The sequence below is a fragment of the Microseira sp. BLCC-F43 genome (assembly GCF_041929235.1).
Classification (GTDB): domain Bacteria; phylum Cyanobacteriota; class Cyanobacteriia; order Cyanobacteriales; family Aerosakkonemataceae; genus Microseira.
In genome coordinates, this window is the sequence record NZ_JBHFNP010000183.1 from 1 (window position 1) to 57,671 (window position 57,671).

General features: G+C 44.6%; 54 protein-coding genes and 1 tRNA gene (1 of these 55 running past the window's edge). 40 read left to right on the forward strand and 15 right to left on the reverse strand.

Features of this window, described 5'->3' with window-relative positions:
• The first annotated feature begins 142 nt into the window (after nucleotides 1-142).
• The 13 genes from ACE1CM_RS25430 to ACE1CM_RS25490 all read left to right on the forward strand — a co-directional run bounded on the left by ACE1CM_RS25430 (nucleotide 143) and on the right by ACE1CM_RS25490 (nucleotide 12,464).
• A complete protein-coding gene (locus ACE1CM_RS25430) occupies nucleotides 143-733 on the forward strand; it encodes a class I SAM-dependent methyltransferase (protein WP_374881695.1) in 591 nt (196 codons plus the stop codon).
• 860 nt (nucleotides 734-1,593) lie between these two features.
• Entirely contained in the window at nucleotides 1,594-3,462 is a 1,869-nt protein-coding gene (locus tag ACE1CM_RS25435; protein ID WP_374881563.1) for an ABC1 kinase family protein, read from the forward strand.
• Nucleotides 3,463-3,573: 111 nt separating this feature from the next.
• On the forward strand, nucleotides 3,574-5,496 hold the full coding sequence (locus ACE1CM_RS25440) for an alpha/beta fold hydrolase (RefSeq protein WP_374881565.1): 1,923 nt from the start codon (nucleotides 3,574-3,576) through the stop codon (nucleotides 5,494-5,496).
• Between the two features lie 295 nt (nucleotides 5,497-5,791).
• Nucleotides 5,792-7,258 (forward strand): serine/threonine-protein kinase, encoded by a 1,467-nt coding sequence (locus tag ACE1CM_RS25445; RefSeq protein WP_374881567.1) that lies wholly within the window; start codon nucleotides 5,792-5,794, stop codon nucleotides 7,256-7,258.
• Nucleotides 7,248-8,108 (forward strand): serine/threonine protein kinase, encoded by an 861-nt coding sequence (locus ACE1CM_RS25450; protein WP_374881569.1) that lies wholly within the window; start codon nucleotides 7,248-7,250, stop codon nucleotides 8,106-8,108. The genes ACE1CM_RS25445 and ACE1CM_RS25450 overlap by 11 nt, the downstream gene beginning before the upstream one ends.
• Nucleotides 8,109-8,624, forward strand: a complete 516-nt coding sequence (locus tag ACE1CM_RS25455; protein WP_374881571.1) for a hypothetical protein — start codon at nucleotides 8,109-8,111, stop codon at nucleotides 8,622-8,624.
• Nucleotides 8,625-8,746: 122 nt separating this feature from the next.
• Nucleotides 8,747-9,226: a DUF6334 family protein gene (locus ACE1CM_RS25460; protein ID WP_374881572.1), complete on the forward strand. Its 480-nt coding sequence runs from the start codon at nucleotides 8,747-8,749 to the stop codon at nucleotides 9,224-9,226.
• A gap of 12 nt (nucleotides 9,227-9,238) precedes the next feature.
• A complete protein-coding gene (locus tag ACE1CM_RS25465; RefSeq protein WP_374881574.1) occupies nucleotides 9,239-10,135 on the forward strand; it encodes a hypothetical protein in 897 nt (298 codons plus the stop codon).
• Between the two features lie 46 nt (nucleotides 10,136-10,181).
• Nucleotides 10,182-10,403, forward strand: coding sequence for a hypothetical protein (locus ACE1CM_RS25470; RefSeq protein ID WP_374881576.1), 222 nt, complete (start codon nucleotides 10,182-10,184; stop codon nucleotides 10,401-10,403).
• The gene (locus tag ACE1CM_RS25475; RefSeq protein WP_374881578.1) at nucleotides 10,400-10,570 is read left to right on the forward strand and encodes a type II toxin-antitoxin system YoeB family toxin; all 171 of its coding nucleotides are present in this window, start codon (nucleotides 10,400-10,402) and stop codon (nucleotides 10,568-10,570) included. Before ACE1CM_RS25470 ends, ACE1CM_RS25475 begins: the two co-directional genes overlap by 4 nt.
• A 10-nt stretch (nucleotides 10,571-10,580) precedes the next feature.
• Complete coding sequence (locus tag ACE1CM_RS25480) at nucleotides 10,581-10,664, forward strand: hypothetical protein (protein ID WP_374881697.1); 84 nt, start codon at nucleotides 10,581-10,583, stop codon at nucleotides 10,662-10,664.
• A gap of 19 nt (nucleotides 10,665-10,683) precedes the next feature.
• Nucleotides 10,684-11,790, forward strand: coding sequence for an AAA family ATPase (locus tag ACE1CM_RS25485; RefSeq protein ID WP_374881580.1), 1,107 nt, complete (start codon nucleotides 10,684-10,686; stop codon nucleotides 11,788-11,790).
• Entirely contained in the window at nucleotides 11,787-12,464 is a 678-nt protein-coding gene (locus ACE1CM_RS25490; protein WP_374881582.1) for a DUF4276 family protein, read from the forward strand. The genes ACE1CM_RS25485 and ACE1CM_RS25490 overlap by 4 nt, the downstream gene beginning before the upstream one ends.
• A gap of 45 nt (nucleotides 12,465-12,509) precedes the next feature.
• Here the strand turns inward: ACE1CM_RS25490 and acs are convergent, their stop codons facing one another.
• Nucleotides 12,510-14,477: an acetate--CoA ligase gene (acs, locus tag ACE1CM_RS25495; protein ID WP_374881584.1), complete on the reverse strand. Its 1,968-nt coding sequence runs from the start codon at nucleotides 14,475-14,477 to the stop codon at nucleotides 12,510-12,512.
• Nucleotides 14,478-14,622: 145 nt separating this feature from the next.
• Here acs and ACE1CM_RS25500 point away from each other — a divergent pair, with 145 nt between their 5' ends.
• The 8 genes from ACE1CM_RS25500 to ACE1CM_RS25535 all read left to right on the forward strand — a co-directional run bounded on the left by ACE1CM_RS25500 (nucleotide 14,623) and on the right by ACE1CM_RS25535 (nucleotide 20,771).
• On the forward strand, nucleotides 14,623-16,086 hold the full coding sequence (locus ACE1CM_RS25500; RefSeq protein WP_374881586.1) for an FAD-dependent oxidoreductase: 1,464 nt from the start codon (nucleotides 14,623-14,625) through the stop codon (nucleotides 16,084-16,086).
• Nucleotides 16,087-16,672: 586 nt separating this feature from the next.
• On the forward strand, nucleotides 16,673-17,008 hold the full coding sequence (locus ACE1CM_RS25505; protein ID WP_374881587.1) for a cation:proton antiporter subunit C: 336 nt from the start codon (nucleotides 16,673-16,675) through the stop codon (nucleotides 17,006-17,008).
• Nucleotides 17,009-17,132: 124 nt separating this feature from the next.
• Entirely contained in the window at nucleotides 17,133-18,584 is a 1,452-nt protein-coding gene (locus ACE1CM_RS25510) for a cation:proton antiporter (protein WP_374881589.1), read from the forward strand.
• Nucleotides 18,581-18,961 carry a Na+/H+ antiporter subunit E gene (locus ACE1CM_RS25515; RefSeq protein ID WP_374881590.1) on the forward strand — a complete coding sequence of 127 codons (381 nt, stop codon included), beginning with the start codon at nucleotides 18,581-18,583 and terminating at the stop codon, nucleotides 18,959-18,961. The genes ACE1CM_RS25510 and ACE1CM_RS25515 overlap by 4 nt, the downstream gene beginning before the upstream one ends.
• Complete coding sequence (locus tag ACE1CM_RS25520) at nucleotides 18,961-19,212, forward strand: hypothetical protein (protein ID WP_374881592.1); 252 nt, start codon at nucleotides 18,961-18,963, stop codon at nucleotides 19,210-19,212. Before ACE1CM_RS25515 ends, ACE1CM_RS25520 begins: the two co-directional genes overlap by 1 nt.
• Nucleotides 19,209-19,502 (forward strand): monovalent cation/H(+) antiporter subunit G, encoded by a 294-nt coding sequence (locus tag ACE1CM_RS25525; protein ID WP_374881594.1) that lies wholly within the window; start codon nucleotides 19,209-19,211, stop codon nucleotides 19,500-19,502. Before ACE1CM_RS25520 ends, ACE1CM_RS25525 begins: the two co-directional genes overlap by 4 nt.
• Nucleotides 19,483-20,112, forward strand: a complete 630-nt coding sequence (locus ACE1CM_RS25530) for a DUF4040 domain-containing protein (protein WP_374881596.1) — start codon at nucleotides 19,483-19,485, stop codon at nucleotides 20,110-20,112. The genes ACE1CM_RS25525 and ACE1CM_RS25530 overlap by 20 nt, the downstream gene beginning before the upstream one ends.
• Nucleotides 20,109-20,771 (forward strand): Na(+)/H(+) antiporter subunit B, encoded by a 663-nt coding sequence (locus tag ACE1CM_RS25535; RefSeq protein ID WP_374881598.1) that lies wholly within the window; start codon nucleotides 20,109-20,111, stop codon nucleotides 20,769-20,771. The genes ACE1CM_RS25530 and ACE1CM_RS25535 overlap by 4 nt, the downstream gene beginning before the upstream one ends.
• A gap of 672 nt (nucleotides 20,772-21,443) precedes the next feature.
• Here ACE1CM_RS25535 and ACE1CM_RS25540 read toward each other — a convergent pair.
• Nucleotides 21,444-22,970 (reverse strand): slipin family protein, encoded by a 1,527-nt coding sequence (locus ACE1CM_RS25540; RefSeq protein ID WP_374881600.1) that lies wholly within the window; start codon nucleotides 22,968-22,970, stop codon nucleotides 21,444-21,446.
• Nucleotides 22,971-23,395: 425 nt separating this feature from the next.
• On the opposite strand from ACE1CM_RS25540, the gene ACE1CM_RS25545 reads away from it, so the two are divergent.
• Nucleotides 23,396-23,569 (forward strand): hypothetical protein, encoded by a 174-nt coding sequence (locus ACE1CM_RS25545; RefSeq protein WP_374881601.1) that lies wholly within the window; start codon nucleotides 23,396-23,398, stop codon nucleotides 23,567-23,569.
• A 14-nt stretch (nucleotides 23,570-23,583) separates the two neighbouring features.
• Here the strand turns inward: ACE1CM_RS25545 and ACE1CM_RS25550 are convergent.
• Nucleotides 23,584-23,655 (reverse strand) — tRNA-Pro (locus ACE1CM_RS25550).
• A 271-nt stretch (nucleotides 23,656-23,926) separates the two neighbouring features.
• Here ACE1CM_RS25550 and ACE1CM_RS25555 point away from each other — a divergent pair.
• Both ACE1CM_RS25555 and ACE1CM_RS25560 read left to right on the forward strand, forming a co-directional pair.
• Nucleotides 23,927-24,157 carry a DUF433 domain-containing protein gene (locus tag ACE1CM_RS25555; RefSeq protein ID WP_374881603.1) on the forward strand — a complete coding sequence of 77 codons (231 nt, stop codon included), beginning with the start codon at nucleotides 23,927-23,929 and terminating at the stop codon, nucleotides 24,155-24,157.
• Nucleotides 24,154-24,486, forward strand: a complete 333-nt coding sequence (locus ACE1CM_RS25560; RefSeq protein WP_374881605.1) for a DUF5615 family PIN-like protein — start codon at nucleotides 24,154-24,156, stop codon at nucleotides 24,484-24,486. Before ACE1CM_RS25555 ends, ACE1CM_RS25560 begins: the two co-directional genes overlap by 4 nt.
• 55 nt (nucleotides 24,487-24,541) lie before the next feature.
• On the opposite strand, the gene ACE1CM_RS25565 is transcribed toward ACE1CM_RS25560, so the two are convergent.
• From ACE1CM_RS25565 to ACE1CM_RS25580, 4 genes are all read right to left on the reverse strand, one after another.
• The gene (locus ACE1CM_RS25565) at nucleotides 24,542-25,204 is read right to left on the reverse strand and encodes a hypothetical protein (protein ID WP_374881607.1); all 663 of its coding nucleotides are present in this window, start codon (nucleotides 25,202-25,204) and stop codon (nucleotides 24,542-24,544) included.
• A gap of 81 nt (nucleotides 25,205-25,285) precedes the next feature.
• The gene (locus tag ACE1CM_RS25570; RefSeq protein ID WP_374881609.1) at nucleotides 25,286-25,585 is read right to left on the reverse strand and encodes a hypothetical protein; all 300 of its coding nucleotides are present in this window, start codon (nucleotides 25,583-25,585) and stop codon (nucleotides 25,286-25,288) included.
• A 74-nt stretch (nucleotides 25,586-25,659) separates the two neighbouring features.
• Nucleotides 25,660-26,445 (reverse strand): DUF4058 family protein, encoded by a 786-nt coding sequence (locus tag ACE1CM_RS25575; protein WP_374881611.1) that lies wholly within the window; start codon nucleotides 26,443-26,445, stop codon nucleotides 25,660-25,662.
• A gap of 116 nt (nucleotides 26,446-26,561) precedes the next feature.
• A complete protein-coding gene (locus ACE1CM_RS25580; protein ID WP_374881613.1) occupies nucleotides 26,562-26,777 on the reverse strand; it encodes a hypothetical protein in 216 nt (71 codons plus the stop codon).
• A gap of 233 nt (nucleotides 26,778-27,010) precedes the next feature.
• Between ACE1CM_RS25580 and ACE1CM_RS25585 the strand changes: the two genes are divergently transcribed.
• From ACE1CM_RS25585 to lhgO, 3 genes are all read left to right on the forward strand, one after another.
• Nucleotides 27,011-27,226: a plasmid partition protein ParG gene (locus tag ACE1CM_RS25585; protein ID WP_374881615.1), complete on the forward strand. Its 216-nt coding sequence runs from the start codon at nucleotides 27,011-27,013 to the stop codon at nucleotides 27,224-27,226.
• Between the two features lie 227 nt (nucleotides 27,227-27,453).
• Complete coding sequence (locus tag ACE1CM_RS25590; protein WP_374881617.1) at nucleotides 27,454-27,684, forward strand: plasmid partition protein ParG; 231 nt, start codon at nucleotides 27,454-27,456, stop codon at nucleotides 27,682-27,684.
• Between the two features lie 218 nt (nucleotides 27,685-27,902).
• A complete protein-coding gene (gene lhgO, locus ACE1CM_RS25595; protein ID WP_374881619.1) occupies nucleotides 27,903-29,090 on the forward strand; it encodes an L-2-hydroxyglutarate oxidase in 1,188 nt (395 codons plus the stop codon).
• Between the two features lie 35 nt (nucleotides 29,091-29,125).
• Here lhgO and ACE1CM_RS25600 read toward each other — a convergent pair whose 3' ends face one another.
• Nucleotides 29,126-29,353: a hypothetical protein gene (locus ACE1CM_RS25600; RefSeq protein ID WP_374881621.1), complete on the reverse strand. Its 228-nt coding sequence runs from the start codon at nucleotides 29,351-29,353 to the stop codon at nucleotides 29,126-29,128.
• A 208-nt stretch (nucleotides 29,354-29,561) separates the two neighbouring features.
• On the opposite strand from ACE1CM_RS25600, the gene ACE1CM_RS25605 reads away from it, so the two are divergent.
• Nucleotides 29,562-29,759 (forward strand): hypothetical protein, encoded by a 198-nt coding sequence (locus tag ACE1CM_RS25605; protein WP_374881623.1) that lies wholly within the window; start codon nucleotides 29,562-29,564, stop codon nucleotides 29,757-29,759.
• A gap of 69 nt (nucleotides 29,760-29,828) precedes the next feature.
• Here the strand turns inward: ACE1CM_RS25605 and ACE1CM_RS25610 are convergent, their stop codons facing one another.
• Together ACE1CM_RS25610 and ACE1CM_RS25615 are read right to left on the reverse strand one after the other, a co-directional pair.
• Nucleotides 29,829-30,278 (reverse strand): GFA family protein, encoded by a 450-nt coding sequence (locus ACE1CM_RS25610; protein WP_374881625.1) that lies wholly within the window; start codon nucleotides 30,276-30,278, stop codon nucleotides 29,829-29,831.
• Nucleotides 30,279-30,500: 222 nt separating this feature from the next.
• On the reverse strand, nucleotides 30,501-31,478 hold the full coding sequence (locus tag ACE1CM_RS25615; protein ID WP_374881627.1) for an NAD(P)-dependent alcohol dehydrogenase: 978 nt from the start codon (nucleotides 31,476-31,478) through the stop codon (nucleotides 30,501-30,503).
• Nucleotides 31,479-31,797: 319 nt separating this feature from the next.
• Between ACE1CM_RS25615 and ACE1CM_RS25620 the strand changes: the two genes are divergently transcribed.
• Complete coding sequence (locus tag ACE1CM_RS25620) at nucleotides 31,798-32,445, forward strand: Uma2 family endonuclease (protein WP_374881629.1); 648 nt, start codon at nucleotides 31,798-31,800, stop codon at nucleotides 32,443-32,445.
• Nucleotides 32,446-32,756: 311 nt separating this feature from the next.
• Here the strand turns inward: ACE1CM_RS25620 and ACE1CM_RS25625 are convergent, their stop codons facing one another.
• The 5 genes from ACE1CM_RS25625 to ACE1CM_RS25645 all read right to left on the reverse strand — a co-directional run bounded on the left by ACE1CM_RS25625 (nucleotide 32,757) and on the right by ACE1CM_RS25645 (nucleotide 40,888).
• On the reverse strand, nucleotides 32,757-35,327 hold the full coding sequence (locus ACE1CM_RS25625) for a S8 family peptidase (protein WP_374881631.1): 2,571 nt from the start codon (nucleotides 35,325-35,327) through the stop codon (nucleotides 32,757-32,759).
• Between the two features lie 24 nt (nucleotides 35,328-35,351).
• Complete coding sequence (locus ACE1CM_RS25630) at nucleotides 35,352-36,353, reverse strand: ATP-binding protein (RefSeq protein ID WP_374881633.1); 1,002 nt, start codon at nucleotides 36,351-36,353, stop codon at nucleotides 35,352-35,354.
• A 179-nt stretch (nucleotides 36,354-36,532) separates the two neighbouring features.
• Complete coding sequence (gene tkt, locus ACE1CM_RS25635; RefSeq protein WP_374881635.1) at nucleotides 36,533-38,545, reverse strand: transketolase; 2,013 nt, start codon at nucleotides 38,543-38,545, stop codon at nucleotides 36,533-36,535.
• Nucleotides 38,546-39,184: 639 nt separating this feature from the next.
• Nucleotides 39,185-40,441: a beta-ketoacyl-ACP synthase II gene (fabF, locus tag ACE1CM_RS25640; protein WP_374881636.1), complete on the reverse strand. Its 1,257-nt coding sequence runs from the start codon at nucleotides 40,439-40,441 to the stop codon at nucleotides 39,185-39,187.
• Nucleotides 40,442-40,636: 195 nt separating this feature from the next.
• Complete coding sequence (locus ACE1CM_RS25645; protein WP_374881638.1) at nucleotides 40,637-40,888, reverse strand: acyl carrier protein; 252 nt, start codon at nucleotides 40,886-40,888, stop codon at nucleotides 40,637-40,639.
• Nucleotides 40,889-41,647: 759 nt separating this feature from the next.
• On the opposite strand from ACE1CM_RS25645, the gene ACE1CM_RS25650 reads away from it, so the two are divergent.
• The 11 genes from ACE1CM_RS25650 to ACE1CM_RS25700 form a co-directional block, all read left to right on the forward strand.
• A complete protein-coding gene (locus ACE1CM_RS25650; protein ID WP_374881640.1) occupies nucleotides 41,648-42,544 on the forward strand; it encodes a CoB--CoM heterodisulfide reductase iron-sulfur subunit B family protein in 897 nt (298 codons plus the stop codon).
• 151 nt (nucleotides 42,545-42,695) lie between these two features.
• Complete coding sequence (locus ACE1CM_RS25655; protein WP_374881642.1) at nucleotides 42,696-43,388, forward strand: Uma2 family endonuclease; 693 nt, start codon at nucleotides 42,696-42,698, stop codon at nucleotides 43,386-43,388.
• Nucleotides 43,389-43,402: 14 nt separating this feature from the next.
• Entirely contained in the window at nucleotides 43,403-46,918 is a 3,516-nt protein-coding gene (locus ACE1CM_RS25660) for a helicase-related protein (RefSeq protein ID WP_374881644.1), read from the forward strand.
• Nucleotides 46,919-47,213: 295 nt separating this feature from the next.
• Complete coding sequence (locus tag ACE1CM_RS25665) at nucleotides 47,214-47,723, forward strand: DUF29 family protein (protein WP_374881646.1); 510 nt, start codon at nucleotides 47,214-47,216, stop codon at nucleotides 47,721-47,723.
• A gap of 43 nt (nucleotides 47,724-47,766) precedes the next feature.
• Nucleotides 47,767-48,282 carry a DUF29 family protein gene (locus ACE1CM_RS25670; RefSeq protein ID WP_374881648.1) on the forward strand — a complete coding sequence of 172 codons (516 nt, stop codon included), beginning with the start codon at nucleotides 47,767-47,769 and terminating at the stop codon, nucleotides 48,280-48,282.
• 13 nt (nucleotides 48,283-48,295) lie between these two features.
• The gene (locus ACE1CM_RS25675) at nucleotides 48,296-51,139 is read left to right on the forward strand and encodes a DUF1156 domain-containing protein (RefSeq protein WP_374881649.1); all 2,844 of its coding nucleotides are present in this window, start codon (nucleotides 48,296-48,298) and stop codon (nucleotides 51,137-51,139) included.
• 2 nt (nucleotides 51,140-51,141) lie between these two features.
• Complete coding sequence (locus ACE1CM_RS25680; RefSeq protein ID WP_374881651.1) at nucleotides 51,142-51,399, forward strand: hypothetical protein; 258 nt, start codon at nucleotides 51,142-51,144, stop codon at nucleotides 51,397-51,399.
• 160 nt (nucleotides 51,400-51,559) lie between these two features.
• The gene (locus ACE1CM_RS25685; RefSeq protein ID WP_374881653.1) at nucleotides 51,560-54,877 is read left to right on the forward strand and encodes a Swt1 family HEPN domain-containing protein; all 3,318 of its coding nucleotides are present in this window, start codon (nucleotides 51,560-51,562) and stop codon (nucleotides 54,875-54,877) included.
• A gap of 290 nt (nucleotides 54,878-55,167) precedes the next feature.
• The gene (lpxD, locus tag ACE1CM_RS25690; protein WP_374881699.1) at nucleotides 55,168-56,214 is read left to right on the forward strand and encodes a UDP-3-O-(3-hydroxymyristoyl)glucosamine N-acyltransferase; all 1,047 of its coding nucleotides are present in this window, start codon (nucleotides 55,168-55,170) and stop codon (nucleotides 56,212-56,214) included.
• Between the two features lie 248 nt (nucleotides 56,215-56,462).
• Nucleotides 56,463-56,942 (forward strand): Hsp20/alpha crystallin family protein, encoded by a 480-nt coding sequence (locus ACE1CM_RS25695; RefSeq protein WP_374881655.1) that lies wholly within the window; start codon nucleotides 56,463-56,465, stop codon nucleotides 56,940-56,942.
• Between the two features lie 606 nt (nucleotides 56,943-57,548).
• Nucleotides 57,549-57,671: the 5' portion of a branched-chain amino acid ABC transporter permease gene (locus ACE1CM_RS25700; RefSeq protein ID WP_374881657.1), read on the forward strand. 756 nt of this gene lie beyond the right edge of the window; only the first 123 of its 879 coding nucleotides appear in the window; the start codon lies at nucleotides 57,549-57,551; the stop codon falls past the right edge of the window.

Consider the following 57,671-nt stretch of genomic DNA (forward strand, 5'->3'; position numbering starts at 1 on the left):
TAGGCACTGCCACGACATCAAAACCAAACGAGACGGTACTCATGACAAGAGCCAAATCATTGAGGAGCCGTGTGATGCGAAAGTATCACGCACGGTTCTGAAGCCGAGTCACGTTGGCGACAATGTGGCTTAGGGTAATACTATTGCCAGCATCAACCAACAGTTTAACCATATGAATCTGGTGGGTGTGAATATCGACTCGCGTCAGCTAGAAAGAGCCAGACAACAGGTGCAAGCGGCTGAGGGCAACCAGATCAAATTCGTCAAGGCCGATGCTTGTCAGCTACCGTTTGAGAAGGACTCCTTTGATGTAGTGCTGGCAAGTGAGTGTATTTTCCACTTCCCTAGCCGCGAACGCTTCTTTCAAGAAGCAAAACGGGTACTGCGTCCAGGCGGTCGTCTGGTCATTAGCGACTTTGTGCCAGTGGAGATCTTGGCACCTTTTGTAAAGTTTTGGCACTTCAGTGGGCTGAACACTCGGTTATTTGGGAAGGTTAATACGAGTTACACCTTGGCAGACTACCAGCAGCTAGGGCGGGAGTCAGGGTTTGTGCCAGTGCAGGAGCAGGACATCACCGTTAATACTCTGCCTACTTATCCATTTATCGGTCAGCTACTACGCGGGACGATGCGACCAGATTTAGAAGCAGAGTTTAACCTAATCAACAAATGGATGGAGTGGGTTAGCTCTCAGGGGCTGTTGCGTTACATGATTCTCTCAATGTCTACCTAATTGCGCCAATCGTCTGTTTGTTAGCTCTTCAAAAACATCCGCTAACGAAGTTACTGCGACAACCACATGTGCAGGCGATCGCAGAAATCCTCAGAGAATACCTTGATTGTGGTTCCCAATGGAAAAGCTGGTTAAATTTGACTGCAATTGACTCATGCAGTTCTAGTTCGTGCACGATTCTCATTTAAACGGAAGTTGCCCCCTGCGTGGCAAATTCAGGTGGCTGAAATGCTTGCTAGGCTTTGCTTATAGCCATTTAGCCTCCAAATTTTGTAGTCATGTATGACAGGCGATATGCCTCCGGCACGCTGCGCGATCGCGCAAAATATGTTTTACAATGGATTTCAACATAACATCGGCCCAAATCGAGGCCACATAAGGGTTTCATCGATTGTAGTCATGTAGCAGACTTACCACAATCACCGAAAGTCTGAGACTGTAATGGTTTCAGACGGAAGTTGCCACCCTGCGGGGGGCAACTTCCGTTTAATAAATTGATGAAATGGAGACTAACCATGACTACATTGTTAAAGTTACGTAAGGGCTTCAGTTTTGATGAAGCGATTTACTAATTGCAAGCTTGCAAGCTTGCAAGCTTGCTAGAGAGCAGCGATTAGCAAGCTTGCAGTTACACAACCGTTGGCAAGGGACAATCTCCCACTCATATCAGATGCAACGTCAAATTTGTAAACATCGATTTTTTTACCACAGTACAAATGTGGAATAAGATTGGATTGGAGTGAAAGTACTCAAGATAAAACCAAGTTTCACAAAAAGACGTAGCAGACGCGGAGATCTTAAGAAAGGTCGCGCAGAGCGTCTCCCCTGAGGCCCAACTCGTTTTTCCCACCAAAAAACCAGTGCAAAAATCCAGAGATTTGCCCAGATATGCCAAGATTTTAGGAAACAGCAGTAAACCATTAGCAGATAATGCCGTTGCCGCTATGGTTGACTATAGCCAGCAACCCCGAAAACTGTGGGCACGTCGGCTGACTATTTTAAATTCGTTTCTCTCCTGGTGCAGTCTTCTAGTATGGGACGGACTAAGGGGTGACCGGGCGCAGAATCAGGCGCGACGAGCTAGCGCTTTACGGCAAAAGCTGATTCAACTTGGTCCTACCTTCATCAAGTTGGGACAAATGCTCTCCTGCCGACCCGACCTGATCCCGCCTGTTTATTTAGAGGAACTCGCCAATTTACAAGACCAATTGCCTCCCTTTTCTAATCAAGAAGCCTATCAGCTTATAGAAGAAGAATTAGGAGGTAGGTATGACGAAATATATGCCGAACTGACCCCCGAACCCGTAGCGGCTGCCTCCCTGGGGCAAGTTTACAAGGGAAAACTCAAGACGGGTGAAATCGTAGCTGTAAAGGTGCAACGTCCTGGTCTGCTCGATCGCATCGCTTTGGATATTTACCTGGTGCGCCAATTAGCAGCTTGGGCACAAAAAAATATTCCATTTATTCACAGCGACCTCGTAGCATTGACCGATGAATTAGCTACTCGCCTGTTTGAAGAAATGGACTATATCCAGGAAGGTCGAAATGCGGAGAAATTTGCCCAACTCTACGGTGACCTGAATCATATTTATGTGCCCCGTATCTACTTTGAATACACCAGTCGTCGAGTCCTGACGATGGAGTGGATTAATGGCATCAAATTAACCTCAACAGAAGCGATTCGCGCCCAAGGATTAGACCCAACAGACCTAGTGGCTTTTGGATTCAAGTGTTCCCTCAAGCAACTGCTAGAGGGGGGTTTTTTTCATGCCGATCCTCACCCAGGTAATGCCTTAGTCACCCCCGATGGGAAATTAGCCTACCTCGACTTTGGCATGATGAGCGAAGTTTCACCCGAAACAAGCGATCGCTTGATTGTCTCTCTGCTACATCTGATCGCTGGCGACTTTGAAGGACTCGCCCAAGACTACATTTTACTGGGATTTCTGCCCCCACAAACTGATATAACTCCCCTCATTCCCAAACTGGCTGAAGTGTTTGGTAATATCCGGGAAGCCAGTGTAGCAGAATTTGGCTTCAAGCAAAGTTTTGAGAGGCTATCTGGGTTGATGTATGAATATCCCTTTCAAGCTCCCACCTACTACCTGATGATTTTCCGCTGCTTCGCCACCCTGGAAGGAATAGCGCTCAAAGTCAATCCCAATTTTCCGACATTTAAGCTGGGCTATCCCTATATTGCAAAGTGGATGTTAACGAAGGGTACGCCCACATTGAGGAATTCCTTGACAAATTTTTTGTTTAAGAATCGCACTATCCAATGGCAGCAAGTATCTGACTTATTAGAGAATGCTCGTTCCAGTGATGATTGTGACTTGAACCAAATTCTGGTTGGGTCATTAGAGTTTTTGTACTCTCCCCAGGGAGAATACCTGCGTCATGCCTTGGTTGATGAGATTGTTACCGATTTAGAACTACTCTTACAAAAGACTTTCGGGAAAGTCATGACCTGGGTGGGTCTGACGGTTACTCATTTACCCCTATCGACAAGAGAATCCCTCAGCCTAGACAAACTACAACGACTTGTGGATATCATGCAACAAACTCCTGCTTTTGAACTAAGTTCTTTTTCGGAGATTTTGCCACTGTTGTTCAAAGAAGAAACCCAACGCTTGGGGCAGGAAATTGCCAGTGAATTGGGGCAGCGGTTGTGGGAGCGACTGATGTCCGATCCCCGCTCAATTTTTAACCTGAAAGGAATTTTCTCATGAATAAACCTGAAAAAAGTTACAACTGGTTCATCCGATAAGTTCACCCGTTGGAGCGATTTGTAATTTTCCCAGGGCAAGTCACAATAGGATTTTCTAGTAGACGAGGCAACTATGCAATCTGCTACTATCGAGCAACAAGCACCTGCGCTACCGCCGCTGATTTCCCGCGAAATTTTGTTCGGCAATCCAGAACGAACCAGTCCCAGTCTTTCCCCCGATGGGAAGTATTTAGCATACCTTGCGCCCGATGACAAGAACGTTTTGCAGGTATGGTTAAAAACAGTGGGACAGGAAGACGACCGGACAATCACCGCCGACAAAAAACGCGGGATTCACATCTTTTTCTGGACATATAATACCGACGAGTTAATGTACATGCAAGACTCGGACGGTGACGAAAACTTTCACTTGTACTTAGTTAATATTCGGCATTCCCAGACAGAGTCTGGGAACGATATTGTCCGCGATTTAACGCCATTCCAAGGGGTAAAAGCAGAACCGCTCGAACTTGACCCCAAATTCCCAGACCAAGTGCTGGTAGCAATGAACTTAAATAACCCGCAAAAGTTTGACGTTTATCGCATCAACTTGAAAAACGGGGCAGTAGAATTCGATACGGAAAATCCAGGTAATATTATTAGCTGGAATGCTGATGCCGAATACCAAGTTCGTGGGGCAAGTGCTAGCACACCCGATGGCGGTTATGACCTTTTATATCGGGAAACAACGGATAAAGATTGGGAAATTTTGCGCCACTGGGGACCAGACGATCAAGGCGGGGCAGTTAGTTTTTCAGCTGATGGTAAAACACTTTATATTGAAGGCAGTCACGATGCCAACGCGCTGCGTTTAATTGCGGTAGATCTTGCCACTCGTCAGGAAACTATTATTGCCGAAGATCCGCAATACGATGTCGGTCAGATTATGATACATCCGGTGACGCGAGTTATCGAGGCGGTTGCATTTTTTAAAGACAAACAAGAATGGCAAGTACTCGACCCAAGTATAGCGGCAGATTTTGCAGAAATTTCCCAAGTTCGCACCGGAGAATTTTACATTAGCAGCCGCGATTTGGCAGATAAAAATTGGCTAGTTGCTTACATGACAGATGATGGTCCAATTTATTACTACGCCTACAATCGCGAGTCTAAAAATAGTACGTTCCTGTTTAGCAACCAACCAAAATTAGAAGGGTTGCAACTGGCGTCAATGCAACCAGTTTCTTATCCAGCGCGCGATGGTTTAACCATTCACGGTTACTTAACCACTCCTGTCAATATTCCTGCCCAAAATTTACCCACCGTCATGTTAGTTCACGGTGGCCCTTGGGGTCGAGATACTTGGGGTTACGATTCAGAAGCGCAGTGGTTAGCCAACCGAGGTTATGCGGTTTTGCAAGTTAATTTTCGCGGTTCTACGGGGTACGGAAAAGCATTTCTGAATGCCGGAAATCGCGAATGGGCAGCCAAAATGCACGACGATTTAATTGATGGGGTGAATTGGCTGATTGAAAAAGGCATTTCCGACCCCCAAAAGATTGCGATTATGGGCGGTTCCTACGGCGGTTATGCCACTTTAGTGGGATTAACTTTTACGCCGGATACCTTCGCCTGCGGTGTGGATATTGTCGGACCAAGTAATATAATTACCCTGCTACAAACGATTCCGCCTTATTGGGAACCTGTGAAGGCAATATTTTATCATCGCGTGGGTAATTTAGAGACGGAAGAAGAGTTTTTGAAGTCGCGATCGCCTCTATTTTTCGTAGACAGAATCAAGAAACCTTTGCTAATAGCTCAAGGTGCCAACGATCCGCGGGTGAAACAAGCAGAAGCCGACCAAATTGTAGAAGCAATGCGAAAGGCAAATTTACCAGTTGAATATGTACTTTATCCTGATGAAGGACATGGTTTTGCCCGACCGGAAAATCGATTGCATTTTTATGCGATCGCCGAAGAGTTTCTCGCTAAATACTTGGGGGGTCGGTTTGAACCCATGACCGACATTCCTGGTCATTCAGGTGTCATCAAATAAGTCAGTATATTTAGAGCTTGCATCATTATGCAAACCCGCCCGGAAATAAATTTCCGGGCTAATAGTTCAAGTCGGTTAAAACCGACTAAATGCAATCAAATCAGTCCGTTTTAACGGACTTTAGCTATTAGCCAGGGAATTTATTCCCTGGCGGGCTAATGCTACAGGTGCAAGATCTAAATATAGAAACCCGACTTCTCAGAAAAGTCGGGTTTCTCCAAAGTTTAATCTGGAATCAGCGATTGCACCCATGTAGTCTAACCATTAACATGGTAGAAGCGATAAAAGGCTAGTCATGGGGACAAAAAGCATGACGCTACACAGTCGCTACGAAATTCAGCAGCGTTTAGGCAAAAAAGCCGGAAGACAAACCCTGCTGGCGCGGGATAAACAAACTCAAGAACTCGTAGTCGTCAAACTGCTCACCTTCAGCAGCGATTTTAACTGGGATGACTTAAAGTTATTCGAGCGAGAAGCCGAAACTTTACAATCTCTCTCCCATCCCGCCATTCCGCGCTATTTAGACTCGTTTGAGGTAGAAACACCCAACGGCAAAGGATTCGCTTTAGTACAAAATTACATCGAAGCCAAATCCTTAGAAGAACATCTCAAAAATGGACGCAAATTTAGCGAAAGAGAAGTTAAACAAATTGCCAAATCAATTTTAGAAATTCTCACTTACTTGCACGCACAAAAACCACCCGTTATCCATCGCGATATTAAGCCCAGCAATATTTTATTGGCTTGTGGGACGGGCAAGATGCCCATCCCACAAGAAAAACCAATCTCGGATAAATTGGGCGGGACGGGCAAGATGCCCATGCCACAAGACAAACAAATCTCTTGTGGGGTGGGCGTCTCGCCCGCCGAATTAACACCCCCCTTAGCAAGGGGGGCAGGGGGGGATCGGATTTCTGAACTATATCTAATCGATTTTGGTTCGGTTCAAACCTTAGCAACAAAAGAAGGTAAAACCGTTACCGTCGTCGGAACTTATGGATATATGCCCCCAGAACAATTTGGAGGAATTGCCCTTCCAGCTTCCGATCTTTACAGCGTCGGAGCAACATTAATAGCTCTGCTGACAAACAAACATCCAGCAGACTTACCGCAACAAGATTTGCGAATTCAATTTGAACAAATTACTCCTATCAATCCTGAGTTTACCCGCTGGCTAAAGCGGATGATAGAACCGAGTATAGATCGTCGTTTTAAATCTGCAAAAGAAGCATTGGAAGCATTAGAAAAACCTTGGAATATATACAAATATCCCACTGCCGTCACCCAGTACAAATCGATTACGACCAGGGAATTATTCAAGTACGCAATTGTGCGGAATATATGCGTAGGATCCGGAGTTGGCACTGGTAACGGCGCTCTTTATGGCACAGCCGTTTTTCCATTTTTTGGCAGCTTTTTTGGCGCATTATTTAGTTTGATAGTTGGCATACCCCTTGGTTTTTTAAACGGATTATTAGTAGCAATTGTGACGTGGCTGTTGTTTTTTCCGCTCGACGATCCCAAGCTGCATCGGCGCACAGTTACTTTTATCAGCACGCTAGTTGGCACAGTTGTGAGTCTAGTGGGATTTAGTATAGTGCTGGCACATCAAAGTGTACCGGCTGATGGTTTTTTGCACATTGTTTTTGTACTTATACCATCTGCGATCGCTCGACTATCTATGGGTGCAAGTAGCAAACAAATCGCCCGCTGGTACGAACAACAAAGCAGACAAGAAGAGGACGAAAACAATGACCGTTAAACTACTAGGAGAACGCTACGCCATCCAACGGCAATTAGGACAACAGACGGGAAGAAAAACCTTTCTAGCCCGCGACTTACAAACTCAAGAATTAGTAGTCGTTAAACTGCTTTCCCTTGGCAATGATTTTGAATGGCAAGACCTGAAATTATTTGAGCGCGAAGCCGAAACTTTAAAAGCGCTTTCCCATCCCGCCATTCCCCGCTACCTGGATTATCTAGAACTCGATTCACCCAATAACAAAGGATTCGCCCTAGTTCAAAGTTATGTCGAGGGAAAAACCCTAGAAGAACATCTAAAAGCAGGGCGTACCTTCAGCGAAGCCGAAGTCAAAGAATTAGCCAAATCCCTATTAGAAATCCTGAATTACCTGCACGAACATCAACCGCCAGTTATTCACCGCGATATCAAACCCAGCAATATTTTGTTAACAAATCGCTCTGGTAATAGCGTCGGTCAAGTTTATCTAGTTGATTTCGGTTCTGTGCAAACTCTTGCGGCTAAAGAAGGCGGCACAATTACCGTTGTCGGAACCTACGGATATATGCCACCCGAACAATTTGGCGGACGTGCTGTTCCTGCTTCTGACATTTATAGTTTAGGCGCAACTTTGATTTATTTAGTCACAGGGTTGCATCCAACTGAACTACCCCAGAAAGATTTTTGCATTCAATTTCAGCAAGTAGCTAATATCGATACTGCTTTGGCAGAATGGTTGCAATGGATGACAGAACCCAGTTTAGATAAACGTCTTCCTTCTGCTAGTAAAGCACTGCAAGCGTTGTCAAAACCCCAAATTAGAAAAAAAGCTGATTTGAGTATCAGAAAACCAGGTAATAGCGAAGTATAATTGACAAAAACAGATGATTTTATCGAAATTTTAATCCCGCCACGAGGGTTGAATTTTGGAGCGATCGCTTTGATTTCTGCTTTGATTCCTTTATCTTTTTGGGCATTAGTATTTTTGACTACAGTAAGGTTTCCTAATTTTATCCCTGTAATACTGATTTGCTTATTTGTCATCGCTCCGGTATCTGTATTACTAATAAATACTATTTTGTTTATATTTAGGCAATTTCGCCTGCGGATTGATGGCGATCAAATTTTCTTCACCAATGAAATGTTTGGCTGGCGATGGAATCGGTTTCGCCCCACAGATAAGCGAAATCTCTCTAAATTAGAAATTATTAATGCATTTGATGCAGAAAAACGGGGTTATGTAAGTAGGCGTAATACTCAACTAATTATGTGGGCAGGAAATCAGAAATACGAATTAAGCAAGAAAGTTCGTCTGAATAACTCAGAAATAAAATGGTTGGCTAGCGAATTAAGCGATTGGTTAGAATTGACAATTGAATTTAGGTAAAATTTATGACTGAAAAAACTAGATTCAGTTCAAAAAAGTAGGTAAAATAGCAAATCTAGCGGCTGAAGGAGATGCAGATGCTAGAACAGCCATTAAAATTATCAAGGAGGCACGTAAAAAACGTGAAAAGTGTAGTGGAAGATGAATTTATTTTTCCGATTGGCAGCATTTTAACAGAAGTATCAATCGTTGAAGATCGAGAATATGGCGGTAAGGATGTTTGTCTCGAGCAAGTCCAACTGAGTTTTCAAGATACAGCAGTTATCCTAAAACCGCTGGCGGATACTGATGAAATAGAGGTAGTTTTGGGATTGAATGCGATCGCTGATACCTCTGCTACTGCTTACGCACTAGAATCACCCAATGGGATAGCAGAAAAAAACCCAGAATGGAGCCATTCTTTTTTAGGTAAAAAGCTTCAAACAGTTTGGGTTTGTGAAAACGCTCAAGGGTATCGTGACCAAATTATTTTTGCATTTGAGCAGTTACATCCAAGCATTGCGTTCGTTGCTGAATGTTCGGTTTTAAATGTTTTCCGCTTTGAACAAATACAGAAAGTTAATGAATCTTCAATTAAAAATCTGCAATCCAACGTAATCTAAGAGAGAAAACTCATGAAAAATTCTCTTTTATGCCTTAGCTTATCTACTGCGGCTTTTTTCCTTAGCCTCGAAGCCAAAGCTTTTTCTATCCAAGAGCGACTAGAAATTAATCGGAATTCTTCGCCCTTGACCAATCTATTAGCGCAGCAATACGCTCGATATAGCTCGGAAAGGCAGTGTATGCATCCACTGGGGTCACCTATTATGCTTGGAATGCAAGGAGCAGCCCAAGACGCTTTGGTGGCTTGCGATCGCGCTCTGGCTAACTATCCCAACAATACTCCTTCTCTCCTCAACGATACTTCTTATGTCTTGCAAAACCGAGCTAGAGCGTTGGAGGTTTTGGGTAGATTTGAAGAAGCGATCGCTACCTGGGATCGTCTAATCGCGATACAGCCTAATCGAGGATTCCAGTCTAATCGAGCCAATGCAGTCAGAGAACTACAAGGTTGGTCTGGATGGTCTTCATGGTATGCTAACAATCCTAACAGGCCACTCCGAGTTTCTGATGCACAGGTAAGAGCGCTGACAGAAGCACTACGGTTAACATTAGTTAGTACTAATTTTACTCCAGGTAGGATACAAGATCCTTTATATACTGATTGGAAACAGACGCCAAGAAGAATTGCCTGGTTGTCTAGAAATTGCACCAAACGGGTAGTGTTACCGGAGCAAGTTGCCGCTAATCCTGCTCTGGCACGGTCAATTATAGAGTGCGCTGTGCGCGTGACACTGAATGAGGAGTACTACCAAAGCGGCAACAATGAGTTTGAGGCTGTTCGTCGTGCTGCATCCATGTTTGGACATAATACATCTAATTACAACAGTTTCCGTTTTATAGCTGAATTTTCTCAAAGGGCGCTCAACTTTTACCGACAGTTGCGTTCCAGTTCTTCTCCTCGACGCTAATCTATAAAAACGCTATAATTAGGTTAATCGAAAGTGGGTCAAAACGATGTCAACAGTTTATCGTTTAAAAGCTAACGAACTTAATCATCATTTCTTAGAACAAATTAAAGCGGAGTTTGCAGATAAAGAGATTGAGATTGTTATTACAGAAGTTGATGAAACCGAATATCTTTTACAAGAGAGCAACAAAAACAAACTATTGAAAGCTATTGACAATGTTAAAAAGCGTCAAAATTTAGTTGAAATTAATTTACAAGATTTGCAATGAGCAGAAGAATTGTTTTTGAATCCTCTGCTTTTGCAGATTTTAATGAATGGGCAAAATTAGATAAAAAGATTTATCGCAAAATTGTTGAATTGATTAAGGATATAGACCGCTCGCCGTTTGAAGGATTGGGTAAACCCGAACCTCTGAAATACGAGTTAACTGTCTAGGTAAGGGCGCATTGATAATGAACATCGTTTAGTTTATCAAGTTACGGATGAAGAAATTGCGATCGCATATTGTAAAGATCGTAACATTGAATAGTGGTAAAGGGGCAATTTATATGTTAAAAAAAATAGAAATTCAAGGATATAAATCAATCAGAAATCTCAACATTGAATTAAAAAAAATCAATGTTTTAATCGGAGCCAACGGAGCCGGTAAGTCCAATTTTATTTCTTTTTTTAAATTATTAAGATGGATGATGCAAAATCCTGGTCAGATGCAGCTTTTTGTTGCTCAATCTGGAGGAGCAAACGCATTTTTGTTTGATGGCTCTGAAGTGACATCTCAAATAAAGGCAGAATTGAGTTTTGCGACAGATTCAGGTAGAAATGATTATTTTATGAGGCTTTTTCATGCTGCTTCAGATACATTAATCTTTGCTGAAGAAAAGTATCGCTTTTCTAGCTCTAGTTACGATTCTTTAGCTGATTGGATATCTCTTGATTCAGGGCATCGAGAATCTAGATTAATCGAGAAAGCTAATCAAGGCGATAAAACTGCTAGATTTATTGTAAGTTTAATTCAAAAAGATTGTGTTGTTTATCAATTTCATAATACTTCAGATACAGCAAGAATCAAAAGAAGATGGGATATAAATGACAATAGATATCTTAAGGAAGATGCTGCTAATTTAGCTCCCTTTCTATGGAGACTGCGCGAATATGAACCTAAATCTTATTTGAGAATTGTTGCAACAATCCGACAAATCGCTCCTTTCTTTGCTGATTTTGTTTTAGAACCTGTTGGCAATAGTGTAATTTTACAATGGCAAGAATACAAGACAGATACGATCTTTAGTTCTCATCAAGCATCAGATGGAACTTTAAGAACAATGTCATTGATTGCATTACTTTTACAACCAGAATCACAACTTCCTGATGCAATCATTCTCGACGAACCGGAATTAGGGCTACACCCTTATGCAATTAACATTATTGCCGAATTAATGCAGAGTATTTCTCATATTACCCAAATTATTTTGGCGACTCAATCAACAAATTTGATTGATTATTTCGAGCCAGAAGATATTATTGTTGTAGAACGTCGAGAAAGAGAATCTTTGTTTCGCAGATTAGATACCGAAAGATTACACGAATGGCTTGAAGATTATTCTTTGTCAGAACTTTTGCAAAAAAATGTTATTGGAGGTACACCCAGTAAATGATTAGGCTACATATAATTGCCGAAGGACCGACAGAAGAAACATTTATTAGGGATTTGCTGAGCGAACATTTAGGAGGCTTTAATATTTCCACTGATGTCCGCCGTGTCAATCCCGGTAGCAAGCCTAAAAGATCTAAAGCAGATAGAGGTGGCGTTTTAAATTATGAAAATGCCAAAAAAGATATTCAGCGCTGGTTAAGAGAAGATAAAAATAAAGATGCGCGTTTCACAAGTATGTTTGATTTGTATGCTTTACCTAATAATTTTCCTGGTTTTGATGAAGCAAAAAAATATAGCAAACCCTATGAAAAAGTTGAATATTTGGAACAAGCTTTTGGATTGGATATCAACGATTATAGATTTTTGCCTTATATCCAACTTCACGAATTTGAAGCCTTAATCTTATCAGAACCATCTAAATTAAATAATATTTTTGTAGGATATGAAGAAGCAATTGATCAATTAGTTCAAAAATGCGAGGGGTATGAGTCTCCAGAATTAATTAATGAAGGCCAAACTACTGCCCCATCCAAGAGAATCATTCAAGCTATTCCAGGATATAGTAAAATATCTGATGGTTTAACAATAGTGCAAAGTATCGGCTTAGATAATATTCGCAGTAAATGCCATCATTTTAATCAATGGATAGCTAGACTGGAAAATTTGCAACTTTGATTCTGATAGCAAGTAGGGTGAGTAATCCTCACCCTACTATTTTAATTAAGCACCTTCGCGCAATCTATCTAACACGGTGCGATCTTCCAAGGTTGAAGTATCGCCAGAAACTTCTTGTCCCGCCGCTAAATTTCGCAATAATCGCCGCATAATTTTACCCGAACGAGTCTTAGGTAATGCATCGGTAAAGCGAATTTCACCAGGACGCGCGATCGCACCAATTTCACTCACTACATGTTGCTTCAGTTGCTTATTCAATTCCTCGGTCGCTTTTTGATTACCTTCCAAGGTGACAAATGCAACGATATCTTCCCCTTTCAAGTCATCTGGTTTCCCTACAACCGCTGCTTCAGCTACCGCCGGGTGGGACACTAACGCCGATTCAATTTCCATCGTTCCTAAACGATGTCCGGCGACGTTAATTACATCATCGACGCGCCCCATTACCCAGAAATAACCATCTTCATCGCGACGCGCCCCATCTCCAGCAAAGTAGAAATATTGCCCATCTTTGGGGGGAATGTGTTCCCAATATGTGCGACGGAACCGATCTGGATCGCCGTAAATTGTCCGCATCATACCAGGCCAAGGATGTTTTACGGCTAAATATCCACCTTCATTATTGGGGACTGAGTTGCCATCTAAATCGACAATTTCTGCCAGAACTCCGGGGAAAGGACGAGTTGCAGAACCGGGTTTTGTCGGAATTGCACCGGGTAATGGGGTAATCATAATTCCCCCAGTTTCGGTTTGCCACCAAGTATCGACAATCGGACAGCGTTCCCCACCAATTATCCGGTAATACCACATCCAAGCTTCTGGGTTAATCGGTTCTCCCACCGTTCCCAGTAATCTTAAAGAAGACAAATTCCGCGACTTGGGATGGTGTTCCCCCATCTTAATAAATGCCCGAATTGCGGTTGGTGCGGTATAGAAAATAGTGACGCCGTATTTTTCAATTACATCCCAAAAACAACCGGGATTCGATGCCCGCGGCGCACCCTCATACATCACAGTTGTCGCACCGTTGGATAAGGGGCCGTAAACAATATAACTGTGTCCGGTAATCCAACCAACATCGGCGGTACACCAATATACATCGGTATCTTGAATATCGAAAATCCATTTGGTGGTCATGTGAGTGTAAAGGTTATAACCACCCGTTGTATGCACCACCCCTTTTGGCTTGCCGGTACTACCAGAAGTGTAGAGAATGAACAACATATCCTCGCTGTCCATCGGTTCAGCGGGACAATCTGCGCCAACGCCTTGCTTTAAATCGTGCCACCAATGGTCGCGCCCCGGTTCCATGTAGATTTGCTGTCCGGTGCGCTTAACTACCAAAACATCCTTGACATTTGGCACGCCTTCTGCTACCGCTTTATCGACTTGGTCTTTGAGCGGAACGATCGCATCCTTTCTCCATCCCCCATCTGCTGTAATCACCATTTTGGCTTGTCCGTCGATCAGGCGATCGCGCAACGCTTCCGCACTAAATCCGCCAAACACCACCGTATGGGGTGCGCCAATTCTGGCACAAGCTAACATTGCGATCGCTGCTTCTGGAATCATCGGCATGTAGATGCCGATGCGATCGCCTTTCTGCACCCCCAGTCCTTTTAGCACGTTCGCCATCTGGCAAACTTCCCGATGCAATTGCGCATAGGTGAGAGTCCGCGAATCCCCCGGTTCCCCTTCCCAAATCAACGCCGCCTTATTTTTGCGCCAGGTTGTGAGATGTCTGTCAAGACAGTTGTAAGAAATATTAATCTTGCCGTTGGCGAACCACTTAGCAAACGGCGGTTGCCAGTCGAGAACGGTATCCCACTTTTGGAACCAGTGCAACTCAGTTTCAGCCAATTGGGCCCAGAATTTCAACGGATCGGCCTTAGCGCGTTCGTAGAGTTGCTCGTAGTCCTCTAAACTCTTGATATGCGCTTTTTGGGAAAATTCCCCACTCGGCTGGAATAGACGTTTTTCTTGAAGAATGGATTCAATCGTCGATTGTGACATAGTGCAAAAGTTAGGTTTCAGGCTTGTGACCGGAAATACATTTCCTAACATACTGGCTTCCCGGATGGCATTAGTCAAAGAAAATCTTTATTTTTATCAAGTTTCAGAATCCCAATAGGGTAGAGTGACGATAGGGCAGTCGAATATGGTTACAGCAAAGGAAACTAACTGTTTGAGCCGAAATGTATTGATTGTTGGGGGAGGCCCAGCCGGACTTGCCACTGCATTAATGCTAGCCAAGCAGGGATGGACAAATGTGACCGTCCTGGAGAAACGTCCTGCGGCTGATTACTACGAGCCAGATAAATCATTTAATTATCTCATTGATGGTCGGGGTCAAAAATTGACCGATTGGCTTGGACTCACGGAGAAGATATCAAAAATCGGCGTTCCTAGTACAGAATTCTATTTAACGCTGATTAAACCAAATGGCAGCCGCAAAACATTTAAAGTACCTATCGCAGATCCAAAACGGAAAACTGCCTACTGGTTACCGCGCAGAGCATTTGTGTTATTGCTATACCAGGAAATTGAACAAAATTGGCAAGGCTGCATCACCGTGCTGTTCAATAGCAAATGCAGAGAAATTAGCAAGATAGCCGAGTCGGAAAAACTCCAAGTTGTTGCTGAAACAGATAACAACAATTTGGTTAAATTTGAGCCAGATCTTTTAGTGGGTTGTGATGGCTTTAACTCGATTGTCCGCAACACCTTGAAAGAGTGGGACGACTCTGCATCAGACAGATTTGAGATGAAATGTTTTCCCTCGCCCAGTGCAGGGCTGAGGTATAAAGTGTTAAGCCTACCGCCAAACTTTCCTCTCGATCCGAGTGGCAAGGAACAGTCAAAATGTGAAATGGCCTACGCGATTCGTGGAGCTTTTCGAGGTCGCAAGCAAGCCGTATCTCTGGGTTTGCTACCGCTGAAAAATCCAGATGAACCTCGTAGTGCCAATATCATTACATGGCCTGACCATAAAATATGGGAATTGAAAAGTGGTGAGGAGGTGTACGAATTTTTTGAGAAAGCCTTCCCACAATTGCCTATAAGCCAAATCCTATCGCCGGAAGAAGCCGATCGATTTGCCAAAAGTGAAGGTGGAAAATTTCCTACTCCTCAATACTGTTCTGGATTGTACTTTGTAAGCGACTCTATTGGCAGTGCTAGTGTAGTACTCTTGGGAGATGCGATTCATTGCTTTCCTCCAGATATCGGACAAGGAGTGAATTCAGCATTGGAGGATGTATTTGTCCTGAATGAGGCAATTTCTAGGAGCAACAGCAATCTCTCAGTTGCCTTGCCTTTATACGAATCTTTGCGCTTTCCTGATGTCAAAGCTTTAATCCGTCTGGCTCAAATTGCTTTTCCTTGGCAGTATAACCAAGCTCCGCTTCGTAGAGCGCTGTGGAATGTCAACTTTTTTTTCCGACTTCTACTCAGTCGTGCGCTGCCCTACATTTTTAGTCCTCCAGCTTTCTTCCTGATCCAAAACCATCAACTTTCTTACCAGGAAATCTTAGCCAAGGTTCAACGTACCACTCAGAACATTTTGGTACTTGGTTTTATGCTTATTTGTGGGTTTTTAGCTATAGTACTTCTCAGGCAGTAGGTTTTTGGCAATAAAATTTTGCTCGCTTTGTCACGCACCAAACTTTTTCCGGTTCAATTAGCGCTAGGGATACTTTTTTTACGATACTTGGAGAGTGGAGCGCCCTAGGCGAAGGAAATATTTTGTTTTGCGGGTGTGGGCGATCGCGAGTGCGTGCCTCTGGCATATCGCTCCCTGGCGGCTAGTAATGTTTTTATCCGTCCGCTGCAACAAGATTGTGATGCGGCGATCCCTTGAACCTTAGGTGTCCATTTTTTCCCTCACCCGATCTACGCTCATCTCTTGCTTTAGGTACATCATACCATCTATTGTTTATATAATATACGTGAGAATTGCTCGGCAAGACCCCAGTTAACTACCAAAAGTAATGCGTCTGTCAATAACATCCTGCGAGTTTTATCAATGGCTGAAAAAAGCAACGCCCTTTCTGACTATTGATGCCCAGTTATCCGGTCTTCTGTCGAGAAGTTCTCGAAATGAAGCGAGCGCGGCTTTACCCGGACTCCCTGCCAAGAGCGCTGCCTATCAGAAATAATGTATTTTTTCAAATCTAATTACAGTCACCCTAACCCAAGAGGCAAATCCCGTGTTAGAAGCATTCGTATTCGCAACAGTATTGTGCGGATTTTTCGGCATCATCTTGAAAAAGAACCTGGTGATGAAGATCGTCTCTATGGATGTGATGAGTACGGGGGTAATCGCCTATTACGTGCTGATTGCATCGCGAGTTGGCTTATTCACACCAATCCTTGGCAAGGCCAAAAATGTTGAGTACGCCGATCCGGTTCCCCAGGCGGTGATATTGACGGCGATTGTAATCGGCTTTTCGATTCAAGCGTTAATGCTGGTCGGTGTCATGAAGCTGTCACGGGATAATCCGACATTGGAAACCAACGAGATCGAGAAAAACAATACGCCTTGATCGAGAAGACGCTCTGATGCGGAGAAGGGGAGACGCGGAGTGCGACCATTCCCTAGATCTAAGTTCGTAATTTTAAAACAGGTTTTTAGATGGTGGTTTGCTAACTCCGGTGAGGTTTTAGTTGATGAGTGAACTGACGATTGTATGGATCGCCCTACCGTTTTTTCTGGGGTTTATCGTTTTTCTGCTCCCCAAACTCGATCGGTATCTGGCACTGGTCGTGGGTCTTGTTTCATCTGGGTATGCGGCGCTGCTATTCGCCCAGCAAAATGCCTCTGGCAACCCGACGCCAACGCCGCTGACACTGCAACTACTAAATAATTTCGGCGTCACGTTAGTCGTCGATCAATTGAGCGCCTTCTTTATCTTGACTAATGCGCTGGTAACGATTGCGGTCATCTTCTACTGTTGGGAAACCGGCAAGACGGCTTTTTTTTATGCCCAGACCATCATATTACACGGCAGCGTCAATGCCGCGTTCGCCTGTGCTGACTTTATCAGTTTATACGTGGCGTTAGAGGTGAGCGGTATTGCCGCGTTTCTTTTGATCGCCTATCCCCGTAGCGATCGCTCGATTTGGGTCGCCTTGCGCTATCTGTTTGTCAGCAACACGGCAATGCTGTTTTATCTGGTGGGGGCAGTGCTTGCCTATCAGACAAGTCATACGTTTGCTTTTTCCGGATTGCGGGGCGCACCTCCGGAAGCGCTGGCGCTGATGTTTATGGGACTGTTGGTCAAGGGGGGCGTCTTTGTATCAGGATTGTGGCTACCTTTGACCCACTCGGAATCGGAAACACCAGTATCGGCATTGCTGTCGGGAGTTGTGGTAAAAGCTGGTGTCTATCCCCTGGTGCGTTGTGCCCTAACTTTGGAGGAGGTCGATCCGATCGTCAGAATGTTCGGAGTTGGGACGGCGCTGTTGGGAGTGTTCTATGCCGTGTTTGAAAAAGATACCAAGCGGATGCTGGCGTTTCACACGGTTTCCCAGTTAGGCTTTATCCTCTCTGCACCTGCGGTGGGAGGCTTTTATGCCCTAACTCACGGACTGGTCAAAGCGGCGCTGTTCCTGATCGCGGGAAGTTTACCCAGCCGAAATTTCAAGGAACTGCAACTCAAGCAGATCAATACCCCGGTGTGGATTGCCCTGGTGCTGGCTAGCTTCTCGATTTCCGGCTTTCCCATGTTGTCAGGTTTTGGGGCGAAGGTGTTGACGACGAAGAATTTTTTGCCTTGGCAAGAGATCGCTATGAACGTTGCAGCACTAGGAACGGCAATTTCGTTTGCCAAATTCATCTTTCTCCCTCCTGGGGGACATGAAGAAGTAAAACTCGGTTTCTGGGTAGCTACGATTTTGTTGCTCGGCGGCCTGATGGCGGCAAATAGTGTGTATTACGAGGCGTATACCTTTGAGAATATCATCAAACCACTCGCAACCATCGCCGTGGGATGGGTGGCGTATTTTTTGATTTTTCGCCGGACAGTACTCAAACTGCCGCGTTTACTCGAAGAATTTGACAATCTGATCGGTTTTATGAGCCTGATTTCGATCCTACTATTCTGGTTGGCACTGGCATGATTGGACATCTAATATTCCGACTGACCTTGTGGTTTCTGCTCACCGCCAATGGGAGCGTGGAAAATATCATTATCGGCATCGTCATCGCCCTTTTATTGCCGCGCACCTACACAGCCCCGGAAAGATTAAAGGATTTCCTACAGGTACTTGGTAAAATCCTCTTGGCGATTCCACAGGCATACATCGAGGCATTTGAAATCCTCCTGCGTCCCCATAACCATGAAGACGTCATCCTGGAACGGGTGCCATCAAAGCGATCGCCCCGACTCATATTCTTGGATGTATTTCTGATTACCTTTACCCCCAAGACCATTGTCTTGAAATACAACGAAGAGGGGTGGTACGAAGTACACCGGGTTATCCGGAGGAAAAATTGATGAACCTGATACTGATTGCCATGATTCTGGCACTGCTCATACCCATTTACGATGCATGGAAGGAAGATGATATCTGGCAGACAATGTTGGCACTTGCCAGTATTTCGACCAAGGCGGCGGTGACGATCCTATTTGTATCCGTCTTGCGGGATGATTGGATGATCGGTGTTGTGGGGGCGATCGTTCTGAGTGTGGGTAATGCTGGATTAATGTTGCTGGCGCATATACTCAAAAGGATGAATGATGCATGATAGACGTACTTAGTTATACCTGCATCGGCGTAGGTATTGTCTTCTGGTTTTGGGGCACCTCTCACCTGATCGGCAAGCGATCAGTATTATTCAAGCTGCATAGTCTTTCGGTTTCAGATACCCTCGGATCGATCGCTATCATCGTCGGACTGCTGCTAAAGAGACCGAATGAATGGCCCTTGCTGATCCTCGCCATCATCTGTTTGGCAATGTGGAACACAATGTTGGGGTACGTGTTGGCATACTGTTCCAATAGCGGGGAGACGGTGAATGATAGCTACGAACGATGACTATATCTATGTCATAGTCGCTCTGATGCCGTTGTCCGCCTGCATGTTGGTGTTTCAGGTCAATCCATTCCATGCGCTGGTAATTCGCGGCATACTGGGAGCGGTGTCGGCCTTGATATATTCAATTTTGGGCGCGGCGGATGTGGCTTTGACCGAAGCATTGGTAGGAACCTTGCTGGCGATTAGTCTCTATGCGATCGCCGTCCGTTCATCCCTAGTACTGCGCCTTGGCGTCCTCGAAGATGAAGTGAAACACGAGGCACACAGCGATCCAGATTTTGGGCCATTGCTAGAGAAGTTACGCACCATTTTTGCCAAACGCTATATGCGTTTGGAACTGGTGCCCTACACAAATACCCAAGCTTTACACCGCGCGCTAATCGAGAAAGAAATCCATGCTACCTGTATCCCATCGGAATTCAGGGTTCCGGACAGCTCACAGTATGAGGCAGAAAGGCAACCATATCACACCGCGACTAGAGTTAAACGCATCTATGAAATCATGGAAGCCGAACTTTGGTCGCGAGGCACAACCCTCGATTACGTAAATACACTAGATGATATTGCAACAAATGTAACTAAACCAGCATTAGAGGAGCAGCATTCATGAAATGGTTATACATTGCAGCGGGGATAGCGCTGTACGTCAAAATGCTACTCATGCAAAATCCGGCACCGGACTTATCCGGGATGTCTATCACCGAATTGGTGGTAAAAGATTGTGGGTTGCCCAATGCGGTTTCGGGTATCATTTTCCGCAATCGCTTGTATGACACGATCTACGAAGTGGTGGTGTTTACAATCGCGATCTTGGGAGCGAGTTTTCTGCTGGCGAATGAAAGACAGTCCTGCGCGATTTATCAGTTCAAAGATGAACCATCAATTGTGCTGGCGCGTCTGGGAGCAACCATTTCGGCGTTGGTGGGTATCGAACTGGCGATTCGGGGGCATTTAAGTCCGGGGGGTGGTTTTGCCGCCGGGGTGGCGGGGGGAACCGCAATCGGACTCGTGGCGATTACCTCATCACCCCAGTTGATGCAGAAGATCTACAAGCGCTGGCACGCCGCTACATGGGAGAAAGTCTCGGTTCTGGTTTTCATTGTCCTGTCGGTTATCACCCTAGCTGGATATGAATTACCCCACGGAGAGTTGGGGGCGCTTTTCAGCGGGGGTATTGTCCCCATCCTCAACATCCTGGTGGCAGTAAAAGTCGCCTTGGGGTCGTGGGCGGTGATTTTGGTGTTTATTCGTTATCGCGGATTGTTGTGACGGATGGGGTGCGCGATTGCTCACAGGCGTCGTCCTAGCGCGATCGCACCTCCAGTGCAGTGAACTGAGCGTGAGCGAAGCGTCTCCCGCGCCAGAATCGCTTCCCCCGCTCTGTCAAAATGGGTCAAAGGCACTTACTGCGATCGCTCGCTCATTGATACTTTTTGCTCAAAACTCGAACCTGATTACTCAAACTTTCCAGCTCATGACTCGGAAGATCGAGTTCTGACCTCGAACTTTCCAGCTCAGGACTCGGAAGATCGAGTTCTGAACTCGAAGTTTCCAGCTCAGGACTGGGAAAATCGAGTTCAAACCCTGGTAATTGCAGTTAGGATCTGGGACAATGGTGTTCCAAGCTCGATTGTTGGAGTGCAGAACTCGAAAGCTTGAGTGTTTGGCACCGGACCTCAATACAAACTTGTTCTACCCACAAGCTACGAGATGGCGATCGCTCTTTTAACCTCAGGACTTACGCAAAGGATCTAAATGTAGGGTGCGTTAGTAGCGTAACGCACCGCAAACCACATATGGTGTTGCTGCGCAAGTCCTGAACCTGTTGCGATCTGTTGCTTTCCTCGCGTTGTTGCGATCGAGGGGAAAGACTGCGATCGGTTTTGCTGGTGCGCCGAAGCACGATCGCACCCGATGGGTAGTTCATAAAATCAGGCAGGTTTATTGCCGATTAATCCGAATCAACTCGGTCAAGATACTATCCAAACTGCCGTTGACTTGAATTTTCTCAATCTTCTCTGCAATTCGTTCCAGTACTTCCAGTTCCTTCAAACGCAATGCTACGGGATTATCCTCCATTACTCTGGCAGTATTCAACATACTGCGAGTAGCAGCAGTTTCTTCGCGACGCCGGACTACGTTTGCTTGGGCAGCTTTTTCCGCTTCCACTACCTTGCTCAAAATAGTTTTAATCTCACCAGGAAGAATGATATCTTTCACGCCAACCGAATCGACCGCGATTCCATAGTCTGCGGTTTTGCTGCGAATCGATTCCGCGATGCTTCTATCAATTGCGCCTTTATCCTCCAGCAAGGCATCTAGGGTTTTTTCCCCAACCGCAGCGCGCAAAGCAAACTGCAATTCTTTGTACAAATACCCAGAAATATCCGACAAACTATTTTTGGATCTCAGCGGATCTATAATGCGGAAACCCGCTGTTAAATTCAAGCGCAAAGGTACTTTATCTTTAGAAAGAATGTCTTGACCGGATACTTCCATAGTTTGTTGGCGCAGGTCAAAAACTTCCGCCTTCAAAGAGCGACCAAATATCCACCATGCGTGTATCCCTGGATCTAGTTGCGCTTGAAATTCTTGATTAACGTACAGCAATCCTACATGCTGTGCCGGTACTTCGCAAATATGCAAGCTTTTGCAGAGCAAATTTAACACTTCTGGCAATCCCGAAACTAACTCGGAAACCAAGCGAGGCGGCAACTTAGCATCAGCAGAAATATCAATAATTTCCACTTCAACGCCTTGCCAAAACAGCTTGCGACTTGCAGGCGGTAAGATGGAAATGACTTTACTTTGATATCGCACGATCGCGACTTGCTGGCTCAATAATTGAACTATTTCGCAGTAAGATTGTACAAATTCAGGATGTTTTTCAATCAGTACATCTTCGAGGGGAAAATTTGGATTTGGCGCAATTCTACTGAGATTCTGAACTTTAACATCCCTGTCAAAAAACCAGAAAGCATACTCGCCAGATTCTAGGGGTCGAACAAAATTACTCTGGACGTATAGTAAACCAATCTCATCCTCCGATATTAGAAACTTTTTCAATCCATTTAAGGTAACTCCCCTTACTTGCTGCACCAACTGGGCGGGTAATTCCAAGCTTTCTTCTAAGTTAAAAAGATGGGTTTCTACCTCAATAAAACCGCGCCAAAAAGCCCGCAGTTGATTCGGTGCAATCCCAATCCAGTTCTGCCCCAAGCGTACTAAAGCAGCTTGATTGAATCCGGTTCGCACTACTACAAGATATTGTTCTAATTCAGAACTGTTATTTCGCAGCAATAATTCCAGGTTTTCAATCTTTGCTTCTGGTTGGTTCAGGTCATAGGTTTTTACTTGCCAATGCCAACCAAAGTATGTATAAGTACCGGGCTGCAAAATTTTCTTAAAATCGCTGCGGTGATATAAGATTCCAATTTCATTGGGTTTGATATAAAAGGTTTTCCACATAGAAATTTTGATAGATAACTTGGGCATTCTTAACCGACGCAGAAGGTTTGATAAAAACATTTATCCCACAATAATCAAATTTTGGTACATGTATAATACATAAGTTTTCAAACTCTCCAATGTAGGTGCTTACAGTTAGGTGCGGGCGAATGCCTGCGCCAGGAGCGAAGCTAATCGCATCTCGAAAACTGGATTAAGATTGCTCTTGCCTTTCCTAAACTACCCAAAGGCAATCCAGAAAAAAACAACAGCGCTCAAAGCAAGCCGTTCGTTTTGCCAAATGTGGAAAGCGAAGGGACAGACTCAAGTTAGGGAGGAATGCGATCGCTAGCCACCCCAGTACGAGTACCGCGCTAGCACCTTCACAGTCACTACCTTTCATCACAAAGTCACAATCGGTAGCAAAACACCTACATCGCGAGAGCTTGTCAGATAAACAAATCTCACCACTCAGGGATTTCTCCCAAAACGGTTTATTTGGCTTGCAGTCGCCTTGTCCACAACAAGGTGCCCTTACCCAGGGCGAGGGTGTGTTGGTGGAAAGTGCAGGAATCGAACCTGCAACAAATCGCCGATACAGCGATCGCTCTTCCAATTGAGCTAACTTCCGGGGCGTTTGATGTAGGATTTGAACCTACGTCACACCGAATCCAATTCGGCTGCTCTACCACTGAGCTAATCAAACTGTAAAATAGCGATCCATCGCTCGGCGGTATACGCACAACTCCAGAGGGTGGCGCACCAGTCGGGCATACAGAACCCGAACCACGGCTGGGCCGATGTATTACTACCTTATTACTTAATGTAGCATAAAGGAAGCGGAAGCGACACCGTGGAATTACTGGCGATAATCTCCTATCCTTCCATTGCAGCGCAATGTTAGGCTGCTCTAGACTGAGAGTAATTACTTGGAACGCAAAAACTTAGACAGGAATACTATACAGTCTATAAACACTATGAGCTATCGCGATATTATTACGATTGAGCCAGATAAGCGAGGCGGTAAGCCCTGTATACGACGGATGAGAATCACAGTGTACGATGTTCTGGGCTGGCTAGCAGTTGGCATGTCTCATGCCGAGATTTTAGAAGACTTCCCTGAATTAACAGAAGAGGACATTAGAGCTTGTTTAGAGTTTGCTGCTGACCGCGAACATCGTTTAGTTGCTTCGGTAGGTGCTGCTTGAAGCTGCTTTTTGATCAAAATTTGAGCCGAAAGCTAGTGACTCGATTGGCAGACATCTTCTCTGATTGTAGTCATGTTCAGTTTCACGGGTTGGCAGAGCAAACTGATACCGAAATATGGGAATTTGCCAGAACCAACAACTTTTGCATCGTCACTCAAGATGCAGACTTTGCGGAAAGAAGTCGTCTGTATGGTTCTCCGCCAAAAGTTGTATGGCTGCGCTGTGGGAATGCACCAACTAACCAAGTTGAAGCTCTAATTCGCTCTGGAACAGAAGCAATTCAAGAACTTCTGAACGATCCCAATCTACATTGCTTAGAACTGTACTAAATTTATCCCCGTTCCTTTCACGATACATAGTAGGCACAGTGCAGCCAATAGAATTTTATAGAGAATTGCGGGTGATGAAATTTCTAACTCCATCAAGCATTAGTTTAACCTGTTCCTCGCTATACTCCCCATACCTTGCGTGTGCAGCTTTATTTCTAAGATCTAACCATGCTGTCACCTGCTTCTGGTCAAGTTTGGTGTAGATCTTGGTGCTGCTTAGCTGTGAATTTAATCTATCTGCTTTGCGTGGTACTGATTTACCATTGCTAAAATCTTCAACATCAAGTGCAGCTTTCTGACAAAGTTGACGGAGATGCTCTTCCAGAACCCCACCTATCATAACTGCCGCTGCATCCTTATAATGCTCATCAAGCAGGTGTTCTGCCATTTCCAAGAAGTCTGCGAAAACTTCTGCTGAAATTAGTCCGCGTGTTGTCTGCAACCAACCACCATCTAGCTCGTTGCGAATAGCAGTTAAAATCCCAAGAGCTAGCTTAATGTTGTACCAGCTTATGTCCGTAACTTGCTTGTCAAACTCTTTGTAATAAGTGTGTTCTATACCGTAAACACGCTCAATAAATGATAATGAACCTGACCTCAAATTTGAAAAAATATCTGGAGCGATATCTTTATAGTTACTCGCTACTGACTCAGCAAAAGTTTTATTCGCAAGTTTGATTAATTCATCAGCTCGTCCAGTAATATCTTCAAGAAGCATAAACAGTACACAACGATATTGTCAATACAAATTATATCGAAGTTAACCAACCAAATATCGCCACGCTTGGGCTGCTCGGCGTTAGTAGTCGATGATGTCACCTGCCATTAACTCCTGCCATTCAGAATCTTCTTGATAGTGAGCAAGCATTGCTTCTGCTTGAGTTTCCAGAATACGTCTGCGTTCAGACATTGGTAACTTAAGGAAATCTTGACGCTGCTCCAAAGTAAGAGTTTGTTCTTCAGCAGATGATTCAGCAACAGCGGGTTCTGAAATTATAATCACTATTTCGACAGTTTGCCCCACTGAAAGAGTTGGAGCTTGAATTTCAATTCTATTGCCTGGTAGTACTTTTGTTGTTGTATATAAAGTTGATTTCACTGGTTTAACTTACCCTTGTAAAATCCTCTTTATATATTAGCACAACAATCAAGAGTTAGAAAAATTTTCGGTTTTTACCTCAATCCTTGTTGTCGCAAGACTTCATCAACCCAAGCTGCATCTGTTTCCGATAAAGCTGGTACGGGAGAGTTGCTGTAATTTATTCTCAAGCCATAACTTCCTTGGTCGTAAATTTCATGCAACAACCTTTGTAAATCTAGGATTGGTTCCGCATCTCCTGGTTGTAAAGGCAAGGAAAACTGAGGAATTCTATTCTGTAAATTAAACGCATATAGTAAAGCTCTGGGACGAGTTTCGCTACGACTGACTAAAATGCGATAATGGCTTGAGATCGCTACATTTAAAACTGGCATAGCTTCCCCTTGTCGCAGCAAATCAATTTCTACTAAATGGGTGCTGCTGCCTAAAATTTTTTGCCGTTTTGTTTCGTATTGCAGGCGACCAATTACCGATTGTTTATTTTTAGGCGATAAAACTTCAATTGCGGCGATGACTTCTTCGGTTTCTAACGCGCGAATTTCTAGATAGCTTTCTGTTAAAATTTCTGGTATCGGAATTGTCACTTCTATCGGTTGTGCAGAAGGATCGGCAACAGCAATATTAGATTCAGTTGCATTCGTGAGTGCTAATACTCGTTGTACCGCGACATCGAGAATGCCAACTAAGACAGACTTTTCTCCACTCATTTCATACACTCGCTCCTCAATTGCGGCAATATATTTAGGTCGTAAATAGGGATTGAGATCGTTGGCGATCGCTGTAATCAATCGGTGATGAATTCCCGCCCACAATGCAGGATGCTCTAAATAAGGATTCATCCCTGGAAATGGAGATGGCATAATTGTAATTGTGGCAAAATTTATTCTGCGATTAACCCAATGATATCAATTAGTTACTAGGGTGCGTGACAAAATTATGTCACGCACCAAACTTTTACTGATATGCGATCGCAACCTTACCCACCGATTGCTTCTTGATTCCAATCGCCATCAAATACAATCTCAAACTTGGCTTTTGGGATAAATCGTCGCAATGCCCGCAGATGATCTTCCGCGTCTTGCCGATTGCGAAAGCGAGCGATCGTGCGATGACAAGCATTCGGCAGCATAATCGCAATTGTCCAGACGTGCAGATCTAGGTATCTGCTCGGATGAATTTGTTGAGTATTCATGGTAAAATCAGAGGTGAATTGTGTGTAAAAGCGGCTTTTTGTGCATTTTAAAGCCGTTTTTGCGAATAAAAGTGTGTCCGCCCAAGTTTATCTATGGCTGAGATATCCATAGTTATGAGCTTGGGCGTTTTTCGTTTACGAGTTTTAAGAACACTCCCTACTCGTAAACTTGCAACCCAGTAAGCGCGTAAAGGCAAAACAGTAGGATACGAAAGTAGGCGTATAGGGAATTTGTGGCAGTGGCGAAATTACCGCCGAACATGACCGAACTCAGCAGCTACGTCGATAAAGACTTAAAGCTGAGATTTAAACTGGCTTGCACAGCCAAACAAAAAACAATGAGCGAAGTGATAACCGATCTGATAGAGGAATGGTTAGAACAAAACGAGGCTCCCCCTCCTGGCAAGACCAGTAATCAAGGCAAGGGGGATAGTTCAGATGGCTCTTAAGCAACTGAGTATTCATGGCTAATCAAGAGATGAATTGTGTGTAAAAACGGCTTTTTGTGCATTTTAAAGCCGTTTTGAGCAATCAAAGTGTGTCCGCCCAAGTTTATCTATGGCTGATTTGCCGTAGTTCTAAGCTTGGGCGTTTTTGGTTTACGAGTCAGATTATAGCACGTAAGCACGTAATCATGTCAACATGTAAAAAAAAGTCAACCTAAGCATGTGAGAAAATGGAATCCCATGTAAACGAAGCTTCTGATGGTTTGGTAGTGGCAAGTAGACGCAATGACCCCAACTACGCTCAAGTGAGCGGGTATATAACCAAGGAATTAGCGATGAGATTTAAGATTGCTTGCACTGCTAAGGAAGTCAGTCAGACAGATGCATTAGAGGAAGCTGTCAGACTCTGGCTAGAAGAAAACGAACCCCCCGCAGTCGCCAAAGGTAAGGGGTATGAATGAACGTTGCTCAGAGACAATGGGATGTAAGGGAGACTGATTGATTTGCAAAGATTATCGATTAGCTAGCGAACGATAAGTAGGTTATGGGGATGAGGCGAAGTCTCTCCCCTAATTCTCCCCTTGATAGGCAAATCAGTAATTTTACTCGCTGACAAATAGATTGCAACTGGTTCAAAATCGCTTTATTACAAACAATTTTTTAGCATAGGTGGTAATCGATGTACGATTTTGCAATTATCGGCGGCGGCATAGTTGGTCTTGCTACTGGCATGGCATTGATGGAAAAATATCCCCATGCCCGCCTAGTCGTCCTAGAAAAAGAAAGCAGCTTGGCGTATCATCAAACAGGACATAACAGCGGCGTTATCCACTCTGGTATTTATTACAAACCAGGCAGTCTCAAAGCCCGCTTGTGCCGCGAAGGCAGTCAATCTATCGTAGAATTTTGTCAGAAATATAACATTGCCCACGAAGTCTGCGGTAAAGTTATCGTCGCGACGCAAGAAAAGGAACTGCCCTTACTAGAAAACCTCTACCAACGAGGTTTAGAAAATGGCTTAAAAGTTGCCAAAATTACCGCAGAACAAGTCAAAGAAATCGAACCCTATGTTACTTGCTTGGCGGGAATTCAAGTCTTTACCACTGGCATTGTTGACTATCGGCAAGTTTGCCAGAAATACGGGGAGTTGATCCAATCCCAGGGAGGCGAGATTTGTCTGGGTACTAAAGTTGAGAAAATTATCGCCACCGATAACAGTCAAATCCTGGAAACCAACAAAGGCAAGTTCGAGACCAAGTTTATTATCAACTGTGCGGGATTGTATAGCGATCGCATCGCCAAACTGGGTAACGCCAACCCCGAAGCCAAAATTATCCCATTCCGGGGCGAATACTACGAATTAGTACCAGAAAAACGCTATTTTGTCAAGGGATTAATATATCCAGTTCCCAACCCGGCGTTTCCTTTCCTCGGCGTCCACTTTACCCGCATGATCGATGGTAGCGTCCACGCTGGACCGAATGCCGTCCTGAGTTTAAAGCGGGAAGGTTATAAAAAAACCGACTTCGATTTGCGAGATTTTAGCGAAATTATCGCTTACCCTGGTTTGTGGAAACTCGCCGCCAAATATGCCGATGAAGGCATCCAAGAAATTATTCGCTCTTTTAGTAAAGCAGCGTTTGTGCGGAGCTTGCAACAGCTAATTCCTGAAGTTCAAGCAGAAGATGTTGTCCCTGCTGGTGCTGGGGTGCGCGCCCAAGCTTTAATGAACGATGGGAAACTCGTGGACGACTTTTTGATTATCCAGGCCAAAAATACTTTACACGTTTGCAATGCACCTTCTCCGGCGGCGACTTCTTCGATTGAAATAGGGCGTGCGATCGCCGAGCAAATTTCTTTGAGCTAACCTGCTTTTAGGTAGTAGGTATTGACTATATCCTACTACTTACTACCTACTGCTACAAGCTCTTTAACCTGACGATTCTGAGTAATATTATGCGCCTCGCGCTGAACGTAACCAAAAGCCACAGCATCTTGTAGCGTTATCAGGGCTTCAATATCCTCTGTCGTTACACAACTTTCAAACAATTGGCTAATTTTATTTTCAGTTTCCAGTGACAGGTAACCGTTCTGCAAGGTTTCTTTGACTAATTGATAGATAGATACCATTGTGTACTTCGCTGACTGTTAGTTTGAGTTAATTTTTTTATATTATCACCCACCTGATTCACAAATGTGTAACTTTTAACACAATTATTTTAAAGTTTTTTCTTTTTATCTGCGAGCAATATTTAGACTATTTTTATGATTTTTAAGCTAAGTTCACAAAACAATACACTAATTTGTATAAATATTTCTAAGCCAGAAACCCGGTTTTTTGAAAAAACCGGGTTTCTGGCCTGAAAACAGAAGCAAGCACCGATGCGATCGCGCTTTCCTTAACTTCCCAAATCTCTCGTTATATCAGGAACCAATTTTTGGAACTGCCCTGGTTCAAAGCATATCGGAATTATTAGGAACGAGAATTAATCAGGGTGCGATCGCTATTGCCTTGCCAATTAAAGTTCTGCCTTAATTCCCGCGCCCACTTCAATTAAGCATCTGAGTTTTTGGCGTAGTCTTCTGCATTCGACTTCAGACGGTGTTACTCACTTTGAAATAGCTCAAACAGTTGGGTAAAGTCGCCCGGTTGCGCCTCGTAGTTTAACATTTGTTCGCTGAGAACGACCCACTTTTGAGAACTTCTAGTCCAGAGATTTCCCACAGGATTGAGCCAACTTGTATCATCTAATGTTCCAGGTTTAACGTTGGTAATTTTGGGATTTCGGGCAGGATTATGAAATATTCTCGTCCCGCACTCTCCACAAAAGAAGCAAATAACTTCACGTCCGCTGTCAGAGACTCGCTTCCATTGTTTCGGTTTTCCTTGGGTAATAACAACTGCATCGCGGGCAACTGGCATCGACATTCCAAATGCACTCGAAGATTGCTTCTGACATTCTTTGCAATGACAAACATACAGCGTCAAAGGTTCAGCGCGGATCTCATATCGAATTTGCCCGCATTGACATCCTCCAGTATAAGGAGCGGTCATAGTTATCGCCCTAGATTAACTGCTCGTGTTTATTATCTGCGATCGCCGAAGCACTTTTGGGACTTAACAACGTAGTCAGTGCATCATGTTTGACTAGGTGCGATCGCTGATACAGAAATTACGCAGCTAGCATATCAGTTTGTTCGTAGTAGGCACTTTAGTGCTTCAAGATAGGCACTTCAGTGCCTACTACAAACATCAGCCGCTTGTTGGGTTGTGTTTTCAGGGGGCGATAGTTATGACTACATTTCCCTTTTTATGTCCTGTCTCGATATACCTATGAGCTTCGGCAGTTTGTTTTAAAGGATAACTTCTATCAACGATCGATTTTATCTTTCCTGCTTCAATACACTCCTTCAGTTCATTGAGGAGGACTCGAAGTTCTGAAACCGGACGCAGACCTGTGGCAGAAAACTTCGCTTTCTTACTACCAACCTTGGAAGTCCAAATCATTTCAAACAGAAGAGGTAAACTGAGAACAGGTGAAAGATAGACCCCATTTTCCCTCAGCGAACCTTTACAACGTGAAAATGAACTCTTACCAACCGTGTCAAAAATAATGTCGTAGGTCTGTCCAGTTTTGGTGAAATCTTCTTTTGTATAATCAATAACCTTGTCAGCACCCAAAGACTTCACCATTTCTAAATTTGTAGTACTGCATACCCCCGTCACTTCTGCCCCAAAGTATTTAGCAATCTGCACCGCAGCGCTACCTAAACTCCCAGAAGCACCATTGATCAGAACCCTTTGTCCGCACTGAATTTGTCCAATATCTTTAAGAAAACTCCATGAGGTTAAAGCACCATCACAGAGGGGGGCAGCTTCTTCATAAGTCATGTTGTACGGTAATGTTGCCAACACACCATCTTCCGGCAAACACACATACTCGGCATTTGTACTAAACCCGATGCCAGTTTCTCCAAAAACAGAGTCCCCTTCTTTAAATAGCTTTACTTCTTTTCCAACTGCTTCAATAGTTCCGGCAAACCCAGTTCCAGTTATGGGATTTTTAGGTCTTTTAAGACCAAGAAATAACCTGCCATAAAATGGTGTTCCCTGACGCATCATGCAGTCTGCTGCCGTTGCGCTTGCTACATATACTCTGATTAAGACCTCATTGTCCTTTGGAGTAGGTTTTTCAACCTCTTTCAGTTCAAGAACATCTGGCGATCCGTACTTAGTGCATACAATTGCTTTCATGACTCTTCTCCAAGACTACTTTGGGTGTGGTTCAAATTTATCCTACGAGTTCGCCGATTCAATTTCCGGACTTAGCAACTTAGCCAATTGGTGATGTTTGTTTTGGTGCGATCGCACTGAGATAATCTTACTAGCAGGTTAAGGCAAAGTATAGTTTGTGACACTGCTGCATATCAGTACCAATGAAGAAGCTCGCCTATTTCCACATGCGCTGCTAATGAATTTTACTCGAGTAGAGATCGCCTAAATTATATATAATTAAATAAAGCCTGCGACATATGAACTTAAAATAAAATCATAAAGTATTAGAGGTTTAACCATGATTGCAATCAAAGATAAACTAACAATAGATACCTGGGTCACAGCAAATTGGAATGAATTTATCGAGGTCTCGGAAAATCCCGCCTATCAAAAAGCCAGGTGCTACTATTACAACGGAAAAATGAGGATTGAAACAATGTCAATTGGGCCAGACCATGCCAGCCAGCATGGAACAATGACATTTGCTATCAACTTATTCTGCACCTTCAAAGGCATTCCTCATCGGGGACTGGTGAATTGTAGCTATCGGAAAACAGGCGTGCGGGAATCTCAACCTGATATATCTTATTACTTAAGAGAAAGAGTTCAATCAGCACCTACAGGGAGTTCCGTTGTCGATCTAGATCAATTCTCACCGCCTAATTTAGCAATTGAAATTGCCGATACCACTTTATCTGATGATAAAGGTGAGAAGCGGTTATTGTCTGAAGAATTAAAAGTAGATGAATATTGGGTAGTAGATGTACAAAAAGCCCAAATTTTGGCATTTGAAATCTTAGCCGATGGTGGAAGTCGGCGGATTTACCAATCTCAGGCATTACCAGAGTTAGCTATCTCTGTATTAGAAGAAGCATTAGAACGTAGCAGACAACCAGATCAGTCACAAGTAGCAACGTGGTTAGTAACCCAATTTCAGCAAGTGTAGAAATAGAGAGAAAGCGATATGCCGCAGGCACTCTCTGCGCGATCGCACAGTTTATTTTTTAAGTATGCGATCGCTCTTTCCTTACAGCGAATTGCAGCCGTATGAGGTACAGCGTTTTCGCTGAGTTTGTCAAGCGCGCACCCTTAAGGGTGCCCGCACACTGCTGTGATACCTCACTCGCTTGCAAGCCGCTATAACTTCCCAAATCTCTCGTTACGTCGCGAACCAATTTTCTACTGTAACTCCCCTCACTCTAAGCATATCGGAATCATTAGAGACTAGAAGGAATTTGTGTGCGATCTATTAATATTTTATGATTTAATTTCTACTTGTTGCTCAACTTCTAGTTCAACTTGAGCTTCCACAAGTGAAGCATAAATCGGGATATTAGCTTTTGTAGCTTCAAAGCTAACAACTAGAGAGTATGGAACCGTTGCATCTGGATCGTTGTTCCAACCTTCGTGTCCAACTACTGCAATGCAAAAAGCTTCTGTGAGTTCAAAAGATCTCACAACAGTCCAGTCTTTCTGAAGTGTTCCAGCACTTCTAGATACATCTTTAATTATCCCGTGATTGTTTTGTTTACCAAGAGTCCATTTAAAAATGCTCTCTCCCTTCTCAGCATCCTCTGGAGCATCATATTCTTTTAAAATCCTTGCTAGAAACAGTTTTGGATCTTCTCCTCTCTTGCTGCACTCCCAGTCAAGCCAAGTTGAAAGATATTTTCTCCGGTTTCTACGGGTTCGACGTGGTTGTGCTTTGTAAGACAGGGTAACTTCCACTAGAATCTCTAATTCTTCCCCTTGCGATCGCAATTCTTTTGGTAGCTTTACTTGGTAAACATGAGCTTGCCTAGCTTTAATAAAACGTTCTCCTCTTGTAATCAAAGTTATACGGTTAGGAAAATTACCTAAAGCACGTTCAAGATTTGGAATCCCATAACCTATTTGACGAATGACGTGCAGTTTATTCACTTCATCTGCGATCGCCCATTCAGGCCATCTAGCTGATTGTACTATCAACGCACGATAAAGAAGACAAGTTTCATCAGGCAATTCAGCAGCAAGAGAGGCAGCTATATGGCTGACTTTAGGTGCTGCAAATGATGTGCCAACATTATCAGCAGCAACCGCTGGCCCTCCATTCAAAGTTGACCTCACTAATTCAGGACAAACATTTTTAGGATAAGTAATATTAGGCGGTATACTTTCATCTTTTACTAAATCTCCACCATATTCAACTACTTCTGGTTTAATTGTCTCCCAAATTCCTAAACCAGAGCATGAAAAAGCTGATGGCTTATCCTTTTGTGATAAAGAAATTGAGCCAACAGTTAAAGCTTGAAAACTTTGTGCAGGGTTAGCAATTCTACAGGAATCTTCTAAAAGATAATCTGGATACAGTCGATTTGCTGAAAGATGGTCTTTGACAGATAATCTTGTAGTGCCTATTTTACTGTCGATAGGTAAGTTTCCAACCGGCACAATCAAAAGAATATCTTTTTGCCATGTAAGATTATCAATACCTGCTGCCCAAGCACTCATATATTGGGTGCGGCATGGCACAGCCCCAGTGATGGAGTGGTTAAAAATTCTCGTTCCTGTTTGCCCGTTGTAAAATTCTACAACTTCACTTAAAAGATTAGGTGGAAATAACTGTTTAGGTAGTTGACATTTATCATCAAGCACTCTTGCATTTTGAATCCAGCAGACAGCTTTTTCTTTGCCACTACGAGGTATATTACTCGGATAAAGCACTGCACCAGCTACTCTAGTTCCATGTCCACCATTGCCAACATAATCAGCAGTTTCATCAGTCTTTCCAGGAACCCAAGACCTTGAGTTTTGTGAATCAATTGCTGCCTTGAGAAGAGAATGTCTTTCTTGAATACCACTATCTATTACACATACCTTGGGAGCATTTGATTCTGGTGCTTCTAGTTGAAAAGCGGGAGGAGCAGCATCAGATAATCCTTCCCTCTGAATAATTTCAGCGAACTCATCTGGCTCACTAACATCAAAAATATAGGGAAAGTTTAAAACTAAATCTTTTAAACCTTTACCTGATATTTGAATCCGGCAAGAAAAACTGTCTGACAACTCAGCCGATTTAGGAATATTTCCATCCACTATACTTAAAATTTCTCCGTGATATGGATGAGAAGTAACGAAATTCTTTAATTCATCTTCTCGTTGCGATTTGATATCGTCCCATTGCTGGTATGTCAAATCGCGTTTATTTATCCAATTATTAATTCTTTTAGCATAATTTTCATCACTGTCTCCTTGATTGCGTTCTGGGCAATTAGGTAATTGTGACTTAGTACCTACACAAGCGACTCCTACATCCACAATATATATTTGCTCATCTTTAATTTGATTCCAGTGATTTAGTAATTCTGGTGATAAGATGTATTCAGGTCGCCTAGCTCCATCGATAATTTCCCAGATCTCCGCAACTTTGTTACCACCTCGCTCTTGTTTAATAAATTTATCTATCTTCTTCTGTAGTTCGCTAAATTCTTCTGTATCACCAGCAGAAGCACCAACAATATATCCATTTTCTAATTCAGCAATTACTTCAATACCATATTTCCTCAACTCCTCTGCATCAAAAGCATTAGGGTCAATTTGTAAAATGATAGGTATAACTTTTTCAGGAAGTGGTGGCTTTTCCTCTTCCTTTCGTTTTTCTTCAGTATCTTGCCAATAAGAGATTAAAGATTCTACTGAACTCTTTAGCCTACTTCCGTGTCCCCACCTATCGCTTAAATTTGCTGCTGTTTGAGGATTCTTTTTTCCTCCCCCTGGTGCAGGTGCAGCAATTCCTTGTGTTGTCAGCTTAAGCTGGATATGCGGAAACTGCCTAGATCGTTCAACCATTTTTTTATCCGAAAAAAATTAATTTCAGGACACTTTGATTTCTTTAATTGCTTCTTCTAGGTGTTCCTGAATGACTAGCTCTTCTCGCTCAAGTATGGCTCGTTTAGCTGCATCTTGGGCAACCCTCACAGCTTGAGCCGCAGAAAAGCCTCTCATCTGCTCGATAAGTGCAGACCAGTTTATCAACCCTACTTCAATGGCAGAGAGCGTATCTTTTAGTATAAACTCTATTTCCGCATCTCCTGGCTTTGGTACTTCGATTAAGTCATCAAATCGTCTCCAAAGGGCAGTATCTAGAGACTTGTTGAGATTTGTGGCTGCTACCAAAAGACCAGATGATGGCTCGTACTCATCCAAAATTTGAAGAAATGTATTTACTACTCGCTTGATTTCTCCGACTTCTTGAGAGTCTTCTCGCGACTTAGCAATTGAGTCACATTCATCAAGAAACAACAAACATGGATTTTTGGAAGCATCCTCAAATACAAGTCTCAAATTGCCAGCAGTTTCGCCTAAAAAAGACGACACCATTGCGTCAAATCGTACCTTAAGCAGTGGTAAACCCGTATTCCAAGCTAAACGCTCTGCTCCTAGTGTTTTTCCACAACCTGGGGAGCCATACAGCAAAATTTTTTGCCTGTAGCGCAGTCCATAATGAGCGAGCCTATCTCTTGCCGCATATTCGCGCTCAATTCGTTGGAAACGCTTCTCTACAATTTCCGGCAGCACCATGTGATGCCGCAGTTTTTCCCTTGGGATAACTGTGACTAAAGGGAGATTGAAACGCTTGCTGGTTGGTAATTCACTTAGAGCTTCACGACTCTCTGGTATTGAGGGCGTCCTTTTGCCGTTGGAGGTGGATTTTTCTTTATGACTCTTCTTTGTAATATTCTCTAACTGATCGGCTAGCAGTGTATGTCCCTTGCTACGCTCTTCCTCTATCACTACCTGCGTCAATTTGTCGATCGCCTCTGTGTCCGAACTAGCGATCGCCCTAAACAGTCTCTTGAGAAGCTCTCCTTTCATATCGCCTCTCAGTATAAGCGGAAGGGGTAGTACTGAACTATAGTAACTTGCTCTGTCGGTATTTATAGTATATTTCTACTAATATCTTAACAAATCTCTTCTACTTAAGCCAACTGCTGAAAAAGGCTCTCTAGTAATAGAGAGCCTCATTCAATCAATTACAGAGAATCAGCCAGATATTAGCCTAATAAAGCTTTAGCCTTCGCTAAAACATTATCGACGCTAAAGCCAAATTTCTCCATACAAACGCCACCGGGTGCGGAAGCACCAAAACGGTCGATGCTCACCATATCGCCTTCCATGCCGACATACTTGTGCCAGCCAAAGCTAGCGCCAGCTTCTACAGATAGGCGCTTGGTGACTGCTTTTGGCAGTACAGATTCTTTGTAAGCTGCATCTTGAGCTTCAAACAGTTCCCAAGACGGCATCGAGACGACGCGCACTTTATTGCCTTCGGCGGTGAGTTTTTCAGCTGCGGTGACGCAGAGGCTGACTTCGGAACCAGTACCAATTAGAATCAATTCCGGAGTTCCTTCAGAATCGAACACCGTGTATGCGCCCTTGATAGTGCCTTCAATCGAAGTACCTGCCAAGTTGGGGACATTTTGACGGGAGAATGCTAACAAAGTTGGGTTGTTGTGCTTCGCTTTCTCAATCGCGACTTTGTAAGCGCCAGAACATTCGTTTCCGTCTGCGGGGCGAATTACCGTTAGGTTAGGAATTGCGCGCAGGGAAGCCAAAGTTTCAATCGGTTGGTGGGTAGGACCATCTTCCCCTTGTCCGATCGAGTCGTGGGTCATTACCCAAATGACGCCAGCGAGGGACAGCGCCGATAAACGGATTGCCGCCCGCATATAATCTGTGAAGATTAGGAAGGTAGCGCCGTAGGGAATTAAGCCCGAACCGTGCAGCGCCATACCGTTGCAGATGGCGCCCATACCGTGTTCCCGCACGCCAAAGTGGATGTTGCGGTTTTGGTATTGCCCTTTTTGGAAGTCGCCGATGCCTTTGAGTTCGGTCAGGTTGGAGTGGGTTAAGTCTGCCGAACCACCTATTAATTCAGGTAAAACTGGTCCTAGTTTGTTGAGGCAGGTTTCCGAATGTTTGCGGGTGGGTAGTGCTTTATCTTCGGCGGTGTAGGTAGGCAGTACTTTATCCCAACCTTCGGGAAGTGCGCCCCTGAGGAAACGTTCAAATTCTGCCGCTTCGGCGGGATATTTGGCTTTGTAGTCGGCAAATGCTTGATTCCATTCGGCTTCGTAGCCAGCACCGCGTTCCACTGCTTTGCCCATGTGGTTGAGGGCGTCTTGTGGAACAACAAAGGGTTCGTATTCCCAACCCAAATTATCGCGAGTCAGTTTGACTTCATCGTTACCCAAAGCAGCACCGTGAACACCTGCGGTGTTGGCTTTGTTGGGCGAACCGTAACCAATCGTGGTGGTTACTTTAATCATTGAGGGTTTGTCGGTAACGGCTTTCGCTTCGGCGATCGCAGCTTCAATCGCTGCTAAGTCAGTATTACCGTTTTCGACGTGCAGAACGTGCCAACCGTATGCTTCAAATCTCTTAGAAACATCTTCGGTGAAGGCAATATCCGTGGAACCATCAATCGAGATGTGGTTGTCGTCGTAGAGGGCAATCAGCTTACCCAATCCCAGGTGTCCCGCATAAGAACAAGCTTCACCGGACACGCCTTCCATGTTGCAACCATCACCTAGAATTACGTAGGTGTAGTGATCGACTATTTTGGCATCGGGCTTGTTGAACTTGGCTGCCAGATGGGCTTCTGCTATTGCCAAACCGACACCGTTGGCAATCCCCTGTCCCAAGGGGCCGGTAGTAACTTCTACACCAGCGGTCATGAAGTTTTCTGGGTGTCCAGGGGTTTTGGATTCCCACTGACGGAATTGCTTGATGTCCTCAATGGAGACGCTATCGTAACCAGTCAGGTAAAGCAGGGCATACTGTAACATGGAGCCGTGCCCAGCTGACAGGATAAAGCGATCGCGGTTAAACCATTTGGGATTTTTCGGGTTATATCGCATAAAGCGATCCCAGAGGACAAACGCCATCGGCGCGGCACCCATTGGTAGCCCCGGATGACCGGAATTCGCTTTTTGGACTGCGTCTACTGCCAAAAAGCGAATCGAGTTTATGCAAAGTTCCTCAAGCGATTGAGTTGCGACAGCCATAATTCCTTCTTCTTTACAACGGTCAAAACTTTTTATCTAATACCAAACTTTTGCTTATACCCTCTGAATTTTGCTGGTTTTTAGTTTTAAATCGCGGGTCACAATGGCAAACACATATGACCTGAGACTGTTGACCTGTTACCAGTCGCAAGACATGGGGCGAGCGAAGCCGATTTGGTATTAGCTGGTATGGGGGTACTCTGGATTGACCCTACATGATATCCCATCCTCATCATCCCATTAGCAAGATCAATGGGCAAGAACTTTGTTTGAGCCTAGATCGGGAATTTCAATTTGCCGGTCTGTTTGTAAATAAAAAGTGAATTCAAGAGAAATCAGGCTTTTTTGGCAGTATTGAATCTGAAAACCCGGTTTTCCCACGGTAATACAGGACTTACGCAACAATAGGCCATCACCTTTGTTTCTCCAGTTGACAAATCAATTATTTTTCATAGAAACCTAGTTTCTTGGTTTAATGCCTGTAAGAAAAGGAAAGCGAGTCATCGCCTACCCTTCCTTAGCCTTTTCTTCACCAACACCTTTGCCCAATTTCACATTGAATGGTAATTTGTCAAGCGGGATATTCTTTTATTTTCGGAATATTTCCTGTTTTTCAAAGCTCTAATCCGGAAATTTAGACTATCCCTCGCTGTATTTCTTAAACGCTAGGGTGACGTTGTGACCGCCGAAGCCGAAAGAATTAGAAAGTACCACATCGACTTTTTGGGCGCGACTTGAGCAGGCGACGTAATCTAAATCGCACTCCGGATCGGGGTTTTCCAGGTTAATCGTGGGGGGAACTTGGTCGTTAGCGATTGCCATTACCGCTGCAACGGCTTCAATTCCTCCCGATCCGCCGAGTAAATGCCCGGTCATCGACTTGGTGGAACTAATTGCCACTTTATACGCGGCGTCTCCCAGGGCTTTTTTAATCGCCTTGGTTTCGGTGACGTCATTCGCTGGCGTGCTGGTACCGTGGGCGTTAATATAACTCACTTGTTCTGGAGTTACTCGGGCATCCTTCATCGCCATTTGCATTGCTCTAGCCGCGCCTTCTCCACCCGGTACCGGGGCGGTCATGTGATAGGCGTCGCAGGTCATCCCGTAGCCTACGATTTCGGCGTAGATGCGAGCCCCGCGACTGAGGGCGTGTTCTAATTCTTCTAACAGTAAAATTCCGGCACCTTCGCCCATCACGAAGCCATTGCGATCGCGGTCAAACGGACGCGACGCATGGGCGGGGTCATCGTTGCGCGTCGAAAGTGCTTTCGACGCGGCAAATCCGGCTAATGCCAACGGCGTAACGGCTGCTTCCGTTCCACCGCAAATCATTGCTTGGGCGTACCCACCTTGAATTAAGCGAAACGCATCGCCTACGGCATTTGCACCCGAAGCGCAAGCGGTTACGGTGCAGCTATTGGGGCCTCTTGCACCAATGTGTATTGCTGTCAACCCCGCCGCCATATTAGCGATCATCGTCGGAATCATAAACGGACTGCACCGAGAGGGGCCTTTAGTCAGGTAGACTTCTTGCTGGTCTTCCAAGACTTTCAGACCGCCAACGCCGGTACCGATGATGACGCCCACCTGTTCTGCGTTCAGTTCGTTAATGACAAACTGCCCGTCAGCGAGCGCTTGCTGGCTAGCAACCACCCCAAATTGAGCAAACCGATCCATGCGCTTTGCGTCTTTGCGATCCATGTAATCGTGGGGATTGAATCCTTTTACTTCACCAGCAATGCGACAATCGTGCCGGGACGCATCGAATAGCGTTATCGGGCCAATACCGTTGCGTCCGCTTAACAAACCTTCCCAATACTCGGCTAAGGTATTGCCAATCGGTGTAATCGCGCCAAGACCAGTAACAACAACGCGCTTACGTTCAAAATCTGTCATGTTTCGTCGCTTAAACGGGCTTCCAAACCCAGAACGCAGAACAAATTAGGGACTAGGGGCGCTTGGACTAGGGGCGCTTGGACTAGAGAAAGAGTAGAACTTAAAAATTAGGGATTAGTGAAATGGGGATTTAATTTTGATTACTAATATCCCCGTTTTCCCCCTAGCCCCGCTGCTCTAGTCGAAGCACCTCGCTTAGGCCGAGGCTGCTACTTTATCGTTGATATAGTCTACCGCTTCTTGGACCGTCATCATTTTTTCGGCGGCATCGTCGGGTATTTCGATATCGAATTCTTCTTCCAGCGCCATTACCAGTTCTACCGTATCCAGGGAATCTGCACCTAGATCGTTGGCAAAGTTGGCTGTGGGGATGACCGCAGTCTCCTCAACACCCAATTGCTCGACTACAATTTTCTTGACTTTTTCAAATGTATCCTGTTGGCTCATCTAAAACCTCACGGGAATGTGGAAACCACCATCTTTTAAGTGGTGTAGGTAGCTGACGCAGCATTTTTAACTGCCGTCCCCCTTGCGGGGTAGAGGGGTATGGTTGCCCCTACTGTGGGGATATGGTTATCCCCTTTCACCCATTGCTGGGTTTAAGTTAGCTATGCCTCCTGACGTCGGCACGCTACGCGAACGTCAAAGTTATCGGTCGGTACTATCCCAACAGCACTGTCTTACCCCGAGTAAAACTGTTTAGCTATCAGGTTCTACGAGCTTGCTTGCCTAGCGAGAGCATCCCCTGGTAGGAGCTTAAACGCTTGCCGATAACTTCGTTTCCCCGTTGCCGGGACTTAGACTGGTCAGCTACCTAAAGATTTGGGCGATCTTGCTCCGTATCTTTAGAGCGGGGTGCTGACCACAATTCCTCTTAGCAGTTGCTCGAACTTGCTTACAAGGTTCTGAAGTTCTAAGCATTTTTTCATCTTATCTGAAGATGCGTACGCTCTCCTCAATCGGTAGTCAGTTTTCTGATTGACACGGGTATGGGGCAGGGGGGCAGGGGAGTAGGGGAGCAAATTTTATCCTTTGTTGTTCTTTCCAGTTCCACCTCCGGTCTGCGCGCGATGATAGTAGCAGAGTCAGTGTCAGAATCGCCTATTGCTGACAACTGACTGGGGGCGGGTTTAAAACAATTGTCGATTATTGCTTTGATGGCTGGTCAAATCCGCCCCTACACCACTAACTACTGACACTTGACAAATGGATCTCAAATATGCTTATTTTCCCGGTTGTGTAGCACAAGGCGCTTGCCGGGAACTCTACCAATCCACCGCCGCCCTCACCCAAGCACTGGGAATTGAATTAATCGAACTGAAAAAAGCTTCCTGTTGCGGTTCTGGCACGTTTAAAGAAGAATCCCAACTGTTAGAAGATACCGTCAATGCCCGCAATATCGCTTTAGCGGAAGAACTCAACTTGCCTTTATTGACTCATTGCAGCACCTGTCAGGGCGTCATCGGGCATGTAGACGAACGCCTCAAGGAAGCTCAACAGAATGACCCTGCCTACCTGAATCAGATTAACGGCTTATTGCAGAAAGAAAGTTGTTCTCCCTATCGCGGTAGTAGCGAAGTAAAACACCTCCTGTGGGCTTTGGTAGGCGATTATGGCTTAGAAGCTTTGCAACAAAGAGTCACGCGGAAGCTTAGCAATCTCAAGTGCGCGGCATTTTACGGTTGCTACCTCCTCCGCGCCCAAAAGTCAATCCCCTTTGACGATCCTTATCAACCAGAATCGATGGAAAATGTGTTCCGGGCAGTAGGTGCGACGCCCGTTTATTACCGGGGGCGCACTCAATGCTGTGGTTGGCCTCTTTCGAGTTATGCCACGAATCAAGCCTTTAAAATGGCAGGAATGCATATTCAAGAAGCAATTGATTCAGGGGCAGATTGTATTGTTACCCCTTGCCCTTTGTGTCACCTGAATTTGGATTCTCGTCAACCGGAAGTGGAAAAGGTAATTGAGCGTAAACTGGGTTTACCAGTGCTGCATTTACCTCAATTAGTCGCTTTAGCATTGGGAATTGCTCCGAAGAAACTCGGTTTGGAGAAGCATATTGTTTCCACTCGTCCCGTGCTAGAAAAGTTGGGATTTTAGCTAGAAAATTAGGCGGTGCTGTACTCTGCTGAACGAAGATAGCACCCTCTCCACCCTCAAGGGTGGAGCTACACAAACAAAGCCTGCCTCCGCAGGCTATAAAATAACATTACTAAAATCCCAAATCTAAAATCCCAAATCTGAAATTCTTATGACTGTTGTTTTACCCCAAACGGAATCGGAAATTTTCTATCCAAGTGCTGATGGAGAGCCTGTGGCAGAAACTTACGACCATCTCTATGCTTTGTTGACTACCCTAGAAGTCCTCAAACAATATGTGAAAGACCGTCGGGCAACTGTACTCGGCAATCAATATCTTTACTATTCCCAAGGATTTCCCAGATTGCGAACTGCACCTGACGTGATGGTGATTTTTGATGTGGAACCGGGAGGCAGAGATAATTACAAAATCTGGGAAGAAGGTCAAGTGCCGTCGGTTATTTTTGAGATGACTTCCAAAGGCACTGAAGACCAAGATAAAAGCTTCAAAAAAACGCTGTACGAAAGTTTGGGGGTCAAAGAATACTGGTTATTCGACCCGAAAGGCGAATGGATTTCTCAACAATTACAAGGATATCGCTTACGGGGAGAAACTTACGAACCGATTACTGATAGTCGCAGCGAACCGTTACAGTTGCGTTTGGCTATCGAGGGGAAATTAATTGGTTTTTACCGCGAGGATACGGGCGAGAAATTGTTAGTTCCTGATGAGTTAGCGGAGGCACTTAAACAAGAAACCCAAGCACGACAGCAGGCGGAGGAACAAGCAGAACTTCAGCGCCAACGATCGGAAAAATTAGCAGCTAAACTGCGAGAATTGAACATCGATCCGGATAGTTTGTAAACGCTTAGTTGATAATGCGATTAGAAGATTTAACCAAAGGAGCCACTGTCAAAGGCATATTAACCAACCAGTTGGTTACAGTAATTGATGTCAAATGGTTCGGTGCAGATGCGCTGGAACTGACGTACAAAGATGCCAACGGTCGCCCAGGTAACGATCTCTTGTACCGATACAGAGAAGAAACTTTAGAGATTGTTACCTTTGAGCGTCCTTGGAGTTTCAACGCCGATGGTTCTCTACTACGTTTGGTTTCCGAAGCGCATCGCATTCGACTTGCCCATCTATTTGACCCGATGCTAGCAGTTCATATTTCCTTAGTTGAACCGCTACCTCACCAAATTACCGCCGTATATGAGGAAATGTTACCGCGTCAACCTTTGCGTTTCTTACTAGCTGATGACCCCGGTGCGGGTAAAACAATCATGGCGGGATTGTTGATTTCTGAATTGTTAATTCGCGGCGACTTAAATCGCTGTTTAATTGTTTGTCCTGGTAGTTTAGCTGCTCAATGGCAAGATGAATTATATCAACGCTTTCATCTCAACTTTGAAATCCTCACCAACGATCGCATAGAAGTAGCACGCAGCAGCAATGCTTTCGCGGAAATGTCCTTAGCGATCGCTAGACTAGATAAGTTAAGTCGGGATGGCGATTTGCAAGGGAAACTCGCCCAAACCGATTGGGATTTAGTAGTCTGCGATGAAGCTCACAAAATGTCAGCTTCCTTCTTTAGCGGCGAAATTAGGGAAACGAAGCGCTACAAACTTGGTAAGCTACTTTCTAGTCTCACCCGTCACTTCCTGCTGATGACCGCTACACCCCACAATGGCAAGGAAGAAGATTTTCAATTGTTCATGGCGCTGTTGGATGGCGATCGCTTTGAGGGTAAGTTTCGCGATGGCGTTCACGTCGTCGATACTTCTGATTTGATGCGGCGATTGGTGAAAGAAGATTTGCTCAAATTTGACGCTACACCCCTATTTCCAGAACGCCGCGCTTACACGGTCGAATATAAATTATCAGATTTAGAAGCTCGTCTCTATCGGCAAGTTACTAACTATGTGCGCGAAGAATTCAATCGCGCCGATGCCCTAGATAATAATGGACGCAAGGGAACCATTGGTTTTGCCCTCACCATCTTACAACGGCGTTTAGCTTCCTCCCCGGAAGCGATTTATCAATCGTTATTGAGACGGCGAGAAAGATTGCAAAAACGTCTCAGAGAAGAGGAATTGCTCAAACGCGGTAATGATGCGCCGATTGAATTACCCAGCGTTGCAATTGAAGATATCGATGAGTTTGAAGAAGATACCCCCAGCGAAGAAAGGGAAGCAACAGAAACAGCAGTGGTTGACCAAGCATCAGCGGCGCGGACTATTGCCGAATTAAAAGCTGAGATTGCTCAGTTAGAAATTTTAGAACAACTCGCTTTGCAAGTTCGACGCAACGGTACGGATAAAAAATGGGAAGAACTTTCCCAACTGCTGCAAAATGAAGCTGAATTGTTTGATGCTAAAGGTCATCGACGCAAGCTGGTAATCTTTACCGAACAGCGGGATACTTTGAATTATTTGGCAGATCGAATTCGCACTTTACTGGGACGCCCGGAAGCAGTTGTCACCATTCACGGAGGGATGGGACGAGAAGAACGGCGCAAAGCTCAAGAAGCTTTTACCCAAGATCCAATCGTACAGGTATTATTGGCAACCGATGCCGCGGGGGAAGGGATTAACCTGCAACGATCGCATCTCATGGTGAATTACGATCTGCCTTGGAATCCTAACCGTTTAGAACAGCGCTTTGGACGCATTCACCGCATCGGTCAAACCGAAGTTTGTCATTTATGGAACTTGGTCGCCGCCGAAACTCGCGAAGGCGATGTTTATTTAGCTTTACTGAAAAAGTTGGAAATCGAACAAGATGCGTTAGGCGGTAAAGTTTTTGATGTATTGGGGAAAGCGATCGCCGGTGCAGAATTGCGAGAATTGTTGATAGATGCGATTCGCTACGGCGATCGCCCGGACGTGCGCGCTAGATTGAACCAAGTAGTTAGCGATCGCTTAGACCGCCAGCGGTTGCAAAAATTATTAGAAGAAAAAGTATTAGCGCGGGCAAGTTTGGATATTTCCAAAGTCCGCCAAATTCGGGAAGAAATGGAACGCGCCTCGGCGAGAAAGTTGCAACCTCATTTCATTGCCTCTTTCTTTTTAGCAGCTTTTAAAGGGTTAGGAGGAAGCGTGCGCGTGCGCGAACCTCAACGCTATGAAATTACCCACGTTCCCAGTATAATTCGCAATCGAGGTCGTCAAATTGGCACCAGAGAACCGATTCTCACCCGCTACGAACGTATTTGTTTTGATAAGCAATTAATTAGCGTACCGGGTAAACCTTTGGCGGCGTTTGTTTGTCCCGGTCATCCCCTGTTGGATGCGACGCTTGATTTAGTGTTAGAAAATCACCGGCACGTATTAAAACAAGGCAGCATTTTGGTTGATGATAGCGACCCAGGGGAACAAATCCGCGCCTTAGTGTATTTAGAACACTCGATTCAAGACGCCAAAATTGATGGTGCTGGTAATCGCAGATCGGTATCGCGGCGGATGCAATATGTGGAAATCGATCCAGATGGTAGAACCCAGAATGGGGGTTATGCACCTTATTTGAATTATCGACCCCTTGCCGAAGGCGAGCAAGCATTAGTAGAACCAATTTTAGACCAAACTTGGCTGCGGACAGATATAGAAGCTCAAGCATTAGGATATGCGATTTCTCATCTCGTTCCGCAACACCTCAACGAAGTCAAGCAGCACAAAGAAGAACTAATCGACAAAACAATGGCAGCAGTCAAAGACCGACTCACCAAAGAAATCAACTACTGGGATTATCGAGCCGAATCATTAAAACTGCAAGAATTAGCCGGAAAAACCAACGCCAAAATCAACTCAGCCAAAGCCAGATCGAGAGCAGATGAACTACAAGCGCGACTGCAAAAACGGATAGAAGAATTGCAACAAGAACGCCGGATTTCTCCCCTACCGCCTGTCGTAGTAGGAGGTGCCTTAATAGTACCAGCCGGATTACTGCGAAAGCTATCGGGAAACCCCAGCGAGACACAAAATACCTTTGCCAAAGAAACCCAACGAGTAGAAAAACTAGCAATGGCAACTGCAATCGAAGCAGAGCAAAAATTAGGTTACCAACCCCATGACGTCAGCGCTGAAAAATGCGGTTACGACATCGAATCCCGCATCCCCGGTAGCAGCAAACTGCGATTTATTGAAGTCAAAGGACGCATAGAAGGCGCAGACACCGTGACGGCAACCAAAAACGAAATCCTGACAGCACTAAATAAACCCGAAGATTATATCCTCGCACTCGTGCAAGTGCCAAAAACAGAACACCAAATGGGAGATAATGATTGTGAAATCCGTTACCTGCGAAACCCATTCTCCAAAGAACCAGACTTTGGAGTCACCAGCGTCAACTATAACTGGAAAGAATTATGGCAACGCAGCACAGACCCATCCTAGCCCCATCATTAGGAGGCAGGAGGCAGGGCAGATTGTTTCTGTAGGGTGCGTGACGCTGGGAGAATATTTGAACGTAGCAAAGAGACTTGTAGCGTCACGCACCAACCACCGATTGTGAAACTTGGCTTTAGTAGGGCAGATTGTTTCTGTAGGGTGCGTGACGCTGCGAGAATATTTGAACGTAGCAATGAGACTTTTAGCGTCACGCACCAACCACCGATTGTGACACGAAGATAAGTCACTAAATCATTTACACGCGACCATAAACGAGATAAAACATCAACGTTAAAAGATTATGACACAAGAACTCATAGACTTAAAAACCAGTATTTTAGAAGGAAGATATCACGATGCTTTGGCAATTATTGACGAACTAGAAGGAATGAGCAAACAAGCCATTATCCGTAACATCGAATCATTTATACAAAGATTGATGATTCACTTAATTAAAAACCAAATTGAGCAGCGCTTAACTAATTCTTGGGCTAATTCAATTTCCGATTCAATCGTTCAAATCAAAAAACTAAATTTCAAAGGCAACAAAAATTTTTATTATATCAACACTGATGAATGGCAAAGTTATTTAGAGGCAGCAATTAAATTAGCCATTCGTCCAGCAAGTTTAGAGATTTTTAATGGACAGCTAAAACCCAAACAGGTTTCAGAACGATTGGATATAGCCGCACTAATTGCTACGGCAACAACAATGTTAGAGCTTACCTATACTTATGCAGCAGAAGATTTACCCGATCGCCTCGATCTTATTTTGGCTGAACTGCCGGGTGGTGAGGAATGGCAAGCATAGGAAATTCAGTTAAATCAACATGGAAAATTTGTAATTAAAACTTATGACCCAAGAACTCATAGACTTAAAAACCAGCATTTTAGAAGGACGCTATGACGATGCCTTGGCAATCGTTGACGAACTAGAAGGCATGAGCAAACAAGCCATTATCCGTAACATTGAATCATTTTTACAAAGGTTATTCATTCACTTAATCAAAAACCAAATCGAACAGCGATTAACCAACTCTTGGGCGACTTCAATTTCCGATTCAATTCGTCAAATCAAAAAACTGAATCTTAAAGACAACAAAACCTCTTACTATATCAATAGTAATGAATGGCAACCTTATTTTGAAGAAAACTTAGAAGCAGCAATTCGTCCAGCCAGTTTAGAAGTATTAGGAGGTCAATTAAAGCCAAAACAACTCTCCGCTAGATTAGAAAAAGCAACTTTAATGCAATTCGCTCAAAAACTCATCGATTTAACCTATACTTATACTGCGAAAGATTTACCTGCAATTGTAGATGAATCTTTAGCAGAGTTACCAGGCGGCGAAGATTGGCTCAAAGAAGAATAAGGCTATCAATCAAATGAACTATCGTAAAAAATTAATTGAAGTTGCACTCCCACTAGAAGCAATTAACAAAGAATCCGCGCGGGAAAAATCCATCCGTCACGGACATCCTTCTACATTGCATTTATGGTGGGCGCGTCGTCCTTTGGCAGCCTGTCGGGCTGTTTTATTTGCTTCTTTGGTAGACGATCCTTCCAGCCATCCCGATAAATTTCCGACAGAAGAAGCACAGGAAAAAGAACGGAAACGCTTATTTCAAATAATCGAGAATTTAGTCAAGTGGGATAACGTTAATAACCAGCAAGTATTAGATGCAGCCAAAACCGAAATCCTCAAATCAACCGATAACAATCCGCCGCCAGTTTACGATCCTTTCTGTGGCGGTGGTTCTATTCCCTTAGAAGCGCAAAGATTGGGCTTAGAAGCGCATGGAAGTGACTTAAACCCTGTGGCTGTTTTGATTACTAAAGCATTAATTGAAATTCCACCCAAGTTTAAAGATCGACCGCCAGTTAACCCGGAAGCGCAACAGAAATTGATCCCCCCTGCCCCCCTTCATAAGGGGGGTGCCGCAGGCGGGGGGATCTGGTATGGGGCGCAGGGTTTAGCCGAGGATGTCCGTTATTACGGCAAGTGGATGCGGGATAAAGCAGAAAAGCGGATTGGGCATCTTTATCCCAAGGTGAAGTTACCAACCGAATATGGCGGTGGTGAGGCGACTGCGATCGCTTGGTTGTGGGCGAGAACGGTTCAATGTCCTAACCCTGCTTGTGGGGCAAAAATGCCTTTGGTAAGGTCGTTTGCGCTTTCGACTAAAAAAGGTAAGGAAGCTTGGGTTGAACCTGCGATAAATCGCGATTCTGTTCCACATATTGTTAGTTTTGAGGTAAAAACTGGTAAGGGAAAAGCTCCAGATGGTACTGTTAGCCGTAAAGGTGCAGTTTGTATTTGTTGCGGAAAACCTGTAGCTTTTGATTACATCCGCAGTGAGGGGAAAGCGGGACGGATGTCTGCACAGTTAATGGCTATTGTGGCAGAAGGTAATCGGTCACGTTTATATTTGGCATCGACTGAAGAACATATAGAAATTGCAGATTCAGCACAACCAGAATGGAAACCTGACACAGATTTACCTGAACAAGCGCTAGGTTTCCGCGTGCAAGGTTACGGAATGACTAAACACGCTGATTTATTTACATCGCGTCAGCTTGTAGCTTTAACAACTTTCAGTGATTTGGTAAGCGAAGCAAGAGAAAAGATAATACTAAATGCTGTAGCTGCTGGGATGCCTGATGATAGTTTACCGCTTTGTGAAGGGGGGACAGGTGCGACAGGCTATGCTGATGCAGTGGCGACTTATCTTGCTTTTGTAATTAGTAAAATTGCTGAGGCATCTTCAACTATTTGTACTTGGAGTTCCTCACCTAAAAATGAGCTTGTTGTTAGTACGTTTCGACGACAAGCTATTCCGATGACTTGGGACTTTGCTGAAGCAAATATTTTTGGTATATCAAGTGGTTCAGTAGTTAATATTATGCAGTTTATCGCCAAGGTAGTTATTGATTTTCCAGATCTAAAAAAAGGCATTGTTAAACAATCCGATGCTACCGCTGTAATGATTGGCGCTGCCAGTTCACTTATTTCGACCGATCCACCTTACTATGACAATATTGTATCCGCTGATTTCTCAGATTTTTTATATGTTTGGTTAGGCCGTTCACTTGATAAAAGATTTCCTAACGTTATTAGTACTTTACTAACACCAAAAGCCCAAGAATTAGTTGCCACACCTTATCGTTTTGGTGGAAATAAGCAAAAAGCTAAAGAATTCTTTGAAGAAGGGTTAGGCAAAGCTTTTGCTCGAATGCGTGAAACAGCTAATCCCGAATATCCGCTTACAGTTTACTACGCCTTCAAACAAACTGAAACAGAAGATGATGAAGATGAAAATCAAGTAAATTCTGCTATTGCTTCAACTGGTTGGGAAACAATGCTAGAAGGCTTAATTAAAGCAGGCTTTTCCATTAATGGCACATGGCCTATGCGAACAGAAAGAGGTAGTAGAACGATTGCCAGTGGCACAAACGCCCTCGCCTCATCCATCGTTCTCGTCTGTCGCCCGCGTCCAGAAACCGCCCCATCTGCAACTCGCCGCCAATTCCTCAACGAACTCAAACGCGAACTGCCCGACGCCCTCCACACACTGCAACAAGGCAATATCGCCCCTGTAGACCTTGCCCAAGCCAGTATCGGTCCAGGCATGGCGATATACTCTCGCTACAGCCAAGTCTTAGAAGCAGACGGCACACCGATGCGCGTCCGTACCGCGCTGCAATTGATAAACCAAACACTCGATGAATACCTCAGCGAACAAGAAGGGGAATTTGATGCCGATACCCGTTGGGCATTGACTTGGTTTGAACAAAACCAATACAAAGAAGGACTCTACGGCGATGCGGAAACCCTCTCCAAAGCCAAAAACACCAGCGTTAGCGGACTCGTCACCGGAGGAATACTAACAGCCAAAGGAGGCAAAGTGCGACTCTTGCGCCGCGACGAACTCCCGGAAAACTGGAACCCCGCCACCGATAACCGCACCTCGGACTGGGAAGCGACGCAATACCTCATCCGTACCTTAGACCAAAAAGGCGAAAGCGGTACTGCTGCCCTATTAGCCCAATTGGGCAATCGTGGGGAAGTAGCGCGAGACTTAGCCTATCGTTTATATAACATTTGCGACCGAAAAGGCTGGACTTCTGAAGCCATTGGTTACAACAGCTTAGTGATTTCCTGGTCAGAAATTATCCGCCTCGCCGTCGAACAGCAACAACAACCAGTGCAAATGACATTAGACTTCTAATTATGCTGCTCAATTCCTCTTCCCAAACATCAACTTTACCCAAGCCAATGGCTTATAGTGACTTTTCTCTCGCCCAAGCTAGAGAAATTTTTGAGTTAAGTTTAAAAGACAATCCCGCGCTTGCCATCCAACAAGCTGTGAATCGGAAATGGTGCGCTATATCAAATCCGGGTGCATCTGAATCATTGGTCGGGGCACGGCAGGCGAGGAACTTTCTGCTGGCGACAAAGCTTACTAATGCCGTGCCCCTACTGGTGTAATTTTGCTGCAACCGGAAACGATATTTACACTGCGTTAATGCACCCTACATATAGAAACTTCAGCACAAACAGCCCAGCAACCCGGTTTCTTCATAATGATTTTTCCTAGAAACCGGGTTTCTTTACCAACCAATCTAAAATCCAAAACCTAAAATTAATTATGGCAATTAGCAATCGCGAACGAATCGGCAGATCTTTAGACCTTCTTCTGGAAGGATTATATCCTTATGTCGAACGGGAAATGCGTTCGGTATACCGGGATAAATGGCTGGTCGCTGCTACTCCTTTTGTGCCAGAAGACCGGACTCTTCGCCGCAGCGTAGAACAAATTCTGAAACAAGATGTTTCGGCGCTGTTAAAACTGATTTGGAACCAGTGGCATGAAGTGTTCAAAAAAACTCTTGGCAATGCCGAGAAGAACTTGGTTGGGGAATTGATGGTGACGCGCAATTCTTGGGCGCACAATGATTCCTTTTCCAGCGATGATGCTTACCGTGCCCTTGATAGCATGGCCCGATTGTTAACGGCAATTTCTGCCTCAGAAGCGGATACGGTAGAAAAGCAAAAGCAAGAATTGCTGCGAATTCGGTTTGACGAACAAGCACGACGCGAAACTAAGAAAGCTGCGGTTACTGCTGTGGAATCTCAACCTGCTGGCGGTCTGAAACCCTGGCGGGAAATTGTCACTCCTCACCCCGATGTTGCTTCGGGACGCTATCAAGAAGCTGAATTTGCTGCCGATTTGTGGCAAGTTCACTTGGATGAAGGTTCGGATGAATACCGCCTACCAACAGAATTTTTCCGCCGGACTTTTTTAACCGAAGGTCTGAAACAACTTTTGGCAAATGCTTTACTCAGACTTTCCGGAAACGGTGGCAATCCAGTGATTGAATTACAGACCAATTTTGGCGGTGGTAAAACTCACGCTTTGCTATCTCTATATCATCTGTTTTTTGGCGTTTCTGCTAGCGATTTACCCGGAATAGAGCCAGTTTTTGCCTCTGCTGGCGTTGCGGCACTGCCAGAGAATGTTAAAACTGTGGTGATAGTCGGAAATAAAATTTCTCCCGGTCAACTGCACGAGAAAAAAGATGGCACTGTAGTCAGAACCTTGTGGGGCGAAATTGCTTGGCAGTTGGGAGGCAAAGCAGGTTATGAAATGGTGCGGGAAGCGGATGAAACGGCTACCAATCCAGGCGATAATCTGAAAGAATTATTTAATCGCTACGCTCCTTGTTTAATTTTGATCGATGAATGGGTGGCTTATGCCCGTCAATTGCACGAAACTAGCGATTTACCGGCGGGCAGTTTTGATACTCATTTTACCTTTGCTCAAACTTTGAGCGAATCGGCTAAAAATGCCAATCAAACTTTATTAGTGGTTAGCGTTCCATCTTCTGATATTGAAACAGGTGGAGAACGGGGAAAAGAAGCTTTATATCGATTGAAAAATGCGATTGGTCGGGTTGAGTCTCCTTGGCGTCCTGCTTCGGCAGAAGAAAGCTTTCAAATTGTCCGCCGTCGCTTGTTTCAACCTATCACCGAACCAGGTTTATTTGTGGCGCGGGATGCTGTGGTGAGGGCGTTTCGGGAAATGTATCAATCTCAATCTCAGGAATTTCCTTTGGAATGCCGCGAAGGAGATTACGAACGGAGGTTGACTGAAGCTTATCCGATTCATCCGGAATTATTCGATCGCTTGTATACAGATTGGTCAAGTTTAGATAAATTTCAGCGCACTAGGGGCGTTTTGCGGTTGATGGCGAAGGTGATTCATTTTCTTTGGGAACAGAGCGATCGCTCTCTCCTCATCCTACCAGCTAACGTGCCAATGGCAGATTCCCAAGTCCAATCAGAACTCACTCACTATCTAGAAGACCAATGGGTTCCCATTATTGAAAAAGATGTCGATGGCATCAATTCCCTACCAATTGCCCTCGACCGCCAAAATCCTAACCTGGGACGCTATTCTGCCTGCCGTCGCGTCACCCGCACGATTTACATGGGTTCTGCACCTACCTTACGCGCTGCTAATCGAGGTTTAGAAGATCGTCGCATCAAACTGGGTTGCGTCCAACCGGGAGAAAGTCCTGCTACTTTTGGAGATGCCTTGCGCCGTCTAACCGACCAAGCAACGTATTTATATGTAGACGGCAATCGTTACTGGATTTCCACCCAACCTAATGTTACTCGCACTGCCCAAGACCGGGCGAGTCAAATTCAACAGGATGATGAAAAAGTCTGGGAAGAGATTGTTCGCCGGTTAAAGAATGACCGTCAGCGGGGTGAATTTACTGGCGTTCATTTCGCCCCCAATTCCTCTAGCGATGTCCCCGATGATGAGAACATGGGAGTGAGATTGGTGGTGCTAGAACCTCAGCATCCTCACAGTTATAGGGCAAAAGATAGCGCCGCCCGCAAACGAGTTGAAGAAATTCTTTCTCATAAAGGCACGAGTCCCCGCTACTGCAAGAATCTATTAATATTCCTAGCACCTGATAAGAACAAAATCGAGGCGATAGTACAGTTTGTCTGCCAATTTTTGGCTTGGGATTCTATCGTCCAGGAAAAGGACGTTTTAAACTTAGATGTTTTCCAAAGCAATCAAGCAACAACCAAGCGCAAGCAAACCGATGAAACGGTTGATATGCTACTCAAAGAAGCGTATCAGTGGCTGTTAATTCCCACCCAACCCAATCCCCAGGGGACAATTGTCTGGGAAGAAACGCGCATTCCCGGTTCAGATTCACCGATTTTGCGGGCTTCGCGCAAGCTGGTTCACGAAGAACATCTGATTGTTAATTATGCTGCCAGTCGCTTATGTTTAGAAATCCTCAATATTTATACTTGGCCTAATGCTAACCATATTGACCTAAAAACTTTGTGGAAATACTTGACAAATTACCCCTACTTGCCTCGATTGAAAAACGAGCAAGTTTTATTGGATGCGATCGCCCAAGCTGTAGGATCGCTTCTATGGCTGGAAAACTTTGCTTATGCTACGGGCTACGATGAAGCAAAACAGCGCTATCTGGGATTGAAAGCTGGCGAACACATTACACCGAGTCTAAGCAGTCAGAGTTTTTTGGTTAAACCAGCGATCGCACAACAGCAATTAAATGCAGCCAACGCTACAAATAAAACTTTACCATCAACAACGACAACAGATAATCACAACGGTGAAACTGGTAAGTCCTTGTCCTCCAAGGAAAAAAACGGTACATACGCAGTACCACCCGTTGCACCAAAACGTTTCTATGGAACGGTGAAGTTAGATGCCTTGCGGATACGTCGCGATGTTGGTCAAATCGCCGACGAAGTGATTCAACACTTGACCAGTTTAGTTGATGCTGAAGTTGAGATTGCTTTAGAAATTCAAGTTCGCGTTCCTTCAGGTGTGCCAGATAACGTTATCCGCACTGTGTCTGAAAACTGCCTGGTTTTGAAGTTTGAAACTCAAGCATTCGAGTCAGAATGAATGAGTAATAACGCAAGTTTATTGGTAATACTCGCATCCGCTTTCATTACTCCCTTTATGCTGAACGACTGAAGTCGCGCCTACACAAACAAAGACCGCCTGCGCGGTCTATAAGAATAAGGGGGGTTATTAACCCGGATTTAGTATAATTGGTAATTGCTAATTGGTAATTGCTAATAAAAAATTTTTACTCGCATTAGCCCCACTCCTCGTAAAATTCTAGAATGCCGACTTCTGGGTTAGATATTTGCATGAACAACTACCAAGCACCCATCAATCGCAATTTGTCAATGAAATTTAACGAATTGGTACAAAAACTCGACGACGCTAGCAATAGTCTGACATCTAACCCAGAGTGCAACCCAGAAATTGGGGGAGTCGCGCCGATAAATAAAGCATCTGCTGGCACTCTCAGTTATATCGAAGGGGGAAAATTTGCCTCTTGGGTGGGGAAAACGACGGCGAGTGCGTTGATTTTACCTGTGGATGAAGCTTTACAAGCACAAGCTAGCGAACGGGGGATTGCTTGGATTGCTGGTGCAGATCCGAGATTATTATTTGCTCGCGCGATCGCTCTCTTCTACCAACCCTACCACCCCAGTCCCGAAATTCACCCAACCGCAGTCATTCACCCGGAAGCGCAAGTGGGTAACAATGTTTACATCGGCGCACATGCGGTCATCCAAGCAGGTGCAAAGATTGGCAACGAAGTCTGCATTCACCCGAATGTCGTGATTTATCCAGAAGTGGAGATTGGCGATCGCACTATCTTGCACGCCAACTGCACCATCCACGAACGCACCCGCATCGGTGCAGATTGCGTAATTCACAGCGGTGCTGTTATTGGTGCAGAAGGTTTCGGTTTTGTTCCCACTCGTCAAGGTTGGTTCAAAATGGAACAATCTGGCTGCACGATTTTAGAAGATGGGGTAGAAGTTGGTTGTAATAGTACTGTTGACCGTCCTTCCGTGGGGGAAACGCGGATCGGTCGCCAGACAAAATTGGATAATTTAGTACATATTGGACACGGTTGTCAGGTGGGGTCAAATTGTGCGTTTGCGGCGCAAGTTGGTTTAGCCGGTGGCGTGAAAATCGGAAATGGCGTACTGATGGCGGGACAGGTGGGAGTGGCGAATCAGGCGGAAGTGGGAGATAGAGCGATCGCTACTGCTAGAGCTGGTATACATAGTAACATCGAGCCGGGAGCGATCGTTGGTGGTTACCCAGCCGTTCCCCAAAAGCTATTTCTTAAGATCTGTGCCACCTACAGCCGCATCCCAGAAATGTACCAAACTCTTAAACAAATCCAGCGACGATTGGATAGTGGGAATCGGTAATTGGTAATTGGCTGTTGTTAGGCAAGCGGCGTTACAAACCCAGTTTCTTTGCCTGATTAGCAATTAGCAATTAGCCATTAGCCATTAGTGATTACCGATTCGGGAAAGTGTACCTTTTTTTGTAGGGTTTACCTCACTAACCCAATTGCTGAAATACGGCACTATAAAGTCAAAGGCAGAAATGCCTTGTCTGCTAAACAAAAAGATTGAAAATTTCAAATTCTGTCAATCGTTAGTGAGGTGTAGCTATGCCACTCATTCGTTGGCAACCTTTCCATGAAATGGAATCTCTGCGCCGTCAAATGGATCAATTGTTTGATGAATTTGCCGGAATGAACCGCGAAACCAGTTCAAAAACTTGGGCGCCTGCAATCGAACTAAAAGACGAAAACGACCATCTTGTTTTGAGAGCGGAAATTCCCGGTGTAGAAGGGAAAGACCTCGATATTCAAGTAGCGCGCGAAGCTGTCTCTATTAGCGGCGAACACCGCTACGAAAAGAAAACGGAAGAAAAGGGCTTCTACCGCTCTGAATTCCGCTATGGCAGTTTCCAACGGACAATTCCTCTACCAGTTCCAGTAGAAAACGACAAAGTCCAAGCCGAGTTTAAGAACGGTATCTTGACGCTAACTTTGCCTAAAGCAGAAGAAGTGCGCCGTAAGGTATTCAAGGTGAATCTCGGCGACAGCCAATCGGCAATTCCGGCGTCAGAAAATAACCAAGGCTAACTATAAAGATTCGCAAATTAATGGCGTGAATTAGCCTGGTAAGTTGATAGCTTAGATTCAGATCCTCGGCTTCTTCTAGAAGTCGAGGATTTAGTTTATGTCAACAATGACGCTTGAAAGTAGAATTTATATGATGTCCGTTGAATTGCCCATAATAAAAAAACCTCACCCAGTCGTTGCGTAGGGACACGGCATCATAGATTTCTCGGACAAACAGATAACGTTAATAATGCCGTGTCCCGGCTTCTGATTGCGGGTAATCGACCGGAGATGATATTATACCGTTTTCCCATCAATGCGCTACACACGGGGCGGGGCGGGTTTACTATAATTGTTTGTTTTTGGCATTGGTTATTGGTAAAACCCGCCCCTACAATCGGTATATGTTGATGTGTAGCATTATCAAGGGAAATTGAGATTACGTTGGGTTGAGGTAAGGAAACCCACTTACGCGCGCCGATGCCATCACCTTAGTTTCTTCGTAGATCTCTAGTTTCTAAACCAATGATTTTTCATAGAAACCCGGTTTCTTTCGTGAATTGGTTGATGTTGGATTTCACTGCCGTTCAACCCAACCTACAATAATGGCAGTGAGGGATTTATTGGATGCAAATAATAGCAAACGGATTGATTGCAGGTTTAACTATTGTTGTACTAGCTTTAGCCTTTGTCGTAGTTTACTTGCCGACGCGGGTTTTTCATCTAGCCTTGGGAGGTGTATACGCAATT

Bases quoted from the DNA above. Each gene is read 5' to 3' on its own strand.
- ACE1CM_RS25665 (WP_374881646.1), top strand. From the start codon at position 47,214: ATGACACAAGAACTCATAGACTTAAAAACCAGTATTTTAGAAGGAAGA.
- lhgO (WP_374881619.1), top strand. From the start codon at position 27,903: ATGTACGATTTTGCAATTATCGGCGGCGGCATAGTTGGTCTTGCTACT.
- ACE1CM_RS25580 (WP_374881613.1), bottom strand. From the start codon at position 26,777: ATGAATACTCAACAAATTCATCCGAGCAGATACCTAGATCTGCACGTC.
- ACE1CM_RS25510 (WP_374881589.1), top strand. From the start codon at position 17,133: ATGAGTGAACTGACGATTGTATGGATCGCCCTACCGTTTTTTCTGGGG.
- fabF (WP_374881636.1), bottom strand. From the start codon at position 40,441: ATGACAGATTTTGAACGTAAGCGCGTTGTTGTTACTGGTCTTGGCGCG.
- ACE1CM_RS25535 (WP_374881598.1), top strand. From the start codon at position 20,109: ATGAAATGGTTATACATTGCAGCGGGGATAGCGCTGTACGTCAAAATG.
- ACE1CM_RS25530 (WP_374881596.1), top strand. From the start codon at position 19,483: ATGATAGCTACGAACGATGACTATATCTATGTCATAGTCGCTCTGATG.
- ACE1CM_RS25685 (WP_374881653.1), top strand. From the start codon at position 51,560: ATGGCAATTAGCAATCGCGAACGAATCGGCAGATCTTTAGACCTTCTT.
- acs (WP_374881584.1), bottom strand. From the start codon at position 14,477: ATGTCACAATCGACGATTGAATCCATTCTTCAAGAAAAACGTCTATTC.
- lpxD (WP_374881699.1), top strand. From the start codon at position 55,168: ATGAAATTTAACGAATTGGTACAAAAACTCGACGACGCTAGCAATAGT.
- ACE1CM_RS25565 (WP_374881607.1), bottom strand. From the start codon at position 25,204: ATGCTTCTTGAAGATATTACTGGACGAGCTGATGAATTAATCAAACTT.
- ACE1CM_RS25485 (WP_374881580.1), top strand. From the start codon at position 10,684: ATGTTAAAAAAAATAGAAATTCAAGGATATAAATCAATCAGAAATCTC.
- ACE1CM_RS25450 (WP_374881569.1), top strand. From the start codon at position 7,248: ATGACCGTTAAACTACTAGGAGAACGCTACGCCATCCAACGGCAATTA.
- ACE1CM_RS25615 (WP_374881627.1), bottom strand. From the start codon at position 31,478: ATGAAAGCAATTGTATGCACTAAGTACGGATCGCCAGATGTTCTTGAA.
- ACE1CM_RS25660 (WP_374881644.1), top strand. From the start codon at position 43,403: ATGCGATTAGAAGATTTAACCAAAGGAGCCACTGTCAAAGGCATATTA.
- ACE1CM_RS25445 (WP_374881567.1), top strand. From the start codon at position 5,792: ATGGGGACAAAAAGCATGACGCTACACAGTCGCTACGAAATTCAGCAG.
- ACE1CM_RS25520 (WP_374881592.1), top strand. From the start codon at position 18,961: ATGAACCTGATACTGATTGCCATGATTCTGGCACTGCTCATACCCATT.
- ACE1CM_RS25590 (WP_374881617.1), top strand. From the start codon at position 27,454: ATGGAATCCCATGTAAACGAAGCTTCTGATGGTTTGGTAGTGGCAAGT.
- ACE1CM_RS25470 (WP_374881576.1), top strand. From the start codon at position 10,182: ATGTCAACAGTTTATCGTTTAAAAGCTAACGAACTTAATCATCATTTC.
- ACE1CM_RS25515 (WP_374881590.1), top strand. From the start codon at position 18,581: ATGATTGGACATCTAATATTCCGACTGACCTTGTGGTTTCTGCTCACC.
- ACE1CM_RS25620 (WP_374881629.1), top strand. From the start codon at position 31,798: ATGATTGCAATCAAAGATAAACTAACAATAGATACCTGGGTCACAGCA.
- ACE1CM_RS25465 (WP_374881574.1), top strand. From the start codon at position 9,239: ATGAAAAATTCTCTTTTATGCCTTAGCTTATCTACTGCGGCTTTTTTC.
- ACE1CM_RS25655 (WP_374881642.1), top strand. From the start codon at position 42,696: ATGACTGTTGTTTTACCCCAAACGGAATCGGAAATTTTCTATCCAAGT.
- ACE1CM_RS25670 (WP_374881648.1), top strand. From the start codon at position 47,767: ATGACCCAAGAACTCATAGACTTAAAAACCAGCATTTTAGAAGGACGC.
- ACE1CM_RS25440 (WP_374881565.1), top strand. From the start codon at position 3,574: ATGCAATCTGCTACTATCGAGCAACAAGCACCTGCGCTACCGCCGCTG.
- ACE1CM_RS25650 (WP_374881640.1), top strand. From the start codon at position 41,648: ATGGATCTCAAATATGCTTATTTTCCCGGTTGTGTAGCACAAGGCGCT.
- ACE1CM_RS25680 (WP_374881651.1), top strand. From the start codon at position 51,142: ATGCTGCTCAATTCCTCTTCCCAAACATCAACTTTACCCAAGCCAATG.
- ACE1CM_RS25675 (WP_374881649.1), top strand. From the start codon at position 48,296: ATGAACTATCGTAAAAAATTAATTGAAGTTGCACTCCCACTAGAAGCA.
- ACE1CM_RS25645 (WP_374881638.1), bottom strand. From the start codon at position 40,888: ATGAGCCAACAGGATACATTTGAAAAAGTCAAGAAAATTGTAGTCGAG.
- tkt (WP_374881635.1), bottom strand. From the start codon at position 38,545: ATGGCTGTCGCAACTCAATCGCTTGAGGAACTTTGCATAAACTCGATT.
- ACE1CM_RS25540 (WP_374881600.1), bottom strand. From the start codon at position 22,970: ATGTGGAAAACCTTTTATATCAAACCCAATGAAATTGGAATCTTATAT.
- ACE1CM_RS25525 (WP_374881594.1), top strand. From the start codon at position 19,209: ATGATAGACGTACTTAGTTATACCTGCATCGGCGTAGGTATTGTCTTC.
- ACE1CM_RS25600 (WP_374881621.1), bottom strand. From the start codon at position 29,353: ATGGTATCTATCTATCAATTAGTCAAAGAAACCTTGCAGAACGGTTAC.
- ACE1CM_RS25625 (WP_374881631.1), bottom strand. From the start codon at position 35,327: ATGGTTGAACGATCTAGGCAGTTTCCGCATATCCAGCTTAAGCTGACA.
- ACE1CM_RS25610 (WP_374881625.1), bottom strand. From the start codon at position 30,278: ATGACCGCTCCTTATACTGGAGGATGTCAATGCGGGCAAATTCGATAT.
- ACE1CM_RS25630 (WP_374881633.1), bottom strand. From the start codon at position 36,353: ATGAAAGGAGAGCTTCTCAAGAGACTGTTTAGGGCGATCGCTAGTTCG.
- ACE1CM_RS25490 (WP_374881582.1), top strand. From the start codon at position 11,787: ATGATTAGGCTACATATAATTGCCGAAGGACCGACAGAAGAAACATTT.
- ACE1CM_RS25555 (WP_374881603.1), top strand. From the start codon at position 23,927: ATGAGCTATCGCGATATTATTACGATTGAGCCAGATAAGCGAGGCGGT.
- ACE1CM_RS25475 (WP_374881578.1), top strand. From the start codon at position 10,400: ATGAGCAGAAGAATTGTTTTTGAATCCTCTGCTTTTGCAGATTTTAAT.
- ACE1CM_RS25695 (WP_374881655.1), top strand. From the start codon at position 56,463: ATGCCACTCATTCGTTGGCAACCTTTCCATGAAATGGAATCTCTGCGC.
- ACE1CM_RS25500 (WP_374881586.1), top strand. From the start codon at position 14,623: ATGGTTACAGCAAAGGAAACTAACTGTTTGAGCCGAAATGTATTGATT.
- ACE1CM_RS25575 (WP_374881611.1), bottom strand. From the start codon at position 26,445: ATGCCATCTCCATTTCCAGGGATGAATCCTTATTTAGAGCATCCTGCA.